This is a genomic window from Methylobacterium sp. AC832 (assembly GCF_979256025.1).
Genome location: NZ_CEEDMV010000010.1, coordinates 1 through 54546, shown reverse-complemented (window position 1 = coordinate 54546; position 54546 = coordinate 1). Strand labels below are relative to the sequence as shown.

At 63.9% G+C, this 54546-nt stretch carries 60 protein-coding genes, 1 tRNA gene and 3 pseudogenes (1 of these 64 only partly in view); 37 read left to right on the top strand and 27 right to left on the bottom strand.

All coding sequences use genetic code 11. The annotated features are described in order from the left end of the window. A protein-coding gene (locus AC0IXR_RS22965) for an SWIM zinc finger family protein (protein ID WP_471762292.1) crosses the window boundary here: on the top strand, positions 1–1287 show its 3' portion. 378 nt of this gene lie to the left of the window's left edge; 1287 of the gene's 1665 nt are visible here — the last part of the coding sequence; its start codon lies off the left edge, out of view; the stop codon is at positions 1285–1287. A 316-nt stretch (positions 1288–1603) separates the two neighbouring features. Then, the gene (locus tag AC0IXR_RS22960) at positions 1604–3415 is read left to right on the top strand and encodes a reverse transcriptase family protein (protein ID WP_471762291.1); all 1812 of its coding nucleotides are present in this window, start codon (positions 1604–1606) and stop codon (positions 3413–3415) included. 249 nt (positions 3416–3664) lie between these two features. Here AC0IXR_RS22960 and AC0IXR_RS22955 read toward each other — a convergent pair whose 3' ends face one another. Beyond that, a complete protein-coding gene (locus AC0IXR_RS22955; protein WP_056454766.1) occupies positions 3665–4048 on the bottom strand; it encodes a winged helix-turn-helix transcriptional regulator in 384 nt (127 codons plus the stop codon). Between the two features lie 104 nt (positions 4049–4152). Between AC0IXR_RS22955 and AC0IXR_RS22950 the strand changes: the two genes are divergently transcribed. Continuing rightward, positions 4153–4887: an NADPH-dependent F420 reductase gene (locus AC0IXR_RS22950; RefSeq protein ID WP_056454769.1), complete on the top strand. Its 735-nt coding sequence runs from the start codon at positions 4153–4155 to the stop codon at positions 4885–4887. Positions 4888–5306: 419 nt separating this feature from the next. Then, positions 5307–6128 carry an oxidoreductase gene (locus AC0IXR_RS22945; RefSeq protein WP_461234547.1) on the top strand — a complete coding sequence of 274 codons (822 nt, stop codon included), beginning with the start codon at positions 5307–5309 and terminating at the stop codon, positions 6126–6128. Positions 6129–6173: 45 nt separating this feature from the next. Here the strand turns inward: AC0IXR_RS22945 and AC0IXR_RS22940 are convergent, their stop codons facing one another. After that, positions 6174–7082, bottom strand: a complete 909-nt coding sequence (locus AC0IXR_RS22940) for a LysR family transcriptional regulator (protein ID WP_471762290.1) — start codon at positions 7080–7082, stop codon at positions 6174–6176. Positions 7083–7221: 139 nt separating this feature from the next. On the opposite strand from AC0IXR_RS22940, the gene AC0IXR_RS22935 reads away from it, so the two are divergent. Both AC0IXR_RS22935 and AC0IXR_RS22930 read left to right on the top strand, forming a co-directional pair. Beyond that, the gene (locus tag AC0IXR_RS22935; RefSeq protein ID WP_471762289.1) at positions 7222–7836 is read left to right on the top strand and encodes a glutathione S-transferase family protein; all 615 of its coding nucleotides are present in this window, start codon (positions 7222–7224) and stop codon (positions 7834–7836) included. Positions 7837–7877: 41 nt separating this feature from the next. After that, on the top strand, positions 7878–8807 hold the full coding sequence (locus tag AC0IXR_RS22930; protein WP_471762287.1) for a pyridoxamine 5'-phosphate oxidase family protein: 930 nt from the start codon (positions 7878–7880) through the stop codon (positions 8805–8807). 37 nt (positions 8808–8844) lie between these two features. Here AC0IXR_RS22930 and AC0IXR_RS22925 read toward each other — a convergent pair whose 3' ends face one another. After that, positions 8845–9015 carry a hypothetical protein gene (locus AC0IXR_RS22925; protein ID WP_200919005.1) on the bottom strand — a complete coding sequence of 57 codons (171 nt, stop codon included), beginning with the start codon at positions 9013–9015 and terminating at the stop codon, positions 8845–8847. A 267-nt stretch (positions 9016–9282) separates the two neighbouring features. Between AC0IXR_RS22925 and AC0IXR_RS22920 the strand changes: the two genes are divergently transcribed. The 3 genes from AC0IXR_RS22920 (at position 9283) to mscL (ending at position 11407) form a co-directional block, all read left to right on the top strand. Continuing rightward, entirely contained in the window at positions 9283–9993 is a 711-nt protein-coding gene (locus AC0IXR_RS22920) for a phosphatidylserine decarboxylase (protein ID WP_018045459.1), read from the top strand. Between the two features lie 89 nt (positions 9994–10082). Next, complete coding sequence (locus tag AC0IXR_RS22915; RefSeq protein ID WP_056421958.1) at positions 10083–10928, top strand: CDP-alcohol phosphatidyltransferase family protein; 846 nt, start codon at positions 10083–10085, stop codon at positions 10926–10928. A gap of 56 nt (positions 10929–10984) precedes the next feature. After that, positions 10985–11407: a large conductance mechanosensitive channel protein MscL gene (gene mscL, locus AC0IXR_RS22910; protein WP_056423204.1), complete on the top strand. Its 423-nt coding sequence runs from the start codon at positions 10985–10987 to the stop codon at positions 11405–11407. A 2-nt stretch (positions 11408–11409) separates the two neighbouring features. Here the strand turns inward: mscL and AC0IXR_RS22905 are convergent, their stop codons facing one another. The 3 genes from AC0IXR_RS22905 to AC0IXR_RS22895 form a co-directional block, all read right to left on the bottom strand. Beyond that, entirely contained in the window at positions 11410–11715 is a 306-nt protein-coding gene (locus tag AC0IXR_RS22905; RefSeq protein ID WP_244478209.1) for a hypothetical protein, read from the bottom strand. A gap of 208 nt (positions 11716–11923) precedes the next feature. Further along, positions 11924–12334 carry a DUF1236 domain-containing protein gene (locus AC0IXR_RS22900; RefSeq protein ID WP_056421956.1) on the bottom strand — a complete coding sequence of 137 codons (411 nt, stop codon included), beginning with the start codon at positions 12332–12334 and terminating at the stop codon, positions 11924–11926. A 224-nt stretch (positions 12335–12558) separates the two neighbouring features. After that, positions 12559–13302 (bottom strand): sigma-70 family RNA polymerase sigma factor, encoded by a 744-nt coding sequence (locus tag AC0IXR_RS22895; RefSeq protein WP_056421955.1) that lies wholly within the window; start codon positions 13300–13302, stop codon positions 12559–12561. Positions 13303–13604: 302 nt separating this feature from the next. Between AC0IXR_RS22895 and AC0IXR_RS22890 the strand changes: the two genes are divergently transcribed. After that, entirely contained in the window at positions 13605–14372 is a 768-nt protein-coding gene (locus tag AC0IXR_RS22890; protein WP_419951318.1) for a DJ-1/PfpI family protein, read from the top strand. Positions 14373–14544: 172 nt separating this feature from the next. Then, positions 14545–16014 carry an amino acid permease gene (locus tag AC0IXR_RS22885; RefSeq protein WP_471762286.1) on the top strand — a complete coding sequence of 490 codons (1470 nt, stop codon included), beginning with the start codon at positions 14545–14547 and terminating at the stop codon, positions 16012–16014. Positions 16015–16077: 63 nt separating this feature from the next. Here AC0IXR_RS22885 and AC0IXR_RS22880 read toward each other — a convergent pair whose 3' ends face one another. Further along, positions 16078–16989, bottom strand: a complete 912-nt coding sequence (locus AC0IXR_RS22880; RefSeq protein ID WP_056421952.1) for an MBL fold metallo-hydrolase — start codon at positions 16987–16989, stop codon at positions 16078–16080. 822 nt (positions 16990–17811) lie between these two features. Between AC0IXR_RS22880 and AC0IXR_RS22875 the strand changes: the two genes are divergently transcribed. The 5 genes from AC0IXR_RS22875 (at position 17812) to AC0IXR_RS22855 (ending at position 19690) form a co-directional block, all read left to right on the top strand. Then, positions 17812–17985, top strand: a complete 174-nt coding sequence (locus tag AC0IXR_RS22875) for a hypothetical protein (RefSeq protein WP_471762284.1) — start codon at positions 17812–17814, stop codon at positions 17983–17985. Beyond that, a complete protein-coding gene (locus AC0IXR_RS22870) occupies positions 17982–18305 on the top strand; it encodes a hypothetical protein (protein WP_056421950.1) in 324 nt (107 codons plus the stop codon). Before AC0IXR_RS22875 ends, AC0IXR_RS22870 begins: the two co-directional genes overlap by 4 nt. Positions 18306–18437: 132 nt before the next feature. Then, entirely contained in the window at positions 18438–18596 is a 159-nt protein-coding gene (locus AC0IXR_RS22865; RefSeq protein WP_200919001.1) for a hypothetical protein, read from the top strand. Positions 18597–18838: 242 nt separating this feature from the next. Beyond that, positions 18839–19090 carry a hypothetical protein gene (locus AC0IXR_RS22860; protein WP_207412308.1) on the top strand — a complete coding sequence of 84 codons (252 nt, stop codon included), beginning with the start codon at positions 18839–18841 and terminating at the stop codon, positions 19088–19090. A gap of 180 nt (positions 19091–19270) precedes the next feature. Continuing rightward, entirely contained in the window at positions 19271–19690 is a 420-nt protein-coding gene (locus AC0IXR_RS22855; RefSeq protein ID WP_461234540.1) for a hypothetical protein, read from the top strand. Between the two features lie 13 nt (positions 19691–19703). On the opposite strand, the gene AC0IXR_RS22850 is transcribed toward AC0IXR_RS22855, so the two are convergent. The 3 genes from AC0IXR_RS22850 to ftsE form a co-directional block, all read right to left on the bottom strand. Beyond that, entirely contained in the window at positions 19704–20396 is a 693-nt protein-coding gene (locus AC0IXR_RS22850) for a YdcF family protein (protein WP_207412351.1), read from the bottom strand. Between the two features lie 264 nt (positions 20397–20660). Further along, positions 20661–21629 (bottom strand): cell division protein FtsX, encoded by a 969-nt coding sequence (locus tag AC0IXR_RS22845; RefSeq protein ID WP_471762283.1) that lies wholly within the window; start codon positions 21627–21629, stop codon positions 20661–20663. Then, the gene (ftsE, locus tag AC0IXR_RS22840; protein WP_056421937.1) at positions 21629–22327 is read right to left on the bottom strand and encodes a cell division ATP-binding protein FtsE; all 699 of its coding nucleotides are present in this window, start codon (positions 22325–22327) and stop codon (positions 21629–21631) included. Before ftsE ends, AC0IXR_RS22845 begins: the two co-directional genes overlap by 1 nt. 159 nt (positions 22328–22486) lie before the next feature. Here ftsE and AC0IXR_RS22835 point away from each other — a divergent pair, with 159 nt between their 5' ends. From AC0IXR_RS22835 to AC0IXR_RS22810, 6 genes are all read left to right on the top strand, one after another. Beyond that, a complete protein-coding gene (locus AC0IXR_RS22835; RefSeq protein ID WP_471762281.1) occupies positions 22487–23266 on the top strand; it encodes a zinc-ribbon domain-containing protein in 780 nt (259 codons plus the stop codon). Between the two features lie 70 nt (positions 23267–23336). Next, positions 23337–23906, top strand: a complete 570-nt coding sequence (gene hpt, locus AC0IXR_RS22830) for a hypoxanthine phosphoribosyltransferase (protein ID WP_056421935.1) — start codon at positions 23337–23339, stop codon at positions 23904–23906. Between the two features lie 189 nt (positions 23907–24095). After that, entirely contained in the window at positions 24096–24461 is a 366-nt protein-coding gene (locus AC0IXR_RS22825) for a response regulator (protein WP_056421932.1), read from the top strand. Positions 24462–24558: 97 nt separating this feature from the next. Further along, positions 24559–25764, top strand: coding sequence for an SMP-30/gluconolactonase/LRE family protein (locus AC0IXR_RS22820; RefSeq protein ID WP_471762280.1), 1206 nt, complete (start codon positions 24559–24561; stop codon positions 25762–25764). A gap of 69 nt (positions 25765–25833) precedes the next feature. Next, on the top strand, positions 25834–26805 hold the full coding sequence (locus AC0IXR_RS22815) for an SMP-30/gluconolactonase/LRE family protein (RefSeq protein ID WP_471762278.1): 972 nt from the start codon (positions 25834–25836) through the stop codon (positions 26803–26805). Positions 26806–26837: 32 nt separating this feature from the next. Next, a complete protein-coding gene (locus AC0IXR_RS22810) occupies positions 26838–28028 on the top strand; it encodes an SMP-30/gluconolactonase/LRE family protein (RefSeq protein ID WP_419951324.1) in 1191 nt (396 codons plus the stop codon). Here AC0IXR_RS22810 and AC0IXR_RS22805 read toward each other — a convergent pair whose 3' ends face one another. From AC0IXR_RS22805 to AC0IXR_RS22795, 3 genes are all read right to left on the bottom strand, one after another. After that, positions 28029–29360, bottom strand: a complete 1332-nt coding sequence (locus tag AC0IXR_RS22805; RefSeq protein ID WP_471762277.1) for an ATP-binding response regulator — start codon at positions 29358–29360, stop codon at positions 28029–28031. It abuts the gene before it with no gap. Further along, entirely contained in the window at positions 29357–30508 is a 1152-nt protein-coding gene (locus AC0IXR_RS22800) for an FIST N-terminal domain-containing protein (protein WP_471762276.1), read from the bottom strand. Before AC0IXR_RS22800 ends, AC0IXR_RS22805 begins: the two co-directional genes overlap by 4 nt. A gap of 138 nt (positions 30509–30646) precedes the next feature. After that, positions 30647–30949: a hypothetical protein gene (locus tag AC0IXR_RS22795; RefSeq protein ID WP_027171815.1), complete on the bottom strand. Its 303-nt coding sequence runs from the start codon at positions 30947–30949 to the stop codon at positions 30647–30649. A gap of 239 nt (positions 30950–31188) precedes the next feature. On the opposite strand from AC0IXR_RS22795, the gene htpG reads away from it, so the two are divergent. The 5 genes and pseudogenes from htpG to AC0IXR_RS22770 all read left to right on the top strand — a co-directional run. Then, on the top strand, positions 31189–33021 hold the full coding sequence (gene htpG, locus AC0IXR_RS22790; protein ID WP_471762274.1) for a molecular chaperone HtpG: 1833 nt from the start codon (positions 31189–31191) through the stop codon (positions 33019–33021). 144 nt (positions 33022–33165) lie between these two features. Further along, positions 33166–33255: transfer RNA gene (locus AC0IXR_RS22785), tRNA-Ser, on the top strand. 89 nt (positions 33256–33344) lie between these two features. Continuing rightward, on the top strand, positions 33345–34802 hold the full coding sequence (locus AC0IXR_RS22780) for a DUF6538 domain-containing protein (RefSeq protein ID WP_471762273.1): 1458 nt from the start codon (positions 33345–33347) through the stop codon (positions 34800–34802). A 408-nt stretch (positions 34803–35210) separates the two neighbouring features. Further along, positions 35211–36360: pseudogene (locus AC0IXR_RS22775) on the top strand (IS3 family transposase). Positions 36361–36792: 432 nt separating this feature from the next. Continuing rightward, positions 36793–37204: pseudogene (locus AC0IXR_RS22770) on the top strand (SOS response-associated peptidase family protein); the annotation flags it as partial. A gap of 55 nt (positions 37205–37259) precedes the next feature. On the opposite strand, the gene AC0IXR_RS22765 reads toward AC0IXR_RS22770, so the two are convergent. Further along, positions 37260–37484 (bottom strand): hypothetical protein, encoded by a 225-nt coding sequence (locus AC0IXR_RS22765; protein ID WP_471762272.1) that lies wholly within the window; start codon positions 37482–37484, stop codon positions 37260–37262. A gap of 105 nt (positions 37485–37589) precedes the next feature. Here AC0IXR_RS22765 and AC0IXR_RS22760 point away from each other — a divergent pair, with 105 nt between their 5' ends. The 4 genes from AC0IXR_RS22760 (at position 37590) to AC0IXR_RS22745 (ending at position 40915) form a co-directional block, all read left to right on the top strand. Then, a complete protein-coding gene (locus AC0IXR_RS22760) occupies positions 37590–37754 on the top strand; it encodes a thermonuclease family protein (protein WP_471762270.1) in 165 nt (54 codons plus the stop codon). Positions 37755–37810: 56 nt separating this feature from the next. Beyond that, positions 37811–38311 carry a thermonuclease family protein gene (locus AC0IXR_RS22755; RefSeq protein ID WP_471762346.1) on the top strand — a complete coding sequence of 167 codons (501 nt, stop codon included), beginning with the start codon at positions 37811–37813 and terminating at the stop codon, positions 38309–38311. A gap of 551 nt (positions 38312–38862) precedes the next feature. Further along, a complete protein-coding gene (locus AC0IXR_RS22750; RefSeq protein WP_461225264.1) occupies positions 38863–39384 on the top strand; it encodes a phospholipase A2 family protein in 522 nt (173 codons plus the stop codon). Between the two features lie 1030 nt (positions 39385–40414). Next, a complete protein-coding gene (locus AC0IXR_RS22745) occupies positions 40415–40915 on the top strand; it encodes a hypothetical protein (RefSeq protein ID WP_471762269.1) in 501 nt (166 codons plus the stop codon). A 184-nt stretch (positions 40916–41099) separates the two neighbouring features. Here the strand turns inward: AC0IXR_RS22745 and AC0IXR_RS22740 are convergent, their stop codons facing one another. Continuing rightward, complete coding sequence (locus AC0IXR_RS22740) at positions 41100–41273, bottom strand: hypothetical protein (protein ID WP_471762268.1); 174 nt, start codon at positions 41271–41273, stop codon at positions 41100–41102. Between the two features lie 554 nt (positions 41274–41827). Here AC0IXR_RS22740 and AC0IXR_RS22735 point away from each other — a divergent pair. Continuing rightward, positions 41828–42361: a Ros/MucR family transcriptional regulator gene (locus AC0IXR_RS22735; protein ID WP_461234510.1), complete on the top strand. Its 534-nt coding sequence runs from the start codon at positions 41828–41830 to the stop codon at positions 42359–42361. Positions 42362–42620: 259 nt separating this feature from the next. On the opposite strand, the gene AC0IXR_RS22730 is transcribed toward AC0IXR_RS22735, so the two are convergent. The 4 genes from AC0IXR_RS22730 to AC0IXR_RS22715 all read right to left on the bottom strand — a co-directional run bounded on the left by AC0IXR_RS22730 (position 42621) and on the right by AC0IXR_RS22715 (position 44245). Beyond that, a complete protein-coding gene (locus AC0IXR_RS22730; protein ID WP_461222218.1) occupies positions 42621–42824 on the bottom strand; it encodes a hypothetical protein in 204 nt (67 codons plus the stop codon). Positions 42825–43003: 179 nt separating this feature from the next. Further along, on the bottom strand, positions 43004–43324 hold the full coding sequence (locus tag AC0IXR_RS22725; RefSeq protein WP_461234508.1) for a hypothetical protein: 321 nt from the start codon (positions 43322–43324) through the stop codon (positions 43004–43006). Positions 43325–43398: 74 nt separating this feature from the next. Beyond that, on the bottom strand, positions 43399–43632 hold the full coding sequence (locus tag AC0IXR_RS22720) for a hypothetical protein (protein ID WP_461222220.1): 234 nt from the start codon (positions 43630–43632) through the stop codon (positions 43399–43401). A gap of 370 nt (positions 43633–44002) precedes the next feature. Further along, positions 44003–44245, bottom strand: a complete 243-nt coding sequence (locus tag AC0IXR_RS22715) for a DUF6894 family protein (protein ID WP_056434697.1) — start codon at positions 44243–44245, stop codon at positions 44003–44005. Between the two features lie 239 nt (positions 44246–44484). On the opposite strand from AC0IXR_RS22715, the gene AC0IXR_RS22710 reads away from it, so the two are divergent. Further along, positions 44485–44709: a hypothetical protein gene (locus AC0IXR_RS22710; RefSeq protein ID WP_461222221.1), complete on the top strand. Its 225-nt coding sequence runs from the start codon at positions 44485–44487 to the stop codon at positions 44707–44709. 8 nt (positions 44710–44717) lie between these two features. Here AC0IXR_RS22710 and AC0IXR_RS22705 read toward each other — a convergent pair whose 3' ends face one another. Continuing rightward, on the bottom strand, positions 44718–44984 hold the full coding sequence (locus AC0IXR_RS22705) for a hypothetical protein (protein WP_461222222.1): 267 nt from the start codon (positions 44982–44984) through the stop codon (positions 44718–44720). A 134-nt stretch (positions 44985–45118) separates the two neighbouring features. Continuing rightward, the gene (locus AC0IXR_RS22700; RefSeq protein WP_461234507.1) at positions 45119–45466 is read right to left on the bottom strand and encodes a DUF6894 family protein; all 348 of its coding nucleotides are present in this window, start codon (positions 45464–45466) and stop codon (positions 45119–45121) included. On the opposite strand from AC0IXR_RS22700, the gene AC0IXR_RS22695 reads away from it, so the two are divergent. Together AC0IXR_RS22695 and AC0IXR_RS22690 are read left to right on the top strand one after the other, a co-directional pair. Beyond that, on the top strand, positions 45465–45920 hold the full coding sequence (locus AC0IXR_RS22695; RefSeq protein ID WP_461234506.1) for a LexA family protein: 456 nt from the start codon (positions 45465–45467) through the stop codon (positions 45918–45920). The two genes, AC0IXR_RS22700 and AC0IXR_RS22695, sit on opposite strands and share 2 nt — an antisense overlap. Next, positions 45917–47209 (top strand): Y-family DNA polymerase, encoded by a 1293-nt coding sequence (locus AC0IXR_RS22690; protein ID WP_471762266.1) that lies wholly within the window; start codon positions 45917–45919, stop codon positions 47207–47209. Before AC0IXR_RS22695 ends, AC0IXR_RS22690 begins: the two co-directional genes overlap by 4 nt. A 157-nt stretch (positions 47210–47366) precedes the next feature. On the opposite strand, the gene AC0IXR_RS22685 is transcribed toward AC0IXR_RS22690, so the two are convergent. Further along, positions 47367–48140, bottom strand: a complete 774-nt coding sequence (locus AC0IXR_RS22685) for a GGDEF domain-containing protein (RefSeq protein ID WP_471762264.1) — start codon at positions 48138–48140, stop codon at positions 47367–47369. A gap of 325 nt (positions 48141–48465) precedes the next feature. Then, a complete protein-coding gene (locus AC0IXR_RS22680) occupies positions 48466–48675 on the bottom strand; it encodes a hypothetical protein (protein ID WP_461228473.1) in 210 nt (69 codons plus the stop codon). 657 nt (positions 48676–49332) lie between these two features. Here AC0IXR_RS22680 and AC0IXR_RS22675 point away from each other — a divergent pair. Together AC0IXR_RS22675 and AC0IXR_RS22670 are read left to right on the top strand one after the other, a co-directional pair. Further along, a pseudogene (locus AC0IXR_RS22675) lies at positions 49333–49551 on the top strand (transposase); the annotation flags it as partial. Then, positions 49473–50114, top strand: a complete 642-nt coding sequence (locus tag AC0IXR_RS22670) for an IS5 family transposase (protein ID WP_461227896.1) — start codon at positions 49473–49475, stop codon at positions 50112–50114. The pseudogene AC0IXR_RS22675 and the gene AC0IXR_RS22670, both read left to right, overlap by 79 nt. Positions 50115–51004: 890 nt before the next feature. Here AC0IXR_RS22670 and AC0IXR_RS22665 read toward each other — a convergent pair. The 4 genes from AC0IXR_RS22665 to AC0IXR_RS22650 all read right to left on the bottom strand — a co-directional run. Next, the gene (locus tag AC0IXR_RS22665) at positions 51005–51559 is read right to left on the bottom strand and encodes a DUF2059 domain-containing protein (RefSeq protein WP_244478073.1); all 555 of its coding nucleotides are present in this window, start codon (positions 51557–51559) and stop codon (positions 51005–51007) included. A 434-nt stretch (positions 51560–51993) separates the two neighbouring features. Continuing rightward, a complete protein-coding gene (locus AC0IXR_RS22660; RefSeq protein ID WP_056434677.1) occupies positions 51994–52179 on the bottom strand; it encodes a hypothetical protein in 186 nt (61 codons plus the stop codon). A gap of 102 nt (positions 52180–52281) precedes the next feature. Continuing rightward, positions 52282–53237, bottom strand: a protein-coding gene (locus tag AC0IXR_RS22655; protein WP_471762262.1) for an IS630 family transposase whose coding sequence is annotated in 2 segments (ribosomal slippage) — positions 52282–52898 and positions 52898–53237 — 957 coding nt in all. Because the reading frame shifts where the segments join, the coding sequence is not laid out codon by codon here. Between the two features lie 487 nt (positions 53238–53724). Continuing rightward, on the bottom strand, positions 53725–54546 hold an 822-nt coding region (locus AC0IXR_RS22650), incomplete at its 5' end, for an MFS transporter (RefSeq protein WP_471762260.1).

The following is a 54546-nucleotide window of genomic DNA, read 5'->3' as shown; positions in this document are numbered from 1 at the left end:
CGGCTCTACAAGGAGGATCTCGACGCCTGGATCGTCCTCGACCCGGTCATCACCGTGCATCCGGACGAAATCTTCTTCGAGTGTTTCAGCCTCGACGAATCCACCTACGGGCGCCTCTCCTGCGACCATGACGTGTTCGAGCGCATGGGCGAGATGGCCTTCGGCACCACCAACATCGATTACAGCCACGCTCTGTACGACGAGTTCCAGAAGATCCGCAGCGATCGCGCCACCGAACTCGCCATCGACCCCACCGGCTTCTCCGTCCAGACCACCGGCACGGAGGAGTATCGCGAGGACAAGATCGATCTGCCCGATTCCTGGATGCGGGGCTTCCTCCAGGTCTCGAGCGCCATGACGCAGCCCGCCTGCGTGGTCGATCTCCACCCCGTCGACATGCACGCGATCCTCACGCGGCTCGCCGCCCGCCTGGAGCGGCACGGCCCGCGCTCCCTGCGCTTCCTGCTCGAACCGGACCGGCCGGTGAGCGTGCTGATCGAACCCTGGAACGAGCGGCTGACCTTCCGGCGCTCGATTTACCGGGGGCCGGCGAGCGCCGAGATCCGGCTCTGGGGCCGGCGCCGGCTGGCGATTCTCGCCCGCGCCCTGCCGCTCGCCCGATCGGTGCGCCTCCATCTCCTCGGCACCGGTCTGCCCTCCTTCGCGGTGGTCGATTACGGCGGCCTGCGCTTCACCCTCGGCCTGTCCGGCTGGACCGCCAACGACTGGTCCCGCGCCGGCCAGTTCGACCTCCTCGCCCCGCGTACGGATGTCGATGCGGGCACCGCCGCGCGGGTCTTCGCGGCGCTCGGCCGCCATCTCTTCGCCGATGCCGGGACCCTCGCAGCCGAGACCGGCCTCGACCGGGCGACGGTGGAGGCCGCGCTCGGCGGCTACGTCCAGGCCGGCCGCGTCATGTTCGACCTCGACAAGCGGGTGTTTCGCCTGCGCGAACTCACCCGCGAACCCCTCGATGCGGGCGCCCTGCGCTTCGCCTCGGAGCAGGAGGCCAAGGCCGACCGTTTCGTCGCCGCCGGGCTAGTGACCCTCGGCCCCATCACCCGCGCCGAGGGCCGGCGCAGCCTCACCGGCTCCGTGTTGGACGACGGCCGGGCCATGGCGACCGCCGTCGAGATCGACGCGGATGACCGCATGGTCGGAGGCCACTGCACCTGCGGCTTCTACATCCGCAACAAACTGATGCGCGGCCCCTGCGAGCACATGCTGGCCCTGCGCCGCATCGTCCACGCGCAGGTCGAGGGCAAGCCGATGAGGAGTCAGGCGTGAGGAACCGCGTCGGCAAGCGATTGATGCCCTCCCCGGCATGCTTTAAGCTTCTCCCCCTGAGGGACGTCGGGCGGAGCGGACCTTGCATTCTGGGCGGCGTTTCGCCGTCCCTGCACCCTGCCCGGCAAAGCGTCACTGGCCCGCTCTTCACTGGGCCGGCACAGACCCCTACCGCGCGCTTTCTGTTTGGGTTCCTTGAACCCAAACGCGCGGTAGGGGTCGTGCCGGCATCGAGTGGACCGGACCAGTCCCGAGACTTGACGAAGGCTTTCCGCCCGGCGTCCCTCATTCGTCCTCCCGTGCGGGCGAGCCGCCCATGAGCGTCCAGCCCGGCTCGCTCACCCGGCAGCAACTCTACGACCGCATCCGCGAGAGCTCGAAGGACGAGGTCGTCCTCGAAGAGATGATCCGGCTCGGCTACTGGCCGGCCGGGACGGATCAGCCGAACCTCCCCAAGGACGTCATCCGCCGCCGGGGCGAGCTCACCCGCGAACTGACGGAGCTGCATCGGAGCGCGGCGCTCTGGAAGAATCCGGATGCCGCCCTCAAGACGATGCACAAGCGCCGGAAGAAGGCGGCCCTGGAACGGCGGCGCGAAACCAAGCTCAACGGCGCGCGCGGACGGCACGAACGCGCGCTCGCCTGGCACGGGCGCCGGAACCGGGAGATCCTGTATCTCGGTGAGGGCGTCTCGGCGGGGCTCTCCGCGCGGGGAGACGCTGCAGGGTCGCGAGCCGACGGCCTGCCGGACCTGGCGAGCCCCGTCGCGGTGGCCGAGGCCATGGGGATCGGCCTCGGAGAGTTGCGCTTCCTCGCCTATGACCGGGCGCTCGCCACGGTGAGCCATTACCAGCGTTTCACCATCCCGAAGAAGACCGGCGGGCTGCGCGCCATCTCGGCGCCGATGCCCCGGCTCAAGCGGGCGCAATACTGGATTCTCGATGCCGTGCTCGCCCATGCGGGCATCCACGAGGCCGCCCACGGCTTCGTTCCGGGCCGCTCGATCCTGACGAACGCGGCCCTCCATGTGGGGCGGGACGTGGTGGTCAATCTCGACCTCAAGGACTTCTTCCCGACGCTGGATTACCGCCGGATCAAGGGCAAGTTCCGGGGCCTCGGCTATGCCGAGCCGGTGGCCACTCTGCTCGCCCTGCTCTGCACCGAGCCGGACGTGAACGAGGTCGAGATCGACGGGCAGTGCTTCTACGCCGCACGCGGCCCCCGCCGCCTGCCCCAGGGGGCGCCCACGAGCCCGGCGCTCACCAACCTCGTCTGCACCCGCCTCGACGCGCGCCTCACCGGCCTCGCCGCGTCGCTCGGCTTCACCTACACCCGCTACGCCGACGACATGACCTTCTCGGCCTCGGGCGAGGCGGCAGGCAAGACCGGCGCGCTCCTGAAATACGTGCACGAGATCGTCGCCGGGGAAGGCTTCACAATCCATCCCGACAAGACGCGGGTGATGCGGCGGGGGCGGCACCAGGAGGTCACCGGGCTCACGGTGAACGAGCGGGTCGCGGTGCCGCGCGAGACCCTGCGCCGGTTCCGCGCCCTGCTGCACGGCATCGAGGGGCACGGACCCGCCGGCCGCCGCTGGGGCCGGAGCGAGGGCCAGGCGGTGCTCGCGGCGGCTTTGGGCTTTGCCCGCTTCGTCCGGATGGTCACGCCCGAAGCCGGTGCTCCCCTGGTCGCGCAGGCGCGGCGGCTCGCCGAGAAACACGGGGCGCCGCAGCAATCGGCCCAGCCCCGGATCACCCCCTTCCGCGCGCAATCCGCCCGGGGTGTGCCGCCGCGCGAGGGCTGGTGGAGCCCGGCCGAACGCCCGCCGCCGCAGCCCGATCCCATCCTGCTCGAGGCCGAGCGGCCCGCCAGAAGCGTTCCCGGACGAAGCGGCCTGCCCACCATAGGCCGTCGCCCCGAACCGGCCTCCGACCAGCCGCGTCCCGGATCGCCGCCCGGCGGCGATGTCGGAGAGGACACTCCGCTGAAGCCCTGGATGGTGGCGCTCGGCGTGTTCGTCCTGTTCCAGGCCGGCGCCATCGTGCACCCGGTTCTCGGATTGCTGGTGCTCGCCGCTTCACTGGTGATCGCAATCCGGCGCTGGCTCCGCCGCCGACGCCGGAGATAGGGATCTCGGAAGCGGTCCGGCTTCCGGCCGCCTTCCAACCGCATTCCGGCGGCTTCTCACACCGGGTCTCGATGGCCCTGATCCATAGGGCGGGGTCATCGAGGTCCGGTTGCCCCCTCCGCCCCCGGTGACGTGCCGGCGGCCTGCCAGCGGCTTGCTCCTACGGATGGACATCCGACGCTCGATGCCGACCCCTAAACCTCCGAGATGGGTGGAAAGCAGACTCTGGCGTAGAGCCAGGAGACGCTCCTATTCAGCTAAGTCGGGCTCGGTGAGCTCGGATTTCACTGGTCCCTGCTCCAACGCCCAATTGACCAAGGCTTTAATCGAGGGGCCGAGCGCGTATCCTTTGTCAGTCAGCGTATACTCCACCTTCGGTGGAACCTGGGGATAGACAGTCCGCGTCAAGATGCCTTCCTTCTCCAATTCCTTAAGCTGTTGGATCAGCATCTTTTGATTCACGCCCTCGATGCGCCGCTCTAGCTCTGAGAAACGCACTGGTGCTCTCGCCGCGAAGAGTTGGACGATGATTGCGATCTTCCACTTCCCTTCAAGCACCCGGAGCGTCTCTCTCGTTGCCGCTGCCCAGACGAGCTGCTGCTTAGGGTCCTGATTCTGGCAGTCACGGTCCATGAGCTTACCTTTCGGTGGGTACCAAACTTTTTGGTGGGTTCTTGTGATCCATCCAGCAATCGATATTTCTGACGGCGAGGCAACCCTCATGATCGGAGTATCTAATGAAAATCGGCATCATCGGTGCAGGAAATATCGGCGCAACGCTGGCTCAGATCTTGGACAAGGCCGGCCATGACGTGAAGCTCGCCAACTCGAAGGGACCTGAAACACTAAAGGAGATCGTTGACGGTACGACGATCGCTGCGGTCACCCGAGACAATGCCGTCAAAGATGTCGATGTAATCATTCTGTCCGTGCCGTTTGCTCGAAATCCAGAACTCGCGCCGGTGCTCGCTGATGTTCCGGCGAGCGTTGTCATCGTCGACACGTCCAACTACTACCCGATGCGCGACGGAATGATTAAAGAGGTGGACGAAGGAAAGCTGGAAACCGTCTGGAGCAGCGAGCAAGTCGGGCGGCCTCTTGTAAAAGCCTGGAACGCACTTCTGTCCTTTACTCTCGCCGAAGCTGGATCGGAAAGTGGCTCAGTTTCCAGACTAGCCATACCGATCGCTGGAGATCATGCGGCTGCCAAATCCGTCGTATCGCGCCTTGTCGATGAAACGGGCTTCGATGTGGTGGACGCAGGCCCTATATCCGAATCCTGGCGTTTCCAGCCAGGAACACCCGCCTATTGCACGGAACTCGATGCTGCTGGCGTGAAGAGCGCACTTTCTACTGCCGATAAGGCTCGTTCGTCCCATAACCTTGAGCTCATAACGCAGGCGTTCATTGATGGGAGCTTGAAGCTCGAACGTGAAGCGATGGTCGCCTTCAATCGCAAAATATCAGTCTGAATATAAACCACGGATATTCGGCCCGAGTATCAGCAGCGCGTAAGAGCATTCGACAGAGTTTTCGCTTGCTCTTACGCATGGTTTGATCGGCCTTCGAAATCTAGAGAGTCCCACGAAGCATCTCGGCTTCGAATTGGACGACCTGTTGGAGGTTTCAGAGAGGATCCACCGCTGATCCGACTTGTCGGAAATCCGCCGGAGCGGACTGGCCCAATGTCTTCTAAGGGTCGCGAGCGAGCGGTACCAACCGTGAAATTTCAGCCCCTTGCCTGCCGGCGACTTGGGCGGAGGCCACTCGAAGTCGACGCACGCCATCGCGGATGGGCCGGCTCCCCCGACACGTCTTGCAATTATAGATTATGATAATAATCTATAAGCCGAAGCGGTCCCCCGAGGGGGGCGCATCGTGGGAGAGTGTCGTGGGCAAGACGGACATCAAGACGGCCATCGTCACCGGAGCGGCATCCGGCATCGGACTGGCAACGGCCAAGGCCCTGAAAGCGGCGGGCTACCGCGTCTACGGCACGAGCCGCAGACCCGCGCAGGGGCGGGACGGGGACATCACCATGCTGGCCTGCGACGTGACCGACGACGCCTCCGTCGAGGCCCTGGTGCGGACGGTCCACGGCGAGACCGGGCGGATCGATCTGCTGGTCAACAATGCCGGTTTCGGCATCAGCGGCGCGGCCGAGGAATCCACGGTCGCGCAGGCGCAGGCACTCTTCGACGTCAACCTGTTCGGCGTCATCCGCACGACCCGGGCGGTGCTGCCGCTGATGCGGGCGCAGGCGGGCGGCCGCATCGTCAACATCAGCTCCATCCTGGGGCTCGTCCCGGCGCCCTACATGGCTGTCTATTCGGCCAGCAAGCACGCGCTGGAAGGCTATTCGGAATCTCTCGACCACGAGGTCCGCGGCCAGGGCATCCGCGTCGTGCTGGTCGAGCCCGCCTATACGCGCACGGCCTTCGACGCGAACCTGGTCTCCCCCGATGCCCCGTTGAGCCTCTACGATTCCGATCGCGCGGGCCGGGAGCGTTTCACGCGGGAGGTCATGGCCACGGCCGACGCGCCCGAGATCGTCGCCAAGGTCGTGGTGAAGGCCGCCACCGCGGCGGCGCCCCATCTGCGCTACACCGCCGGATCGATGGCGCGGCAGGCCAGCCTCCTGCGCCGTTTCGTGCCGGCAAAGCAGTTCGACAAGAGCTACCGCAAGCAGATGCGCCTTCCCCCGGTCTCCTGAGCCTCCGCCCTTCGGGGGACGTGGGAAACATGGTCCGCCCGTCTCTCAGCCACGATCGGGATTGACCATCGGGTCGGCCTGGAGCCTCGCCGCGGCCAGACCGATGAAGGCGCGCACCTTGGCCGGCGCGCGCCTTCCCTCCAGGGTCACGATATGGACCGGGAGCGGCACCGCGTCCGGATCGTCGAGGATCAGCCTGAGCCGGCCTTCGGCGACCGACGGCGCCACCTGATAGGACAGCAGAGATGCGATCCCCTGGCCGGCGAGGGCGGCCGTCAGGACCGCGTCGATCGTGTTGCAGATCAACCGGCATCGCGTGGCGCCACGCGTCGGCCCTTCGGCCGGGGAATGGCGCTCGAAGGGCAGTCCCATGGCGGTCGAACCGATGGTCGCGTGGCGGTGCAAATCCCCCATCGATTGCGGTGTTCCGTGCCGGTCGAGATAGTCCGGCGCGGCGCAGAGAACCCGTCGGACGGTGCCGACCCGAACCGCGACGAGCCCGGAATCGGCCAGATGACCGATGCGGATTCCCACATCGGCGCCCTCCTCGATCAGGTTGACCACCCTGTCGAGGAACAGCGCGCGCACGCCGACGGCCGGGTAACGCGCAAGAAAACCCGTGATGGCGGGTAAGACATAAAGCCGGCCGAACTGCACCGGAGCGGTGATCGTCAAGGTTCCGGAAGGTGTCGCATAGGCGCCGGCCGCGAGTGCTTCCGCTTCTTCCATGTCCGCGAGGATGCGGCGGCAATCCTCCAGATAGCGTCCGCCCGCCTCGGTGAGCATCAGCGAGCGCGTGGTCCGCGTCAGCAGCCGGGTGCCAATCCGGTTCTCTAGGGCGGCCACCGCACGGGTCACTGCGGGTGGGCTCATGTTGAGTTGGCGCGCCGCAGCGGCGAACCCCCCGCTCTCCGCCACCCGCACGAAGACCCGCATCGCCTGCCATCGGTCCATGCCGGCTTCCTCCTCACCCGCGGATTATTCCATAAACTGGAATAGTCGATTGCTGAGAATGCCGGTTCACGCATTTCACGCAAGGGTCTCTGATGTGTCCGTGGCCGGTGCCCTCGTCCGGCCGTCGCGGAGATCCATCATGAAGCTGTTCCACATGGCCCTGTCCGGGCATGCGCACCGGGCGCGTCTGTTCCTGTCCCTGGTGGGCGCGGATTGCGAGATCGTCGAGGTCGACCTCGCCGCCGGCGCGCACAAGACGCTGGAATTCCTCGCCCTGAACCCGTTCGGACAGGTGCCGGTGCTCTTCGACGGCGACGTGGTGGTTCCGGATTCCAACGCCATCCTGGTCTACGTGGCCAAGACACTCGGGCGCACGGATTGGCTGCCGGAGGATGCCCTCGCGGCGGCGCGGGTGCAGCGCTGGCTCTCGGTCGCGGCCGGGCCCATCGCCTTCGGCCCCGCCGCCGCCCGGCTGATCACCGTCTTCGGCGCTCGCTTCGACACGGCCGAAGTGATTGCCCGTGCACATCAAATTCTAGGCCGCCTCGAGGCGGAACTCACCGGTCGCGCCTGGATCGCCGCCGACCATCCGACCATCGCGGATGTGGCCCTCTACAGCTACGTCGCCGCAGCCCCCGAGGGGAATGTCGATCTCGGCCCCTATGCCGAGATCCGTGCCTGGCTCGGCCGCATCGAGGCGCTGCCCGGCTTCGTGCCCTTTCCGACGACGGCGGCCGGCCTGCGCGTGGGCTGACACCACACCCTGCCACGAAACCCTTTCAATGGGAGATTCCCATGTCATCGGTCCATCACCCCACCTCACCCTGGCATCCGGGCGAGATCGCGATCCAGAATCATGCGGGCGTCACCGAGCGCATGGCCAAGATCGGTCCCCGCGTCATCCGCGACCGGATGATCGACCAGCATCGCGACTTCTTCCGGCACTTACCTTTCGTGGTGCTGGGGGCTGCGGACCCGGAGGGGGAGGTCTGGGCGACGATCCGGGCCGGCGAGCCGGGATTTCTCGACGCGCCGGACCCCTTCCGTCTCCGCGTTCGGAGCCCCGCCGATCCCCACGATCCCGCCGAGGCTGGCCTGGCAGACGGATCGGCGGTCGGTCTTCTCGGAATCGATCTGGCGACGCGACGCCGCAATCGCCTGAACGGGATCGTCCGGCGCGAGGGGGGCGACGAATTCGAGGTCCGGGTGCAGCAAAGCTTCGGCAATTGCCCGCAATACATCCGGGTCCGGCAGCAGCCTGAGCGTTTACTTGTTCCCGTTGCGGCTGCCTCGGAGATCGCCCACGGCCTCGACGACCGCGCCCGGGCGCTCATCGCAGGCGCCGATACGTTCTTCGTCGCGACCTATACGGACGGGGAGGAGGGGAACCGCCAAGTCGATGTCTCGCATCGCGGCGGTGCGCAAGGCTTCGTGCGGATCGGCGAAGACGACGTGCTCACGGTTCCGGATTATTCCGGAAACCGATTCTTCAATACCCTTGGAAACATTCGCGCCAATCCTCGCGCCGGGCTCGCCTTCATCGACTTTACCAGCGGTGACCTGCTGCAGATGTCAGGTCGGGCGGAGGTGCTCCTCGATACTCCCGAGATCGCGAGTTTCCCGGGAGCCGAGCGGCTCTGGCGCTTCGCGCCCCGCACCCTCGTCCGGCGCGTGGGGGCCGTGCCGCTCCGGTTCGAGGCCGCTTCACCCCCCGGGCGTGCCTGATCCCCTGGGCGGGACGGACTTCGCCCCGGGGTTCGCCTCAGCGACGGCGGACCTGGCTTTGTTTCGTGTGGAGCACCTTGCGTGCCCGCGCCTCGTGAATCGCGGCCACCTTCATCAGGAGGCGGCGTTCGACGTCCGAGGGAGCGCTCGCGGCACAGTCCCGCAGGGCGATCGCCGCTCGCACATGCATCAGCGCCCGATCCAGCATCCGGTCCTCGCTCTTCGCCTCATTCCCTTCCTGCCTAGCGCCGCTGTGCTTAAGGCATCATCAAGCTGGATGCCGGGGCGGAGCGGTCGCGCGCGCCCAAGGACGCGTCCATTCTTCGCCGCCTTCACGAAGGTCCGGCCCGGCGCCGAGCAGGCCGTCCGGGCGCCGCCGATCCGCTCCGAGAGTTGACGCCGGCCGTCGGGACTGCCAACCCGGCCGCATTGCGGGCGCGGCCGCTCCCTCGGTCCGCAGGAGTACCGAATCTTCATGTCCGATCTGCTTGAGACGATCCGCAGAACCCTCGTGCCGATCCACAAGGAGGGCTACCCCTTCATCCTGATCGGCATCGTGCTGACCGTGCTGTTCGGCTATTTCGCCCAGTTCGCCGGCTGGATCTTCCTGATCCTCACCCTGTGGGTCTGCTATTTCTTCCGCGATCCCGAGCGGGTGACCCCGGTGGCGGACGGCCTGGTGGTTTCCCCGGCCGACGGCCGGGTGAACTTGATCTCCACCGTCCTGCCGCCGCCCGAACTCGACCTGCCGCAGGAGCCGATGACCCGGATCTCGGTCTTCATGAACGTGTTCGATTGCCACGTGAACCGCGTTCCCGTCACCGGCAAGATCGGCCAGATCGTCTACACGCCCGGCCTGTTCCTCAATGCGGAACTCGACAAGGCCAGCGACGACAACGAGCGTAACGGCCTTGTCATCGAGACCACGCATCGCGGCAGCCCCCTGCGCGTCGGCGTCGTGCAGATCGCCGGATTGGTGGCTCGCCGCATCGTCGGCTGGGTGCAGGCGAACGATACTTTGAACGTGGGCGAGCGCTTCGGCCTCATCCGCTTCGGCTCCCGCGTCGACGTCTACCTGCCGGTGGGGACTCGGGTGCTGGTCGGCCTCGGCCAGAAGGCGGTGGCGGGCGAGACCGTTCTCGCCGATCTCGGCGGCGGCCCCGAGCGCAGCTTCCGCCGCATCTGATCCCGCCCGGCCCCGCCCTGGCGGGGTCGCGATCCTTCGCGGACAGTGCCCTTGAGGCCCGTTCGCCCGTCTTTCTGAAAAGGCGCGTCATGGACGATCTCTTTCCGCCCTTCGAGCCGGATGCCAACGAGCCGAAGCCGCGCCGCTTCAAGGCGGTGCCTTTCCGGATGATCGCGCCCAACATGATCACCCTGATGGCGGTGTGCCTCGGGCTGACCGCGATCAGACTGGCATTCGAGGGCAAGTTCGAGCCGGCCGTGATCGCCATCGTCGCGGCCGCCTTCCTCGACGGGATCGACGGGCGCGTCGCCCGCATGCTCAAGGGAACGTCACGTTTCGGGGCCGAGCTCGATTCCCTTGCCGATTTCGTCAATTTCGGCTGCGCGCCGGCGCTCATCCTCTACGGCTTTGCCCTGAAGGAGCTGCGCTCGCTAGGCTGGATCGTCGCCCTGATCTTCGCCATCGCCATGGCCCTGCGTCTCGCCCGCTTCAACGCGATGCTCGACGATCCCAACCGGCCCGCCTGGAAGAAGGACTTCTTCGTCGGCATGCCGGCGCCGGCCGGGGCCCTGACGGCGCTGCTGCCGCTCTATCTCCACTTCCTCGGCCTGCCGATCGAGCGTTGGGCCGCGCCGGTGGTGCTCGGCTACACGCTCTGCATCGCGCTCCTGGTGGTCTCCACCGTGCCGACCTTCTCCGGCAAGACCATGGGCAAGCGCGTTCCCCGCGAATGGGTGCTGCCGATCTTCCTCGTGGTGGTCGCGGCCTTCGGCCTCTTCATCAGCTACCCGTTCGAGGCCATGGTGGTGATGGCGGCCGGCTACCTCATCACCCTGCCGATCGGGGCGGCGCAGTATCGGCGCCGGGCGAAACACGAGGAGCGCCTCGACGCAACCGACCGTGGACAGATCGGTACGGCGCCTGTCGAAACCTGATCGCCTCGCCTAACGTCCCGGCGGGAATGCGGGCGGCGCAAGTTTTGGAGGCGACGGTGCTGGAAGAATTCAAGAAATTCGCGTTGCGCGGCAACGTCGTCGATCTGGCGGTGGGCGTGATCATCGGCGCCGCTTTCGGCTCCATTGTCACCTCCGCCGTCCAGGACGTGTTCATGCCGATCATCGGCGCGATCACGGGCGGGCTCGACTTCTCGAACTACTACATCGCGCTCTCGTCGAGCGTGCAGAAGGGGGCGGCCTACGCGGACGCCAAGAAACAGGGCGCAGTGATCGGCTACGGCCAGTTCATCACGGTGGCGCTCAACTTCATGATCGTCGCCTTCGTGCTATTTCTCGTCATCCGGGCGATGAACAAGCTCCAGTCCCAGGAGGAGGCGAAGCCTGTTCCCGAAACCCCGGCGGACGTGAAGCTGCTGGGCGAGATCCGCGATATCCTCGCGGCCAGACCCAAGGTCTGAGATCAGATCGTCGTCGCGGGCGGTACCTTCAGGTCGTCGAGGAGGCCATCCAGGGCCTGCTCCACCGCCCCGGTGCCTTCCTCATGGGTCTTCAGACGGATCTCGAGACGGCGCAATTGCGGCTCGAACTCTTCCGGCACAGCCGGATCGCCGAGGAATTTCGGCGCATCGTCCTGCGTGGTGAAGACGGAGCGCAGCTGCTGGCCGAGATGATCCCGCACCGGCTCGGGCAAGGCCGGATCGACATCCGCGCCGCCGGCCTGACCGGGGGGCGATTTATCAATGCGGAAGATCGGATCGTTCGCCATATCGGGTCTCTCCTCAATCAAGAGCAATAACCAGCCGGGGCGGAGAGTGTTGCGTGCCTCGACTCACAAATGTTGATGGTATCCGATCCAGCGCCGGTATTTCTGGTATTTCTCGCGCGAACCCCGACGATCTTCCGATCCACGAAAAAGCCCCCGGTGCCGTGGCACCGGGGGCTCTTGCCGAATGGTCAGCTGCGATCGACGATGATTAGTCGATGACTTCGACGATGCGGCGGCTGCGATCCACCAGGACCGGACGGTCGTTGACGATGGTGTAGCGCGCGCCGCGGGCATTGTACTCGGACGGCACGTCGTAATAGGTCACGCCGGTGCCGGGCAGGGTCGCGCCGACGCGGACGTCGCCGTCGTAATTGTAGGAGCTGTGACGCTCGCGGGTGACGTACTGGCGGAAGCGGGGACGGTCGTCGACACCGAGGATGCCACCGACGGTTCCGGTCGCAGCGCCGACGGCACCACCGACGATGGCACCTACGGGACCAGCTGCATCGGCACCTTCCTGGGCGCCACGCTCAGCGCCGCGCACGAGGCCCTGGGCCTGGGCGGCGAGGGGGAGGGACAGAGCGATCGCCGAAGCGGCGAGAAGGGTCTTGATGTTCATGATCGAGATCTCCGTATCCGATGACCCGCGAACGGTGACGCTCAGCGGGGTTCGGGGCAGTAACGCCCCATCTCGGGAAAGGGATGCCTCGAAAATCGATTTTGCCGGAATGTCCCGATCATGCCCCCGATGGGAGAACGATATTCCCCGTCCGCAAGGCGTCGCGGAACGGGTAGCCCGGCGAGCATGGTGGGGAGCCGATCCCGACCGCCCACCGGGCGGAGTCAGGCGTCCTTCGGCATGGCCGACTGGATCAGCCGGTCCGAGCTGAGGTCTTCTTCGTCGTAGCCGAGCAATTCGGCGAGCCGCCCGCGGGCACGGCTGACGCGGCTTTTCACCGTGCCGACCTTGCAGCCCATGATCGTGGCGGCCTCTTCGTAGGACACACCCTCGGCGCCCACGAGGACGAGGGCCTCGCGCTGATCGGGCGGAAGCTTGGCGAGCGCCGTCTGCAGATCCTCGACATCGAGGCGGTCGCCCTGGTGCGGTGCCGTCGCGAGACGCGCCGCGTAGGAGCCGTCCTGGTCTTCCACCTCGCGCACGCGCTTGCGGTGGTCCGAGTAGAAGATGTTGCGCAGGATCGTGAAGAGCCAGGCATTCAGGTTCGTGCCCGGCTGGAACCGTGCGCGATGCTGCCAGCCCTTGAGCAGGGTGTCCTGCACCAGATCGTCCGAGCGGGCCGGATTGCTGGTGAGCGACAGCGCGAAGGCCCGCAGCGACGGCACCGCCGCGAGCAGACCGTTGCGGAACTCGGGCTCCACCTGCTCGCCGCGAGCTTTCAGGGCGGCTTCCAGCTTCTCGATGAGTTCGGCGAAGCGCGTTGCCGGCTCGTCCGCGCCAAGGCGGTCGTAGACGGTGCGGAGCTGGTCGCCGAGATGTGAGCGGATGGTCGCGGTCAGGCCCGGCCGCCCATCGTCGTTCGTGTCGCTCAGGAGGTCGTCGCTGGTTTCAAGGACGTCGCGTGTCATGGCTCGTCGTATTCTGGTCGTTGGGCAGGAAATCGTCCGGTTCGGGCCGGCCGTATCGGATCGGTCCGCCTGACATCGACGGCGAGGCCGTAGCGTGTCTCGGGTTGTAGCGCATCATACCCGGTCACGCACCCCGCCAAGCCACGCAAATGGCGACCTGCACCGTTCGCGTCCACATGCGGCGGATGGCATCGGCGGCGGTGACATCTTCCCGATATCGAGGAAGGAGGGCCGCCTCTGCTTGCGCCCAATATCCGGCCATTGTCTCACCTGTCTCTCTGCCATCGCGAAAGGGATCGTCCATGCATCGTCGCGCCTTCACGGCGAGTCTCACGGCGGCCGTCCTGGCCGGGCCGGGCGATGCGGTTCGCGCGTCGGCTCGTAGCAGGCCACCCGTCAGCATTGCCATGCTGATGTTTCCCGGCATGACGGCTCTCGACCTCGTCGGGCCGCAGGCGATCCTGGCGGGTCTGGCCGGCGGCCGGCTCCACCTCGTGGCTCGCCAGACAGGCCCGATCCCCAGCGATACGGGCCTGACAATGGTGGCCGATACGTCCTTCGAGACCTGTCCGGGCGAGATCGACGTACTCTTCGTGCCCGGCGGCGACGCGACCCCCGGCCAGATGCGCGAGGAGGCGACCCTCGCCTTCCTGCGCGACCGGGCGGCACGAGCGTCCTGGGTCACCAGCGTCTGCACCGGTTCGCTCATCCTCGGCGCGGCGGGACTGCTCGACGGCTACCGCGCCACCTCGCACTGGTGCGTGCGCGAGACCGTGCTGCCGCGCCTCGGCGCCATTCCGGTGAACCGGCGCGTGGTGGTCGATCGCAACCGGATCACGGCGGCGGGTATTTCCGCCGGCCTCGACTTCGCTCTCGTCCTGGCCGCCCTTCTGCACGGCGACGATGCTGCGAGGACGAGCCAGCTTGTCGCCGAATATGCGCCGGAACCGCCCTTCTCCGCCGGCACGCCCGAGACTGCCGGGCCGGATATCGCCGCTGGCGCCGGAGCGATTCTCAAGGATCTGGTGGATGGGTCTCTCGCGGCGGCAGCGAGCTACGCGCCGCGATGAGGTCCGGGGCTCAGGGCCTCCGGCCGCACATGGTCTCCGTCCCCCGCGAGGGCGCGTCATTTTGCCGGAACTCCGTTGAATGGCCAAGGTTTAGCCCCTGGCGAGAAAGCTGCATGGTCGCGATGCGCTGGCCGCCGGACTTCCTCGCTCCAACCATGAAGGGCATCGATCCATGGCATCAGGCCTCGCTGGCGATCTCACCCGGACGAAATCCCTCGAGCGACTGAATGCCGATGCCGAAGGCGGTGAGAACAAGCTCGAGCGCACCCTCGGCCCCTGGAGCCTCGTCGCCCTCGGCATCGGCGCGGTGATTGGGGCCGGCCTGTTCTCCCTCACCGGGATCGCGGCAGCCGAACATGCGGGACCGGCCGTGGTGATCTCCTTCGCCATCGCGTCGATCGCCTGCGCTTTCGCCGGCATGTGCTACAGCGAGCTCGCGGGCATGATCCCCGTGGCGGGTTCGGCCTATACCTACGCCTACGCCACGATGGGCGAGTTCGTGGCCTGGATCATCGGCTGGGACCTCGTGCTCGAATACGCTGTCGGCGCGGCCACCGTCTCGGTGAGCTGGTCGAGCTACGTCACCCGGTTCCTGCGGGACACCCTCGGCATCAACCTGCCGCCCAGCCTCGTCAATTCCCCCTTCGAAACCTACACGGTCGACGGGGTGACGGCGCATGGCATCGTCAACCTGCCGGCGATCCTCATCATCGTCGCCGTCTCGGCCCTGTTGATGATCGGCATCCGCGAATCCGCCCGGGTCAACGCCGTCGTCGTGGCGATCAAGCTCGCGGTGGTGGCGGTCGTGGTGGGCGTCGGCCTGTTCTACATCAAGGCGCAGAACTACGTGCCGTTCATCCCCGAGAATACCGGCACGTTCGGCGAGTACGGCTGGAGCGGGATCATGCGCGGCGCTGGCGTCGTGTTCTTCGCCTATATCGGGTTCGACGCGGTCTCGACGGCGGCGCAGGAGGCCAAGAACCCCCAACGCAACATGATGATCGGCATCCTCGGCTCGCTGGCCATCTGCACGGTGATCTACATCGCCTTCGCCGGCGTGCTCACCGGCCTCGTGCATTACGACGCCATGAAGGGCGATGCTGCGCCTGTGAACACGGCGATCGCCCAGACCCCGTTCCCGTGGCTGAAGAGCCTCGTGACCCTCGGCGTCATCGCCGGCTTCTCCACCGTGATCCTGGTCCTGCTGCTGGGCCAGAGCCGGGTGTTCTATTCCATGAGCCAGGACCGGCTGCTGCCGGGCTTCTTCTCGAAGATCCACCCGACCTGGAAGACGCCCTACCGCTCGAACCTGTTCTTCATGGTGTTCACCAGCGCGCTCGGCGGCTTCCTGCCGATCAGCCAGCTTGGCCACATGACCAGCATCGGCACCCTGCTCGCCTTCATCCTGGTCTGTGCGGGAGTCATCATCCTGCGCCGGACTCAGCCCGATGCGCGACGGGACTACCGGACGCCGCTGGTGCCGCTGGTGCCAATCCTCGGCATCGTCAGCTGCCTCGCCATGATGGTGTCCCTCGACGGCCAGACCTGGCTGCGACTGATTGCCTGGCTCGCGGTAGGACTTGTGATCTACTTCGCCTGGAGCCGACGCAACAGCCGTCTCGGCCGGGCGGAGGCGGCCTGACCGTAGCAGTCTCGGCTGTCCCCAGGGAACGGGATCCGGTGCTCGGGACGGCGGCCTGATCCGTCAGGCTGTCTTGATCAGCGACAAGAGAGGGCTTTTGGAATCCTTCTCCACCATCACCTCGCCCACATGGACGATCTGCCGCTCGCGCGCGACGAACGCCGTCGGCATTTCGGACTGCATCTCGGCTTCCACGGCACGCAGCATGGCGTCGCTATGGGCGGGATGGAGATGGATGATCGCGAGCGCCTTGGCACCGGCGGCCTTCGCCAGTTCGACGCCCTTCTGCCATGTGGAATGACCCCAGCCGCAGCAGCGCGGATATTCCGACTCGGTGAACATGCCGTCGTAGACGAGGAGGTCCGAGCCTTCCACGAACCGGCGCAGGGACTCGTCCGGCCACGGGTCGGAATGCTCGATGTCGCTGATGATGCAGAGGCGTTTTCCGCCATGGTCGAAGCGGTACCCCACCGATCCTTGCGGGTGGTTGAGGAGGATCGTGTCCACACGCGACCCATCGGGGAAATCGAGCGCCTCGCCGGCCTTGAAGCCGTGATGGGCAAGGGTGCAGGGAAGGATGTCCAAGGTCACCGGGAAGAGTGGCGGCGAGAACAGGCGGTCCAGGGTCTCCTTCGCGCTCGCTCCGTCGAGATTGCCGCAATAGGTGTTGATCGTCCGTTCCGGGTTGAAGATGACCGGCTTGAAGAACGGCAGACCCGCCGTGTGGTCGAGATGCAGATGGCTCAACAGGAGGTCGATCTCTTTCGGCATCTCCTCGCGGTGATGCAGCCCGCAGGCATTCAGGCCCGAGCCGGCATCGACGATGAACAGGCGCGAGCCGCAGCGGATCTCCAGGCACGGGGTGTTGCCGCCGAACTCGACATAATCCGGCCCGCTAACGGGCGTGGAACCGCGGACGCCCCAGAAGCGTAGGGAGAGGCCGTCTTCGGTCGAGGGCGTGTGCGTCATACTCATGGTTCGACTACCGATTGCCCGATCCGCCTGAGACCCGGTGCCTTTCGGCGCACCGATGCGATCCATTCTTCGCGAGAACGGTCACAAACAGGTTGCCAGGATCGAAGTGGGGTTGACCATGAGGTAGTCAGCCCCCTCCGACATCGATGTGCGGCCACGCACACAGCCTGGAGACGCTCGTCCTCGGCAAAACCGCGCTCACCGGCCAGCTTTCAATTGGAGCGAGCCCAATATTCGCCTGCGTGAAATGGCCGAGGCTCCGGGCGGCCGTCGCCTCGGGCAGAGCCAATGTGGCGTTGCCGAGACGGCGAATCCGGCCCTCGTGACGAGTTCGTGCCCGATCCTGACGACAGCATCTCCGTCGCGATTCCAGAGAAAATCGGGAAATGTCTTTGCCGGAGCCTTCTCGGCTCGGCCCATCGACCTTTGCACTCTTCGGTCTCCGACACTCGGACTTCCCGATCCTGATCGGCACGTGCTTTACCGAGGTCTATCGTCCGGGAAACGATGAGGGCCGAGGCTGCGCATGGATTCCGGCCTATGGGGGAAGGACCGGCTGACGGCATGGGCCGTCACGGCCATCGCTGGCGCTGGATGCGGATACAAGGAACCGGAAGTGGAGCAGCTTGGCGCTCTCCCGTGCTACCGCTGATGGGCAGCTATGGCTCGCGAATTCGAATATTTCCAAATCAAGACTGCGGAATATTTCCGCTGCTCGCGTTTTATAGTCTTTCAAATATTCAGGCTTACACTTGATTGATTGGGGTGATTGCCTCTTTATGTCGGTTATCGGGGCAATGCGCGATGAGAAGGCCGTCCAAAATGGAACGGATGCTGGAACTGGTCCGCGGCTATGCACGGCTGGCGTGGTGGGATGGCTGTGCCGTCGACATGCGCCTTCACCGCCTTGCCGACTTCATCGATTTCCTGGCTGCCGCGAGGGAGCCGGTGCTTAGGCACAAGCCGATTCCGATTGTAAAAGGAGAGATTGCGTGAGCGCCTTCCGATCGACCCGGCCATGTATCGAGCCGCCCAAAGAGGGAAGCGAGCTGGACGAGGCCTTGCGCCGCGCCTTCTGGACCAGCCTGAACCGCCATCCCCTTCCGGCGCTCCAGGCGCTGGCCACGGCGGCACGGACCATCGGGACCCTGTATCGACAGATTGCCCAGGCACATGAAGGCCCCGGCGGCTGTGGTTGCGGTTGGGAGCCCGATCCGGACAGCGATCTCATCGTGCTCGAAGCCAATCTGGCCGCTTCCCTGCTGAAGCCGCCCGAACCAGACCTCGCCCACATGGTGACGCTCGGACGAGCGTGACGTCTCATCGGGGTCACTGGCGCGCCGGGGCGTCGATCCACCATCCCACCTATCGAGACGCAACATCGCGGAAGGGATTGGTTAACCCACCAGCCCGCATGATCGGCTCGATCCTGCAGGGTGGAGGTGGGAATGGACGTGATCTACCGCGGTCTCGAAACGTCGCTCCTCGGCCTCACCCTGGTCCTTGGCATCGCGGCCTTGGCCCTTCCTTCGCTGGCGCCCCGGATACTCGGCGCCCCGGAACTCGCCGTGACCCTGCCCTTGCTCAGTGTCACCGCCGCACATTGAGGGTTTCGCGCCGGATTTGCGACCCGGCAGACGATGCCTGAAGTGATCGCCTCAGGCGACGAGCTTGGCGCTGGCTGTGCGGTTCGACACAATCGACCCATGCTGACGACTTTCACAGTGCGTTGCGTCATCGCACTGCAACTGTTTCGCCCTCACGCGACTTTATAGACCAAGCGCTGCGGTGAGCGCACTGGCTTGGGTCTTTAAGGCGCTCCGGACAACGGCGCGCGGGCAAGGTTGCGATGGCGAAACGATTCGGTCTTTCCGCTGCGTTGGGCGTTGCGCTCATCGTCGGCGCCACCTCTATCCCGGCCTCCGCGATGCCGGGAACCGAGGGAGCCTCGTCCACGAGTGTTCAGCGGGACGCGGAAGTCGGCAAAGTCGCATTGACGGTAGAGGCCGAGGACGATGCCCTGGCCTGCACGAAATCGCGCAAGCGGTTGTTCGTCGATGGCGAGGGCTGGATCGTTCGCCGGGTCACCACCTGCCGCTGAGGTGATCGCCGCTGCGGTCGTGCGGGACCGGTTCATCCATAGGGTCTCGTCCATTTCGTTCATTCCGGCTATCCGACCACCGTATGGCTCGGTCGTCAGCCGAGCCATCGTTCCCGGCTCAGGCCTGCGCGCTACGAGGTTCGCATGTTGGCGATGAGGAGATGGTCAGCGCATTCAGCAATGCTGGTGCTCACCCTCCTCGTTGTGCCCGTTGCCCATGCTCAGACCGCGGTGACTTCCGGCTACGGTCATTCGGATCTCCGGTTCGATGATCGCTACGCCGGACCGTATCCGGCTGCGGCGTATGGTGTTGCTCCGCTGGTACGGTTCCCGCGTCCGACCGAACTCGTTCCGAGCGCTTGGGGCTATGGAACTTACGGCATTCCCACCGCGACCGGCATCCGTCCCGCCTCCGTGGGGACACCCGTTGTATACGTGATCGACACGCCCGCCCGACGGTTCATGCGCCAGACCCGAAATCCCGGGCCGCGCATTGTGTCTCGCAAGGCGCGAAAGCCGGATCCGGCATCTCTTGCCACACACTATCAGGCCGGCGCGGAGGTCGTGACCCTGCGCATGGAGCGCACCAGCTCGCGCTGAAGACAGAGCCTTGTCAGTATTGCGCGCGCAGGACCGCTTCGGAGACGAGCTTGATCGGCTTTCCCCTGCCCATCATGATCGCCGCCCGCGACTGTTCCGGGTCGGCCTCGAACCGCGTCCGCAACCAGGCGACGAGGAACTTCAGGTATTCTGAACCGATGAGCTTCGCCGTTCCCGGATGACGCCACCAGCGATCGGCGTCGAAACCTTCCGCGATCACCGGATGGGGGAGGACGCGGTCCTTGCCCATCAATGCGTGGTCGAGCTCCACCAGGGTTCGGGGCATATGATAATTCGACGTCACCACGGCCACGGTGTTGAACCGGTGCTGGCGCATCCAGCGACGGGTCTCGATGGCGTTGCCGATCGTGTTGCGGGCCCGGTAATCGAGATCGACGCAGCACTCGATCCAGTGGCGCTGGCTCGGATTGAGCCGGGCGATCTCGTCGCGGCTGGTCCGCTCGTTCACGCCGGTAATGAGAAGACGTCGGCCATAGCCACCGGCCAGAAGGTCGATCGCGTCGCCGATGCGCTGGGCACCCCCGGTCAAGGCCACGATCCCGTCCGCACGGCCGTCGAGAGTGCGCTCGTCACGGGCGATCGATTCCGCGAACACCAGGAAGCCGGCGACCAGGGCCAGGGTAGCGACGGCACCGAGGCCGAAGGCGATTTGACCGAGACGGCGGAGGGTTGAAGACATCACCATGGCGATCCGCGCGGGAGGCACCGACGATTCCGCCCGACCCCGTGGCCAGACCCAACCGAACGCCTCTGGAGGGCGAGTGGTGCCGTGTCCTGACATCCGCGTGGCCATTCTCCAAAGGTAGCGCGGAATGCGTCATCCGCGAGGCGACATTTCCGCCCCGATGGGTTTACGAATGGTTAACGCGGATCCGGCGCGGATGTCTGTAGTCCTATGATGTCATACGGAACCGCTGATCTGGCGGGTCCGGCGACCGGAAAACCGGCTTCAGCGCAGGAAACGCCGGACGGTCAGCCGCGAGACGATGCCGGTGACCACCGATGCGATGACGCCGATGAGGAGGACAGCGGCATAGCCGCGCCAACCGATATGGAACGCACCGAATAAGGCCTCGATCTCGTCCCCGGCGGGTCCCGAACGCCAGACCTGGGCGAGCAGTCCGGCGAGCGCGAACACGGCCAGAGCCAAGCACGAGCCAATGATCCCGCCACGCAGGCCGAGGCGGAAGAACCGACGCTGGAACGCGCGGGCGATGAAGTCGTCGTTCGCGCCGACGAAATGCAGCACCTCCACGACCTCGCGATTGCCGGCCATGGCTCCTCGTGTGGCGAACACGACGGCGAGGCCGGTGGCGATCAGGACGAGGGTCACGATACCGACTCCGACGCCGACGAAGGTATTGGCCATGGTCGAGAGCCGCTGAAGCCACAAGGCATGGTCGTCGAGGCTCGCGACCCCCGGCATCGCCTCGCTGAGCGACCCCCGCAATCCCTTCAAATCCGGGGGAGGGGATTCCGCGAGCTTCAGGGTGACGAGACGCGGTACCGGAAGGTCCGAGAGGTCGAGGCCGCTCCCGAGCCAGGGTTCGAGCAGGCGCTCCGCCTCCGCCTTCGAGAAGATCCGCGTGCTGGCGATGCCGGGCGTGGCCTTGGCCAGCGACTCGGCCCTCGCCACGTCGGCATCGATGTCACGGCCGACGCTGGGCCTCACCTGGATCGTCACTTCCTGCGCGACGCTGCCCTGCCACTGGTTGGCACTGGACGCGACGATCTCGGCCGCCCCGGCGCACAGGGCGGCCAGGAAGGTCAGGATCGCGATCACCGCGGCGAGCGCCCGGCTCGCCGCCGAATCGGTGGGGACAAGGGGCGCGTTGCGTCGCAGGGTCGCCGGCAGGCCGGCCTCCTGGTCGGGTGTGACGGGCATCGCGGGACGCGGGTCTAGGCTAGCCTCACCCATCAGCGTTCGATCTGAAGCCGGCCCTGGCCCAGAACGAGCCGGGGGGCGTCGACGAGGTCCATCAAGGCGAAATCGTGGGTCGCGATCAGGACCGAGGTGCCGAGGCGGTTGAGTTCGATGAACAGCCGCAACAGACGGCGACCGAGGCCGGGATCGACATTGCCGGTGGGTTCGTCGGCAAGGAGCAGGTCGGGCCGGGCGATCAGCGCGCGGGCGATCGCCGCGCGCTGTTTCTCGCCGCCCGACAGAAGCGGCGGCAGAACATGCATGCGCTCGCCGAGGCCGACCCAGCGCAGGAGTTCCACCACCTCGGCGCGGTAACTCGTTTCCGCCCGACCCTGGACGCGCAGGGGGAGGGCGACGTTCTCGTAGGTGGTCAGGTGGTCGAGCAGGCGGAAATCCTGAAACACGATGCCCATCCGCCGGCGCAGGCCGGTGAGCGCCTCGTTGGAAATATCGCTGACCTCTTCCCCGAACACCGAGACCAATCCGCGCGTCGGCCGCACCGAAAGCAGGATCAGGCGCAGCAGGGTGGTCTTTCCCGCGCCCGAAGGGCCGGTGAGAAACTGGAACGAGCGCGGGGCGATCTGGAAGCTCACGTCGCTCAGCACTTCCGGCCCGAGGCCGTAGCGCATGCCGACATTCTCGAACTGAACCACGGGCTCCTCGACGCCCGACAGGAGGCTGTCACGGCTCACGCTAGGGTCCCGGATCCGTCGATGCGCGATTCTGCTGACAAGCCTGCCCTCCCATATCCGCCGCTTCACGGAGGATTAACCGCTTCCGGCGATGACGGTGTGAGTCTTTTTCACCGAGCCGGCAACTGCCGATCGAGATATTCGAGGCGGCGATTCGCCATGCTGATCGTATGCCCCTCCTGCGCAAGCGAATACGACATCGCCACCGACAGGGTCGGCGTCGAGGGTCGCTCCGTGCGCTGCGCCGCCTGTCGCGAGACCTGGTTCATCTCACCCGACGAGGTCGCCGCCGCCCTTGCCGAGGAGATGGCCGAGATTCAGGCGGCGATGGGCTCTGTGGAGGGGCGCGGCGAAGCGCAGGCCGATCTCGACGCATGGGAAGCGGCTTTGGCCGAGGAGGCCCAGTCCGCGACGGTGGACCCGGTGCTCGAAGATAAGCCGGTTCGCAAGGCCACGGGGAGGACGCCGCCAAAGAAGCGCTGGAGCGCTCCGTCGCCAGCCGCCGCCTTCGGGCTCGCCCTGCTGGCCGGCATTCCCCTGGCGCTCCTCGCGCGCAGCACCGTGGTTCGGGCCATGCCCCAGAGCGCCTCGCTCTATGCCCGGATCGGTATGCCGGTGAACCTTCGCGGCATCGAGATCCGCGATCTCGCGGCCTACCAGACCCAGGGCGAGGGGGCGGCGTCCCAACTCGTCATAGAAGGCGACGTGGTCGGTGTGGCGGGCACCACCGTCCCGGTACCGCCGATCGAAATCCAGGTGCGCGACGCGCAGGACCAGACCATCTACCGCTGGACCGTGACGCCGCCGCGTTCCAGCCTCGAGGACCGCGAGACGGCCCGGTTCAGGGCGAGCCTGTCGTCGCCGCCGGCACAGGGGCGTACGATCAAGGTCGGGTTCGCGCCGGAACGTGGAGCGCCGGAAGCGGATGTCGCTCACTGACCCCTGACATTGCCACTGGTTGAGGGCGAAAATCGATGCCAGCCGGCTCTGCTCGTGGTAGGGAGAATGTATGACCAGCCCGACCCGACGCGTCCGCGTCCTCTTCGACGAAGCCGCCATCGCGAACCGCAACGAGGAGCTAGCCGCAGCCATCGTCGCGGCCAAGCCCGAGAACCTCCTTGTCGTGGCGGTTCTCAAAGGCAGCTTCATGTTCGCCGCCGACCTGCTGCGGGCCTTGCACCGCTCGGGCCTGTCGCCACAGGTCGAGTTCGTGCACCTGTCGAGCTACCGCAGCGGGACGGTATCCTCGGGGCAGGTCGCGATCCTGCGGGACGTGGAGAGCGAGGTTCGCGGACGCGACGTGCTGCTCGTGGACGATATCCTGGAATCGGGACGCACCGTCGTCTTCGCCAAGGATCTGCTCATGGCGCGTGGGGCCAAGCGGGTGCTGACCGCCGTTCTGCTCGAGAAGCCGGGCAAGCGGGCCGTGACCATCGATGCCGATTTCGTCGGCTTCACCTGCCCCGATGTGTTCGTGGTGGGCTACGGCATGGATGTCGCGCACGAATATCGGCAACTTCCCTTCGTCGGTCTCGTGGACCATGTGAGCAGCGAGCCGGATCTCTTCGGCGGAACCTGAGCCCCCCTCTTCAGGGAGGCGAGGCACGCGATGAATCGGGTTCGCGAGGGTTCACCCGTGGGTTTATGGCGACAATTGCGCGCGGCCACATATTGCGCAACATTTACGTATTATTTGATGCAAAGCAGCCCTTGACATAGGGGCTGAGTAGAAGCGCAGTCTGGGCGGTCCAGCAGAGACAAAGAGTTGATGGCGCGAATTCTCCTTGTTGATGACGAAGAGCCGGTACGTGGTTTCCTGAAGCGGGGCCTGGAAATTGACGGTCATTCCGTCGTGACGGCGTCGGATGGCAGTGACGGGCTGGATCGGCTGACGGAGGCGGACGGGGCGTTCGATTTGATGCTCACCGATATCCGCATGCCGCTCATGGACGGCATCGCCCTCGCCCTCGCGGCAAAGCGCGATTTTCCCAACTTGACCATCCTCCTGATGACGGGGTTCGCCGACCAGCGCGAGCGTGCCCGCGGTCTCGACGCCATCGTCACCGACGTGCTGACGAAGCCGTTCTCGCTGGCGGACCTGCGTTCCACCGTGAGGCGCGCGCTCGCCGCCTGAAGACGCGTCACCCCTTGAAAATTTGATTGAAGCTTGGCCGCCGGTCGTTGCGTTGCCGGAGGGAGCAGTACCTCTCTCTCCCCGCCACGAGTGCCCCATGATGTCATCGACGACCACCCGCGCCGCCCTGGCCGCGGTGCTTCTCTCCGGCACGATCGTCGCGGGCTCCGCATGGGCTGAAGCCCAGACCGGTTCGGCACCCGCCGGCGCCCTCGCCAAGGTCGCCAGCTTCGAGCACCAAGTGACCGGCGTTACCGTGACGAAGGACGGACGCGTCTTCGTCAATTTCCCCCGTTGGACGGAGGACAGCGTCGTTTCCGTTGCCGAGGTAAAGGACGGTCGGATCACGCCCTTTCCCGATGCCGAGTGGAACGCCTGGCGCAACGCGCGCAAGGACGAGGTTTCGGCGGGCGACCATTGGATCTGTGTCCAGAGTGTCGTGGCGAGCCACGACGGCAATCTCTGGGTTCTCGATCCGGCCGCTCCCGCCATGGCCGCATTGGTGAAGAACGGGCCGAAGCTCGTGGAGATCGACCTCAAGACGAACAAGCCCGCTCGCATCATCGCCTTCGACGAGGCGGTGGCCCCGCAGGGCTCCTACCTCAACGACGTCCGCTTCTCGCCGGATGGGAAGACCGCCTACATCACCGACTCGGGTGCGAGCGGTGCCCTCGTCGTGGTCGATCTCGCCAGCGGCAAGGCCCGTCGCCTCCTCGACGGCGATCCGACGACCCAACCCGACAAGAGCGTGACGGTGACCTATGAGGGCAAGCCGCTGCGGCGACCCGATGGGCGCGGCGTGGAATTCGCCGCCGATGGTATCGCCCTCTCGCCCGATGGCGGCACCCTCTACTGGCAGGCGATCAAGGGGCGAACCCTCTACAGCCTGCCGACATCCGCGCTCACCGGATGGCTGACTTCGTCGCTCGTGCCGGAGGCGCTCAGCGACCGGAGCCTGTCGGCCATGGTCGAGACGGTGGGCGACAACGGTCCCGCTGACGGCCTCATTATCTCGCGCAAGGATGGGCGGATGTACGTCACCTCGCCCCAGGACGATTCGATCAAGGTTCGGGACCTATCCGCCAAGGGCTCCGCCCTCACGACTCTGATTCAGGACAAGCGCCTGCGCTGGCCCGATACTTTCGCCGAGGGACCGGACGGGACCCTCTACGTGACGACCTCTCGTATCCAGGATTCGGCCTTCTACAAGGCCGGCGCCCCGGCGGCTCTGCCGACCGACCTGTGGAGCATCAAACCGACGAGCGACGCCGCCGGCTCGACGACGAGCCCATCGGCCCGCTGAGACCGAAGGCCCGACCTGTCGACGAGACCCGCCTGGGCCTCGCCGCTGCCCTCCGTTGCGAGCTTTTCCATGCGCCGACGCGATATCCTCTGCGGCCTCGCCGCATCTTCTCTCTGGAGCCCGCCGGCCTCGGCGGCCCCGATCCTTCGTTCGGACGATCCCCGGTTCGCCGAACTGGTCGATCCCTCCGCCCGGCCGGTGACCCTCTACCGCGAGGGTCGGTGGTGCGAAGGCGTGTGCTGGGCGCCGCACCTTGGGGGGCTCATTGTCAGTGACGTGCGATCGAACCGCATGCTGGTGATCGGCGAGGATGGCGGAGTGATGCCGTTCCGCGATCCGTCCAACAATGCCAATGGAAACGTCCTCGATGGCCAGGGACGTCTCGTCACCTGCGAGCACCGCACCCGTCGCGTCGTTCGTCGCGAATCCGATGGATCGATGATTGTGTTGGCCGACATGTATGGTGGCCAGCCATTGAATTCCCCCAACGACGCGGCGCTCGCGCCGGACGGTGCGATCTGGTTCACCGACCCTGTCTTCGGCATCACCGTGCCGGATGAGGGCATTCAGACGACGCCTTCCCAGTCCGCGAGGCGGGTCTACCGGATCGATCCGGCCGGTGAGATCCGGGGCATGACCGACGCGGTCGGCCAACCGAACGGCATCGCCTTTTCGCCGGATGGCCGAACGCTCTACGTCACCGAGACCAGTGCCGCCCTCGACAATGCGGAAGGGGCCCGCGCTATCCTCGCCTTTCCGGTGGAAGAGAGCCGTCTCGGTGATCCACGCGTCGTCGCCTCGCTCGAGACGGGCGCTCCGGACGGGCTCGCCATCGACGAAGCCGGGCGGATCTACGCGGCCTGTGACGACGGCGTACGTGTTTACCTGCCCGACGGGACGTTGCTCGGCCGGATCGCCACCGCGACGCCGGCCTCCAATGTCGAGTTCGGCGGGCAGGACGGGAATCGCCTCTTCATTTCGGCGGGCTCCGTGGTGGCGGCCATCGATCTCAAGGTCCGGGGCGCGGTGAAAGCCCGCTGACCGCATTCATATCCTTCAGGATTGCAGCATCCATGACCTTCGCTCGACGTGACATGCTGGCTGCCGGCCTCGCCGGATTTGCCGCACTGACCAGCCAGGCCTCCGCTGAGCAAAAGGACGCGTCCCAAGCAGAATCCGGCACGGGGGTCGCCAGCGATCAGGGCGTTCCCGGGCTCGAACTCGCCATGCTGGCGAATGCGCCCTCGAACCCCACCGGCATCACCCTGTCGCTAAGCGGCCGCGTCTTCGTGATGATGCCGCGCTTCAACGCCAAGGTCCCTTTCACCCTCGGCGAGGTCATGCCGAACGGGAGCGTGACGCCCTATCCCGACGAGGCCACCAACCAGCCCGACCCGAAGGCCTCTCAGCACCGGCTCCTTCACGTGCCCAATGGTGTGATGGACCGCGACGACAGGCTCTGGGTGCTCGATGCCGGATTGCCGGATGGGTCGGGCCCGCCCATGCCGGGAGGTGCCAAGCTCGTCCGGTTCGATCTGACCACCAACCGGATCGCCCAGGTGGTCCCGTTGGAGGCCGGCGTCACGGCGACCTCCTCGCTCAACGACCTCAGGGTCGATATCCGGGACGGACGGGCGGTGGCCTTCATCACGGACCAGGGCCAGGACGGCCATGGTGCCATCCTCGCGGTCGATCTCGCGAGCGGTCGTGTCACCCGACGGCTCGCCCGGCATGCCAGCACCGAGTCCCAGAAGGGCATCGTCAAAGTAGTCGAGAATCGCCAGATCCTGCAGCGTAAGGCCGAGGGGCCGCCGCGTCCGGTCCAGGGCGGCGCGAACGGTATTGCCCTCAGCCCCGACGGCCGACGCCTCTACTACGCCCCGCTGATGGGGCGGCGACTCTATGCAGTGGAGACCGCTCTTCTCCTCGACCCGGCGGTGTCCGATGCCGAGGTCGCCGCCGCTGTGGAGGATCTCGGCGAGAAGGGCATGACCGGAGGGCTCATCGCCGATTCCAAGGACCGCGTGTATCTCGCCCTGCAGGAGCACAACGCGGTCGGCCGGCGCGAGACGGACGGCACTGTCACGATCCTCGCCACGGATCCCCGGCTCATCTGGGCCGACACGTTCTGGATCACCCCCGACCGCTGGCTCTACATCACGGCCGCGCAGGTCAATCGCAGCCCCGACTACAATAACGGGCGCGACCTCAGGCAGCCGCCCTATGCGATTCTAAGGATGCGCATCGACGCCGACCCGGCCTGATCAGCCGAGCAGATGTGTGAGCAGGGCGCGCAGTTGCGCCGGCTTGATCGGCTTGTGCATCAGCTCCGCCCCGAGCCTCGCCACGTCGGCTTCGATCGCGGCGGAATGGTCGGCGGTGGTGACGATCGCTGGCAGGTCTGCGCGGGTCACGCCCCGTAGGTAGGTGGCCACGTCGAGGCCGCAGGCGCCGTTGTCGAGGTGGTAATCCAGGATCAGCACGTCCGGTGGTGGACGTCCGGCGGAGACGTACTCTCCGACGCTGGCGAGATCGCGATGAGCACTCACATCGGCATCCCAGTTCCGCAGCAGGCGCGTCAGTGCATCTGCGGTGGCCGGATCGTTCTCCACGATGAGCACGCGCGCGCCCGTCAGCCGCGTCGCGATCGGCGTGGGGCCGGCCGCCGGCTCGACCGGAGAGGTACCGATGGGGACGGTCAGGCTCATCCGCGTTCCGTGGCCGGGCCGGGAATGCAGGGTGAGCGCGTGATCGAGGGCCGTTGCCATGCGCTGGACGATGGAGAGCCCGAGACCGAGACCGGGCTCACCCTCGTCACCCTCCCTGCCGCCCCGGTAAAATTCCTCGAAGACGAGATGCCGCTCGCTCTCCTCGATGCCGCAGCCGGTATCGATGATCTCGATGCGGCACGCCTGGTCCCGCCGCCGCGCGGCGATCAGCACACCTCCGCGGCTGGTGTAGCGGACGGCATTGGAGACGAGGTTCTGCAGGATGCGACGAAGCAGGATCGGGTCGCTGTCGACCCGGAGCTCCGGGCAGCGGACCGCGAGGCGCAGGCCCTTGCGCTCGGCCATCGGCATGAAGCTCGCAGCGATGCCCCCGAGCAGATCGGCGAGGGCCACCGGGTGGATGATCGGCCGGACGATGCCGGCATCGAGCTTGGAGATGTCGAGCAGCGTCTTGATCAGATCTTCGATGGTCTGCAGGCCTCGCTCCACCTGCCCCGACATCGCCAGTGCTTCCGGGCTGAGCGGCATGTCGGAGAGGGCCGAGGCCGAGAGGCGCGCGGCATTCAGCGGCTGAAGCAGATCATGGCCGGCGGCGGCGAGGAAGCGGGTCTTCGAGCGGTTGGCGGTCTCGGCTTCCTCTTTCGCCGCGACGAGGGCGGCGTTGGAGCGCTCCAGGCTGTACATCAGCCCGGTCAGCTCCTCGGTGCGCGAGCGGACCCGACCTTCGAGGATGATCGCGGTCTGAAACAGCGAATAGGCCCCGCCCTGCTGGTCCATGTTGCGTTCCACATGCGCCATGAGGGCGGCGTTGATGCGCTCGAGCTTGGCGATGCGGCGGGCGGCATCGTCAGGATGATCGGCCTTCATCGGGCGCGCGGCCGGCCGATGGCGATGCCGGTGAAGGTCTGATTGAGATGCATCGCCCGGTATTGCTCGCCGTAGGTCTCGAACCCGACCACGTCGTAGCGGCGGTAGAGATCGCAGATGCCCTGGCGGACCTGTCGGCTTTCCGCGTCGAGGCGGCGCAAGACGCAATCGAAGCCGATGATCAGGTCGATCCCACCCAACGCCGCATCGAGGCGGGCGAGGTCGTTGCGGGTGGTCTCCACGATGTCGCGTGGCTGGGCCAGGGTCAGCACGACGCCTTCGTCGATGGCGCAGAAGAAGGTCAGCGAGCCATCGGCGTTCATGCGTCGGATCGAGCGGCAGAAATACTCGCCGCCGACCTTCACGGCGAGCGGATAGGCGGCAAAGCTCATCGGTGTCAGCGCTTCCGGATCGAGCCCCACCGCCATGGCGTATTCGCGGGCGGCGGGCTCGGCGTTCAACTCATGGACGATGCGCTGCTCGTCGTCGGAGGCCGTCACCACGAACTTCGTCGATGTCGGCTCGAAATGATCGCTCTTGAAGGTCTGGAACGGGTGATCCGTCTCCACCAGCACCACCACGGCCGCCCTGCGATGGATCGTGCCGCCGTGGAGCAAGACCGTTTCGCGGAAATGCAGATCGTCGCCGGCCGATCCCCCGACCAGCGGAATGCCGTCGAGGGCCCAGGCGATGGTCGACACCACCGTCTCCTCCGCATTGGCGAGCCCGTCGATGAAGGACAAGGCGAAGAGCCGGTTCGTCGCGTGGTCGGTGGGGTCCGTCGCCAGCGCCCGGCGCAGCGTGCGGACCGACGAGGCCGTGCGGGCCACATCAAGATGGTCGATGGCATCGAGGATCGCCGAGACGACGCGAAATCCCTTGGCCGGAAACGCCACCACGACGAGGCCGCCCTCCAGGCCTCCCGCAGGGCAGATCCCGCCCGACATCGTACACCCGGTGATGGGCGTGCCGGGGAAGGCCTCCCCCAGGGCGGCGTTCAGGGCGCCGACATCGTAATCGGGGGAGAAGAAGGCCAGCATGTGCGAGAGGCCGGCCGGGCCGATATGGGCGGCGATGTCCGCCACGGCGTCGGCCTCCGCCGTCGCCATCGTCCAGGAGGTCTTGATCCCGCACAGATGCCCACGCATCCGCGTGTCCTCCTCCACCGTCGCGCTCCCTCCGGCGTCGTGGACTGGCTTTGCGCCTTCGTCGTCACGCCACCGACGAGTATGTCGGCGCGCCGAGCGGGGTGCAATGGCGGCGCTCTCCCGCGCCGCCCTTACCTGTCAGTCCACCGTCTTGAGGTCCTTGACCGAGACGTCGCCCTGCCGCGACGAGAAGGTCGGCGCGGAACCGTTGCTCTGGGAGACGCCGCTGATCTGGTGATCGCCGGTATCGTAGGTGGTGCGCTTGCCGTCGGTATCGATCACGAGGCGGCGGGCATCGGGGAAGAACGCATAGCGCATTCCGTTCTGGCCGCCGCTGGTGGAGGGCTGGCCCAGCTCCTGCGGCCACCAGGCCTCGCCGCCGGACATCGGTTTCATCGGCTCCATAGGCTTCATCGGTTCCATGGGCTTCATCGGTTCCATCGTCATCCTCCAAACAGGGTCGTGCGTCTGGCACGGCTACGCCTGAAAGCCGACATGGTTGCATCCTGGGGGAGCCGCCGACCCATCGATTGCACGACCTGCCGGTTTTTCGCGCCGTTCCGAGTCGGCACACCGGTTCGCTTCTCGCGGCATCTGTTTGCCCGCACTCGGTTGCACGCATTGAATTTCCCCGTTGTAGGGATCATATCGCGCACCGTTCGATCCCCGGAGGCAAACCCTTGAGCGATACCCTGGAACGGCACGAATTCGGTGCCGAGGTCGGCCGGCTGTTGGACCTCGTGGTCCATGCCCTTTACTCCGACCGTGAAATCTTCCTACGGGAACTGGTGGCCAACGCCGCCGATGCCCTGGACCGGCGCCGTTTCGAGGCGCTGACGCAATCGGTCTCGGCGCCGCCGGCCGACGCAAAGGTCACGATCACCCCCGAGAAGACCGCGCGCACGCTGACGATCTCCGATCCCGGCATCGGCATGACCAAGGCGGAGCTGGCGCAGAATCTCGGCACCATCGCCCGTTCCGGCACCCGCGCCTTCAGCCAGTCGCTCGGAGATGCGAAGGCCGAGGACAAACCCAGCCTGATCGGCCAGTTCGGCGTCGGCTTCTACTCCGCCTTCATGGTGGCCGACCGCGTGACCGTGACCTCTCGGCGCGCCGGCTCCGACGAAGCCTGGACCTGGGCCTCGGAGGGCCAGGGCAGTTATACCCTGGAACAGGCGACACGCGACGAGCCCGGCACCGACATCGTCCTTCATCTCAAGGAGGATGCCGACGAGTATCTGGAGAGCTACCGGCTCGACCACGTCGTGCGCAAATGGGCCGACCACATCACCGTGCCGGTCGCCATCGTCGCCGAGGGCAAGACCGAGACCGCGAACCAGGGCACGGCCCTGTGGCGCAAGTCGAAATCCGAGGTCACCCCGGAGCAGTACACCGAGTTCTACCGCCATGTCGGCATGAACTTCGACGAGCCCTGGGCGACCCTGCACTGGCGGGCGGAAGGGGCCCTCGAATTCTCGGCGCTGCTGTTCATCCCCGGCATGAAGCCGTTCCAGGCGGTGGAGGGCGAGCGCGCGAGCAAGGTCCGGCTTCACGTCCGGCGCATGTTCATCACCGACGAGGCCGAGTTGCTGCCGACCTGGCTGCGCTTCGTACAGGGCGTGGTCGACACCGAGGACCTGCCCCTCAACGTCTCCCGCGAGATGCTGCAGGCGACGCCGGTCCTCACCAAGATCCGTCGCGCCGTCACCGGTCGCGTCCTGTCCGAACTCGGCACCCGAGCCAAGGATGCGGAGGGCTACCGGCCGTTCTGGGAGAATTTCGGGCCCGTCCTGAAGGAGGGCATCTACGAGGATTACGAGCGCCGGGGCGAAATCGCTCCGCTCCTGCGCTTCCGCTCCTCGGCCGTGGAAGGCTGGACCTCGCTGCCCGATTACGTCTCGCGCATGAAGGACGGTCAGGAGGCGATCTATTACCTCGTGGCCGACGATGCCGACGCCCTGGCCTCCTCGCCGCAGCTCGAGGGGTTCCGCGCACGCGGCGTCGAGGTTCTGCTGCTCTCCGACCATGTGGACGCGTTCTGGCCGGAGCAGCTCGGCCGGTTCGAGGAGAAGCCCCTGCGTTCGGTGACCCAGGGCGGCCTCGACCTCTCGAAGATCGCCGCCACCGAGGAAGCCGGCGAGGCGCCCGCCTCCGTCGATGTCCTCGTCGCCGCCCTCAAGACGGCGCTCGCGAAGGACGTCGCCGACGTGCGAACCACCGACCGGCTGGTGGAGAGCGCCGTGGTGCTCTCGGCCTCCGGTAGCGGACCCGACTTGCAGATGCAGCGCCTTCTGCGCCGGGCCGGGCGTGGAGCCGGCGGATTACCGATCCTCGAGATCAACCCGCGCCACCCGCTGATCGCCTCCCTCGGCGCCAAGGCGGAAGCCGGGGAGGATGTGGCGGAGGCCGCCGGCACCCTCGTCGATCTCGCCCGCATTCAGGACGGCGACACCCCGCGCGACCCCGTGGCCTTCGCCCGCAAGGTCGCCGCTGCCCTGGCCCCCGGCGCCTGAACGCACGACCGGAGGCGCCTGCCGGGAGCAGGCGCCTCCGTTGGCCAGCCATGAGTACCGATGCGGTTCTCGACTCGCGCTTCTCGTCTTGCGATCTCCGCCGCACTCGTGCTAACGAGCCTTCGTCTCATCGAGGCGCCCCGCGGAGAGGTGGCAGAGCGGTTGATTGTACCGCACTCGAAATGCGGCATGGGTGCAAGCCCATCGGGGGTTCGAATCCCCCCCTCTCCGCCACTAAGCCCCTAAGCTACTGCAGTAACGGTATCATTCTGATGCCGTAGGCTTCTAACCGCGCTCCTGCTACGAAGGAGTGCTACGAAGTCATGAGGCAGATGGTGGGTCTGATCCAGCGTCGGGGCATCTTTTATTTCCGTCGCACCATACCGGAAGCGCTGCGCGCGGACATGCCGGCTGTGCTTGGTACCGCGGGCCCTGGAATCTTCGACGAAGACGCTCCTGTCTCGTTGAAGGGAAGCAAGGCGGGGCGAGAGTTTTGGGTCAGCCTTGGGACCCGAGATGAGGATGAAGCTCGTCGCCGAGCGCGCCATCTGGATGGTGAGGCGGACACTCTCATCAGCCTTGCCAAGCGCCGCCTCCTTCTAAGCTCACAGCCGTTGATCTCACAACTCGACGACGAGACCATCCAGAAGTTGGTCGCCATCTTCCGCCACCGCCAGCTCGCCAATGACGAAGCCCTGCGTCGTGGAGCCGTGCCGCTGAGCCCCGAAGCCTTCAATGCCCTCAGCCAGGAGATCGCTGCCAGGGAGGCTGAGCTGCGCGATGCAAACGCGCGGGGTGACTGCGCTGCAACTCACTTCAACCACGATGCGATGATGACCGCCATCGATGCCGGATTGAACATCAAATTCGGATCCCCGGCGGATCGGCGCCTCTATATGGCGTTCGTCGAAGCGGAGCTTGAGGTGATAACGATCCTCAGGGATCGACAAGGCGGAGCCACCCGGCCCACGCCTGCCCTGACGTCGATCACTCGTCTCGATGATCGGACCGAGCGCTTGATTCGGTCTCCCCGTGAGAAGGTGGGTGCACCAACCACGGAGGATATTTTGCAGGGTTGGAAACGTGATCATAAGCCGGCCGAGAAGACCTTCTATACGTTCTCCAGCAAGCTGCGCAGATGGACTTCCTTCCTTACGGAGCGACGTTTGATGTTCCACACTGCCAGCTTGTCGGACGCTTCAGATTGGAAGATTGCCTCCCTTGCCGAACGGTCAGCAAAAAGCGTTTCGAATGACATTTACGCTGTCAAAGCGATCTACAGCTGGGCCGTAGCGAATGGAAAATGTCCGAATAATCCCTTTATGGGTCTTAAGCAGCCTCGCGCAGCCGTCAAAGGCAAAAGGCGATCGACGAAGCGCGATTTCACCGATGAAGAAACCGTCCGCGTCCTGATAGCCGCTCGTGACCGCAATGGCTATCGAAAGTGGGTTCCCTGGATCGCCTGTTTCACTGGCGCACGCATTTCAGAGATCTGTCAGTTGGAGCGATCCGACATCTCTTCAGAGATGGGGATTCATTATTTTCGGATGACGCTCGATTATGATGACGACGAAGAAAGCACGAGACCTAAAAAACTGGGAGATGGACTGAAGAGTCTGAAAAGCTTTAGCTCAAAACGTCACATTCCAATTCATCCTCGGCTTATTGAGGAAGGATTTCTGCAATTTGTGGCATCATGTAAAATGGACAATTTATTTTTCGATGCCACGCCCGATCGGTTTGGCAATCGCGGAGGAAACGCAACCAAGGTGATTAGTTGATGGGTGAGAAATAAAATAGGGATTACGGATCCTCGCATTAGTCCTAGCCATTCTTTTAGGCACCGCTTCTCCACTCAATGCAAAAATTCTGGGATACCAGGAGAGATAAGAAATAGACTGATGGGGCATAGTGAGGGTGAGTCAAGCGAACTCTATGGCGATGATTATTCTATTTCGATGCTGTTCTCTCAGATTGAGAAAATTCCAGTGCCGCGTGAGCTAGATTTAGAATTCGGGCTTGAATCATGATAATATAAAAATGGAATGTTATACGAAAATATCAGTCTAGAACGTGGTAAGTGGCATCTGTTTTAGTCGAATTGTGGCTTTGCAGATCCACTTGTGGCCTGCCTCCTGAAAAGTGGTCCTCCCTGAGGTATGACTTCGAGCCATGTGGAGGATGTTGTCATGGGACAGAAGAAGCATACGGCTGAAGAGATTGTCGCCAAGCTGCGCCAAGTTGATGTTCTAGTCTCGCAAGGTCGTAAGGTTGCCGAAGCAATCCGCTCCACTGAGGTGACTGAGGTCACGTATTACCGCTGGCGCTCCGAATACGGCGGCCTGAAGGGTGACCAGGTCAAGCGGTTGAAGTCTCTGGAGGCCGAGAACCAGCGCCTTCGTCGGGCGATCTCCGACCTGACTTTGGAGAAGCTCATCTTGAAGGAGGCAGCTTCGGGACCCAAAGGGCAGCGCCAGCAAAACTTCTGAGCCCGGCTCGCCGCCGGGCTTATGTCGCTTGCGTCGTTGCCGAGCACGGTGTGTCCGAACGTTTCGCCTGCCGTGTCCTGGTTCAGCATCGTTCGACGCAACGCAGGGTCGCCGTCCTGGTCGAGGCGAGGCCGCTCTGACGGCCGCCATCGTCGCTTTGGCTCTCCAGTACGGGCGCTACGGCTACCGTCGGATCACGGCTTTGCTCCGGCGTGACGGCTGGACGGTGAACGTGAAGCGGGTCAAACGGATCTGGCGCCGCGAGGGGCTCAAGGTTCCGGCTCGCCAGCCAAAGCGGGCACGCCTTTGGCTCAACGACGGCTCGTGCGTGCGCCCGCAGCGGCCCGACCACGTCTGGTCCTACGACTTCGTCGAGCACCGCACGCACAACGGTCGCAAGTACCGGATGTTGAATGTGATCGACGAGTTCACCCGCGAGTGCCTGGCCATCCGGGTCGCCCGTAAGCTCAAGGCGCAGGACGTGATCGACGTGCTCTCGGACCTATTCAGTCTTCGCGGTGTGCCCGGTCATATCCGCTCGGACAACGGGCCGGAGTTCATTGCCAAGGCCGTACAGGACTGGATCGCGGCGGTTGGATCGACGACTGCCTACATCGAGCCGGGCAGTCCCTGGGAGAACGGCTATTGCGAGAGCTTCAACGCGAAGCTGCGGGACGAACTCCTCAACGGCGAGGTGTTCTACACCCTCAAGGAGGCCAGCGTCGTGATCGAGCAATGGCGGTGGCACTACAACAGCATCCGACCGCACTCGTCGCTCGGCTACCACTCGCCTGCGCCGGAGGTCGTCATTTGGCCAACGGAACCGAACAGCTCAGCGCCGGTCGTTTAACCCGCCATCGTCACGCGACCAACGATGCATTAACTTCGAACCTGGGCCACCGAATGGGGGCAGGCTACTTCTGCCAGCCGCGGGCCGGCAGAGGCTCTGAAGGCTAAAAGCTCAGCGTTACCCGCTCTATCGAGTGCGCCTCATGGGCCGGCTACCAAGGCATGCAATTATCCAAGTCAAGAGATAAACGACGGTCGCCCACAACCTATTAACGGGCATTTACGGTGCATCAAAGTTTGCCTCCGAAAGGGCACCCGTCGTCCTTCAGATGAGCAACGAAGGCCGCTTTCTCACAGAACCGCTTCACCTACGAACAACCCGCCGGGCACGGAGCCGGCCGGGCCTGTCGTCGTGCGTCCGGGGACGGCTAAGCATGCGCGTCGCGACCGTGCGTCCGGTTCTTGATGCCCGTCTTGCTCGATCCCTGGGAGTAGATGGCGGCCTTTGCTCAAGCCGGAATCCCGCTGTCTCGTCCTGGCGTCCTCCAGTGAGTATGCGGACATCAAGCCCATGAAGACGCCGACGTGGTTCGCCCGCGATGACGACCGTCCGCCGCTCGCCTTCGCCGGCATCTGGCGCCCCTGGACGGACGTGCGCGGCATCAAGGCCGAGAACCCCAACCGCCACGAGGCCGAGCACCGGCTGTTCTCGTTCCTTATATGCGATGCGAATGGCATCGTTGGCCCAGGCCACCCGAAGGAGATGCCGGTTCTGCTAACGACGCCAGAGGAGCTGCGGACGTGGCCTGAGGCGCCAACCGAGATCGCCCTCGAGCTACAGCGCCCACCCCCGGGACGCCAAGATGAGGATAGTCGCGACCGGGGCGCGGAAGGACCCTGCAGAATCAGGATCGCATCGCGGCCGGCCTGGTGCTGGGACAGGCCGCCCGGGAAGCCGTCCTAATGGGCCGTGGCTTCAGCGTCGGCAACGAGGCGCCGGGTCGTGGGGGCACGCGGGGTCAGGGACGGCGTGGTCGTCAGCTCGGAAGCCGGACGAACCGATGCTGTGACGCGAGCCTGTTCACGGTAGAGGGTCGGCGTGAGGTTAACGCGATCCTCAGCCATTGCCGTACCGGTCAGGGTGATGGCGGCGAAAGCGGCAAGAACGATTTTATGGACGGTCATGGTTCTAATCCCTCTGGTGTTTCGGGGCCTGCGCCCCGTCTGATGAGAGGGATATGCGCTGCAGTGCACCATCATTCAAACAGATTGAATCGATAGTCGATATTGATGAAATCGATGTACCTTCATGCCCTCTTCCTTGCCTTGTCACTGGCTCCTGCATTCGCAGCCGAGCCCATCACCGGCCGGGCCTCGGTGATCGACGGCGACACCCTCGATATCGGCAGTACCCGCATCGGCCTTCACGCCATCGACGCGCCCGAAAGCGCCTAGCTCTGCGAAGATAAGGTGGGGAAGGCTTCCGATGCGGGCAGGCCGCTGCCCTCGCGCTGGCCAACCGGATCAACTCTGAACCTGTCTCCTGCGATCCTCGGGATACCGATAAGTACGGACGCACCGTCGCGGTCTTCCAAAAGGGGGCCGAGGATCTGAACCGCTGGCTGGTCGCGAAGGGCCATGCAATCGCCTATCGCCGGTACTCGAAGGACTACGTTGGATCTGAGGACACCGCGAAGGCGGGAAAGCTCGGGACATGGGGAGGAGCCTTCACGGCACCAGGAGATTGGCGCAAGGGCAAGCGGGCCATGACAATGGGGTTCGCGGCAGCGGGCGGTCCAGTTTGTCCGATACCCTCGCCGACGCCTCCGCAAGCGGCCCCCAAGGCCCGCGGCTGCGCGATCAAGGGGAACATTAGCCGAAAGGGCGAGAAGGTCTTCCACGTTCCCGGATCGCGCGACTATGACCGGACCCGGATCAGCGAGAAGGACGGCGAGCGCATGTTCTGCTCTGAAGACGAAGCGAAAGCGGCTGGGTGGCGGGCGCCGCGGTAATACCAAAAGCACTGATTGAGGCCGGCATAGATCCGGAGAAGATTTCAGCCATAATGGATGAGATACGCCAGAAAATGTTTGCGGCGACTAATCGCCGTTTCTGAGAAGTTTTATGACTGAGTAGGTTACCGCCTCCCTTGGCCTCATCTCCGAAGGCCCGCTGTTTCCGATCCCCTGCTCCTGCTCGTCCTGGCGTCCGAGAGCGCCGAGGTCGTGCTGGGTATTCGTGTGCGCCTCCTGCAAAATACCTTCGCCCTACGAAGTTACGGGGAACGGTTTTACGGTCTCCACCGTACCTAGGCGGCTGAAGGTCAGGCCCAGACAACGAGACCTTCGCGTACTTCGAATGCCCCCACACTGAGGTGTGAGTGCGTCGTGGGTAACCCATGGCCGACGCGCGAGCGGCTTCGCCGATCATACGTGGGAAAGCGGTTGCAAGGGCTCGGTGAACGGGGGGCGTCTCACCCTCCCGCGTCACCTCCTAGGAGGCATATTTGAGAACCATAGGCGCGATCATCCTGTCCCTCACCTTGCTCCTGGCACAAGACGCCATGGCGCAAACCCTGTCGCAGGATCAGGCCGTGGAGAGTATCGATGACGTAAGGCCGGGGCCGCCTCCGCCGCTCCCGGACCTGTCGGATCCGAACTCTCGCACCGGAGAGGCACTCGCCGAGCCAGATGCGCGCTCCGGCATCCCGAAGGTCCTGCGAGGATCGGCCAGCAAAGCCGGTGGACCCGCCAACGAACTCAACCCGAGCGGGACTCACGAGGATGAGACTCCCGCGAAGGGCGATCTTGCTAACGTCATCGCGGGTAAGGATCTGTTCCATGGCAATTATTGCGGCTCGGGCCAGCGTGGCGCGGATCTTCCGCCGACTGACGCCCTAGATGCCGCCTGTCAGCGCCATGACGCATGCTACGATATGGCCGGACATCGCTCGTGCGCTTGTGACAAGAAGCTGAGGCGCGAGGCGACTGCGGTTTCGGAAAGACCAGACGTCACGCTAGAAATACGTCGCCGAGCCTTGAGCGTTGTCGGGGCTGCGGATGCCATGAGCTGCCAGGCTCCCTGAGGGTAAGCTCCGTTAGGGGAGGTCCAGCTGTCACATCCTGGTCTGGCATATCGACGTGATCGTCTGTTGCCGGAACACGGCACCCCGCATCACCAAGCTGAGGGTCGTGCGGAAGGCCTCGATCATCCCGCCGGTACGGGCGACCAGGTTAAGCCGGTTCGGCTGGGCTGCGCATCAGACCCCGGAGGGCTCTGAACGGAAGCATCAACATCGTCACACAGGCGCCCAGCGCCAGGACAACGAAGACCGACAGGATTGCCGTCAGGATTTTGATCATAGGCGTGCTCACTCCGGCGTACAGCGGCATAGGCTCCGCAGTGCGTTGTAGAGACGATCGACCCAAAGGTCGGCGAGAGTGTGTGCAGTTCTACGTTCCCGTTAGGATTGATCGCTGCTCGCCATACCGTTTTCTCGGATGTCGCTACTAAATGACTTCAGCCGCCTCTACGGTCCGCTCTGCATCTCAAAACCTGACATCACAGGGCACACAGGCCATATGTTCGAGATGGTTAATTCAACGCTAACCCGTGTCGGCGACGCCCACGGCCTGCTCAATCCCTGGGAGGCCCACCATTTCCGACGCTCTTCTTTTGCTCACCCTAGCGACCGAGAACGCCGAGCTACGCGCCCAGCTCGCGGAGGTTCAGGAGCAGTGCGTCGAGCTGGCAGTGGATGCGGGCGAGCTTCACGCCGAGGTGGAACGGCTACAGTGGCGGCTTGCCGTAGCCGAGTGCGACCGCGACAGGTGGCAGGCGCGGGCCGCGCCCTGCTGAGCCGTTTGGGAAAGGCCGGCTGTCCGACCTACGCTACTTGGGTTGAGCGGCACACGTGATCTGCGCAAGCAGCAGGATGGGGAAGTCGCGCATCTGATGCTGAGAGATATATGAGCAACACCGAGCAGTTGGTTTTTCCAAAGTATAATTAGACAATTTTATCGCGCTTGACGGTTATAAAAAATTAGGGAGTGCTCCCGGCTCGGCATGCGAGAGGCCGAAACGATGTGCTTAGGTTGATTGTAAGGAATCATACGGTGGATCAGATCGAAAAGATCATGCGTGATCTCACCAGGGATTTCGAAGTCGAGCGGCAGGCATCCGATACGAAGCAGATTTCTGCGCCTTCACTGGCCGGCATTCTGCGGGTCATTGGCTCGACGGACAAGCAAACCACTGACTCCCCCCCTAATCATCACGCCACCCCACAGGATTGGTCGGACCTGATTGATAGGGTCAGGGACGCTGCGCATCGGGTAAGGGAGGCTGAAGCCGAAACTCAGGAGCAGGAGATCCGCGTTCGTGAGCTTCTAGACCGGGTTCGTGAGGATATGACGGCCGCGCATGAGCGCATCAGAGCAGCCGAGAGCCATGCCAAGGATATTCAAACCCGGTCCGATGCGTTGCTGAAAGCCGCCGACGCGCGCGTTAGAGAAGCGGAAGAGCGGGCTCGCACAGCAGAAGCGTGGCTGTCGAAGATCTCAATGACGATCGCCGAGGAATTCTCTTCTAAAGACGAAAAGCGCCTCACGGCCTAAATTTTATTCGCGTGAGGAACGGATGGCTTTCCTCAGAAGCTGCCAATCAGCATATCCGGTGCATCGGTTCCAGCTTCAGGAACTGTCCGATTGGGACGCAGTAAGTCGGTGACCATGATCCGGAGGTTCGAAAGTTCGAGCCTCCCATGCTCATTGTCGCGGGTTCGTTCGTTGGTATCGGGACCTAGTTCCCATCTTCCTCCGCCATCACTGCCTCGACGGCAGCAATCGCATTCTCCAACTCGGCGACGCGCTTCAGCACACTATCGGCTGGCATAGTGTCGTGATCCGCAGCGGCGGCGATCAGAACGTGCTGATGGGCCTTCAGACGGTCAAGGAGAGCGACAAGCTTGGACATGACGCTGGCCGTATCCTGCCCCGGCAATCACGGCAACAATTTCCACCAGATCGTTGAATTATTGCTCCTCCTCAAGGGTGCGGTCGCGTCTCCGTCTGATTCACACGCTCGCGTCGGCCATCGGCCCGCTTGATCCAAACCTCAGTAGCGTCGAGGGCGAGCTCTGGCCCATGGGCGTAATCCCACCTCCAGCTCGGGTCTGCGGTTGGCCCCATCTCAGATCGACACCCTCTCGAAGGACCAGGCGCAGGCGGAATTCCCCCTCATGCTTGCGAACCAATAGGACCCTGAGGGTTTCCGAAGAAGCGATCCAAGCTTCCGAAGCCCCCAGATCCGTGAAAAGGCAGGGTGCATAGTCATCCGTCATGATCTCGCGCCAGGGCGGGAGTTCGTGCGTCATCGATGGCCTATTGCTTCTCATTCCAGGTCGGCGCGGCTGGCTTCGAAGGGCGTTTATATCACCTATCTATTTCTCTGTCCGATAATAATGCTATTGAGAACGCCTCGAAACATTGCTCTATGGGGGTTCCACGGCTCCTCTTGAGAACAACGATATGACAGATCAGACTCCCGAACTGCCGACCAGCCATATCGAGCTTACGGCTGACATCGTCGCCGCCTACGTCTCCAACAACTCGGTTCCGGTAGGATCATTGGCCGACTTGCTGAGCAGCGTGCACGCCGCCATCAGCGGCCTTACCAGCGGTGGATCTAGCGCGCCGGAGGTGGACAAGATCGAGAAGGCGACGCCGGCACAGATCAAGAAGTCGATCACGCCAGACCACCTCATCAGCTTCGAGGATGGCAAGCCCTACAAGACGCTGCGCCGGCATCTAACGCTCCGCGGGCTGAGCCCTGAGGCTTACCGTGCGAAGCATGGCCTACACGCCGACTATCCCATGACCTCCGCAAGCTACTCGGCGCAGCGCTCGGAGCTTGCTCGGTCCCTTGGCCTTGGGCAGCAGCGCAAGGGTGCAGCCAACGCGAAGATAGCCGCTCCAGAAAAGGCCGTCGTTGAAGAGGCCGCTCCGGCCCCTGAGAAGCCCAAGATGGCCGGGCGGCCACGCAAGGCTGCTGTCGCTGCCTGACGAGCCTTGAAGGGCGCCGGGCGCATGCTAGGCCCTACCCGCGGTTGGACAGAGGAAAGCGGGAGAAGGTCGAACTGCATCGAGAATAGCAGCTACCCGAAAAGCTAACGGCCACGGACACCGAGCCAAGGTGCGCGTACATCCGGCGTCACCCTGTCCCGGCATCGTGGCCGTCTCCGATCAAGCGACGTGGGTCGCGATCGGCCTAGCCCTCATGTGGGGATCATATGGTTAACGATCAATGAGCATGCCTAATCCGCTACTCCGTAGCTTCGGCCTTTGCGTCGCCCTCGGCAAGGATGCTTTGTAAATCGCCTTTGAGCGCGTCGAACTGCTCGGCGGTCGCCACGATCTTGAAGTTGGTCCCGTTCTCGGCTTCCACCGCGAGCTTGATGTGGTCGCCAACCTTCGCCGCGAAAGCGGGTTTCAGGGTGTAGCTAGTGGCATTGTCATTCGCTGCCACGAGGGTCGCCTTGTTCGGCAGCAGCAAACGCCGAGAACGGCGCGAGGGGGATGCGACAGAACCTCTCGCTAGCATCCATGAGAGGGCCTGCTGTTGGTGTGCACGAGGCTACGCCCCTATTTGGGTCGCCCAGTATCCGAATTGGCTGCGGCAATGGGCCGGACAACGAATGCGATGCTCTACGTCAACGATTTGAGGGGCATCTGAACGGTCGCTGCCATGGTGCCTTCGGCTCCCTCGACATCCCGCAACCCGGCCCAGACCTTCCAATCCTCCCAAGCCTCACGCATCTTGAATGCCGCCTCGTCGGCAGAGCCAGCGTTTCCGCCTCGCCGGAACGGTGCCACACCAATATCGAGGTGCATCGCCCATGCCCACTGCTGGTCCGCCACAGGTTCGGCTTGAATACAATCGATCCTTCCGACGATCAGGGCCGCGCTGGTGACAATGTATGTCTCACGCGGCTCCTCCAGCATCAAATTGAAAGCTAGCTTTGCCATGGACTGTCACTGTGCGAGAGTTCGATCTGATCCGTGAGGCAACTCGGCGGAGGCTCGCCGGATGGTCGGGCTCGTCAATCGCCGCCTTCGCCACCCGCTTGTGCTGGATCAATACGCCGGGGCTTCACTGCCCGAGCCTTGCGTGGCTCCTTCTTCGCAGCGCGCCCAGACGGATCGAACGGCACGACGCCACCGCCGCATCCGATACAAACGGACTTCGATAGACGGTCGGTGCGGGCGTCGCGGTCCTTGTCCTTCTTTGCCTGGCTGGCCGAATTCTCCACTTGCTGTTGGTGCATGGCCTCCATCCGCTTCTCCCGATCAGCGTCTGACACGCTTGATGACGGTTGGGACGAAGCGGTGCCAGTGGGCAGCCACAAGCATCCCACGGCAAAGGCCAGGATCGCAGAGCGCTTTAGCAGGGTCGTTCCGCACGGCATGGAGTCTTCCTTCCTCGCCTACCCCTACACCTCAATTAGAAATGCACCGAATGATGCGTTGGCAGCGAGCCGCCTTTCCCCAGGTCGGCCAAGATTGCTGAGGAAAAGGCATGTGACAACGTGTCGACCGGAATCTCAAACTTCGAAAATTTGTCATTTGATTAGTTTTTTTGATCGGTGGTTCGTACGTCCTGTTGTAAAATCAGTCTTATAGAGCAAATTCACCAAGGGGAGCGTGCTACCTCAGCAGCGAAAGCCCCGAATAGCTTAACGTAGCGGAGTAGACAGGACGACTATCCATATCTGTCACAAAGACGACAATTGACATGCGATCTCCATCTGCGGGGATTTCCTCGTATCCGATCGCGGGCAGGAGCTTCTGTGCTGCCCTACGCACCTCCGCCATCGTCTCCAAAATCACCCCCGTATCATCACGCTGGGCTTTGCCGTCGATGTGGAGATCAAAGAAGTAGCGGGGCATAGGCTCTCCCTGTTCGGTTTGCTAGGCCAACCGCGCATCTCCAGCTAGAGTTTCTGTCTGGGTTCATACAGAACTGCTTAGAACAGAAAGGGACAAATTCTGAGAAGTTCCTAATCTTGCAACAATTTGACATATGTGGCTGCGACCGTATTGGGTCGTCGATATCGTTTCTAATCAGCTAGCGAATCAGGCGGCGACTCCTGAGATTAGAATGCTCCCGCCATAGAAGGAGCAAAGCCGTGTCGGGCTCAGCTCAACTCCATCTTAGCGGTTTAGGTGATCGGCAATCGGCGGTTTACCGTGCCATCGTGGTAGCCAAGAGCGGGACGGTCGTGAACGCGATGCGGCTCGCAGCCGACAATGAGGAGCGCGCCGTTCAGCAAGATAAAGCGATGGTGGGCGATGAGACCGTCGAGCTTTGGGACGGCTTGCGCTTTATCGAGAGATTTTCGCCGGTTGATTGAGGCTGGCGCTAGTCGAAGTTCGGCCTTAGATCCGGCATTTTGCGGAGGATTTCCTTCGTTTCGCTCAGAAGGTCACGGCTTCGGGCGATCTCGGCTTTCATCTCCTGCACCAGTCGAACCGAATGGCGGACGCGCTCGGGATCTGACAGAGGGATATACCTACTGCTCAGGTTAATAATTTGCGCCATTAACTTGCCATAGCAGATTAAGAGCGAGGGCATATCGTGCCGATCGCTGGATTGCTGGGGGAAAAGCTCAAGGCTGAATTGCTGCATTGGCCTTTGATCCCCTGCATTTACTTGTGTTGGGTCTACAAAGATTATCCGTGGCCCAAACAGAAACAGCAGCACCTGAGATGCCGGCGAGCCTTCAGTTTTTAAACTGACCCACTACCCCATCTCGCCTATTCTCACGCCGCCATCGGGACGTTGACCACGTCCATAAATCCAAGGGTCATGACGTGCCGGCCGGCGCCGTCGTGGACATCGACGACCCAATCCGACCAGTCGAGATTTCGCCCGCTCAACTCCATCACCTGCCATGCGGCTCGCTCAGCATGGTGCCAGAGCAAGCCAGTGTTCGGTAGTTTCACACCCATCTCGTCGATGATCACGGCGTGTCCGTCGATGCAGTGAAATCGATATGTCTGGCGCGCCATCCACAGCTCTTCACAGGCTCGAATAGGCCGCATACGGTTAAGATTGACCCGGAACCACCAGCCTGTTTGTTCTCTTTTCGTTCTAACGGAGAGGGCCATGGGCGTCTATCGAATCGACGAGTTGACGCCGGGCGGTACCGACGTTGTCCACATCCCCATCATGGGGCCGACGCTCTGCGCTGGCTTCCCGTCGCCAGCTGACGACTTCCTCGAAGGCTCGCTCGAACTGCCGCGGTGGCTCGCACCGAACCCGCCGGCTACGTTCGCCTGGAACATCTCCGGAGATTCCATGCGCGGCGCCGGCATCTTCGACCGCGATCTTGCCGTCGTGGATCGGAGCCTCAAAGCTGTGCACGATAGCGTCGTGGTCGCTGCCATCGATGGCCACATGTCGATCAAGCGTTTCCTCGTGGACGGGAACGTGGCGCGGCTCTCGTTCGAGAACCCGGACCTGCCGGCCTTCGCGGTTGAGGAGAGCGGCGAGGCCGAGATCTGGGGCGTCGTACGGTTTTCGATCCGCTGGCACATCGCCCGGGCCGGCCTGGTTCGATGAGCCGTGCCATCGCGCTGATCGACGGCAACAGCTTCTATTGCTCCTGCGAGCGGGTGTTCGACCCGAAGCTCGCCCGCGTCCCGGTGATCGTGCTGTCCAACAACGATGGCTGCGCGGTGGCCCGCACCGCCGAGGCCAAGGCGCTCGGGATCAAGATAGGCGAGCCTTGGTTCAAGATCCGCGACCTGTGCAAGCGCGAGGGCGTGCGGGCGTTCTCGTCGAACTACACGCTCTATGGCGACATGAGCGCCAGGGCGAACGCGGTCTATCGCGACTTCTCGCCGGCTGTGGAGATCTATTCCATCGATGAGAGCTTCCTCGATCTGTCGGACGTGCGCGAGGATCGGCGCGTCGAGCTCGCGCGTGACCTGCGTGCGACGGTGCGCGCCTGGACCGGCATTCCGACATGCGTGGGGATTGGGCCAACGAAGACGCTGGCGAAGCTCGCCAACCACATCGCCAAGACGATTCCGGATCTCGGCGGGGTGTGTGACCTCTCGGACGAGGACGAGCGGGCGGCTTGGCTCTGTCGCATCCACGTCGGCGAGGTCTGGGGGATCGGCCGGGCCTCGCTGGCGAAGCTAGAAGCCATGGGCGTCGATTCCATCGCCGATCTGCGCGACCTCGACCCGCGTCCGGTCCGTAAGGCGATGACGGTGGTTGGCGAGCGCATCATCCATGAGCTGCGCGGCGTGTGCTGCTTACCGCTCGAACTGATGCCGGCCCAACGGAAGGGGTGTGCCGTGACGCGCTCGTTTTCCAGCCGGATCGAGGACCGAGCCACGATGGAGCAGGCGGTGTCCGCTCACGCGACCCGATTGGGTGAGAAACTGCGCCGGGGTGGGCTCGGCACGAACCACGTCTCGGTTTTCTACCACACCTCCGAGCACGACCGCGGCGACCCGATGCGCTCGGTCTCGACGACTGTCACGTTACCGGAGGCGACGAACGACACATTGGCGCTGATCAAAGCGGCGCTCGAGGGTGTGACCCGCACTTGGCGCGAGGCACCAGGCGACCGGCCGTGGCGCTACAGTAAGGCTGGCGTCATCACCACCGACCTCAAGCTGTTGGAGGAATCCCAGCGCGCCCTGATCGGCCAGCTCGACCGTGAGCGCAGCGCTCCGTTGATGGCCGCGATGGACGAGTGCAATCGGCGCTTTAGGCGCGGTGCCGTCGTGCCGGCCCGGGCGGGCCTGGAAACGAAGCGGACCTGGTCGACGAAGTTCGAGATGCGGAGCCCGCGCTACACGACACAGATATCAGAGCTGCCAACGGCGCATGCGTGAGAAGAGGCGACAATACCGTTGATGCACACGGCATTTGGCCCATGCCCTTCCGCCTGCAGAGCACCAAGCGCTGTTCATCGGTACCACGTAATCTTGGAGCGGAGGCGCGCAAAACGCGATCAGATTTGATCGGAAGATTTCCAATCTTCACTACCGGTCAGCGGATTGACGCCAACTGCTTTTGATGCCCGTCGTCACTTGTAAAGGTTCTAGTGGGCGCGACCACGATGCGGTTACGGCCCGCCGCCTTGGCACGATAGAGTGCCTGATCTGCTTCAATGAATAGCGCCTGAAAGGGCTGATCTGGCGTGCGGGTTGCAACACATGCTGAGATGGTAACTGATACGACGGCCGAGCCAGCATGGACGAGTGTTCGAGCTATGGTTTCCCGGAATTCGTCAAGTCGCTGAAGCAGGCTTCGTTCGTAGCAACCGTCGGTGATCAGCGCGAACTCTTCGCCTCCAAGTCGCCCAATTCGTCCAATGGCGCCGAGCTCGCGCTGCATAATTTCGGCTACGACACGAAGAACTTGATCGCCAACCAAATGGCCGTGATTATCGTTCACTGATTTAAAATGATCTATATCGACGATCATAAGTGCCATCAGCGTCGAGCGCTCCTCAACATCTTCGAGAAGGGCCCGCCGATTCAGCAGCCCAGTTAACGGGTCGGTCTGGCTTGCCCTGAAAAGTGCTAAGTGCGCTTTGCCGATAGCTCTAGTGACGGGAGCGGCAACGACGATTACAACTACAACGGTGATGACCCAAGACCGAACTGCGGATGTCCAGCTCTGAAAAAATACAAGCTGCTGAACCACATCGAAGAGAAGCGCGACGCCAATGCAGAAGGCTGTCGTTCGGATCATATAAAATTGAAGATCACGCTTCGACGCAATGCGTAGCTTTTTAAGAGGGTTGCGGATAAGCGGCATGACATACATACACTTTGAAGCGGTACGGCGCTTACGCCTAAGGCGACAGGCTGAATCAATACCTCAGATTTAGCGTCAACGTTCAATTAATGTCCTCCCCGCTTGTCTGGTTTCTGGCGCCTCTCTAAAGGCGGTTCAGAAGCTCGATGACTGGCCTCACGTGGGATGGGGGTAGACTTACCGTGTCCTTCGTTCCGGTTTGAGAACGCAAACGAGTGGCGTGCCGCAATCCGTCCGGGCCATACTTCTTTGCTTCAACTATCAAATCTTGGACTTGTCCGCTCGCTCAGCAGCAAGCGTTTTCACCATCAGTTCCCGGATAACCTTAGACCGGCTCAGCCAGAGCGGGCAGGCCCAGCCACTCCAACGCCGCGTCGAACGATCTGAAAAGACGCTGCCGGATCGTCCCGGCGTCCTCAAGCGGCGACACCCGCCAACTCCACTTGCCTTCCTCTCGCGCCAGATTGCCGACGACCTCGCCAGCCTGGATTAGGTGATGCTCGTCAGGTCCAATGCGGTAGAGGCTCAGGGACATGGCTTCCTGACCGGCACCTCGATCGTCACCAGCTTGCCCGAGATCGGATCGAAAACGGTGAGCGTCATGGTGGCCTCCGGGCGTAGTCCGAAAGATGCCGGGGGAATGGTTAACGAGGGCTTAAGCGCGTTCCTGAACGACCGGCGGCCGGACGTAATGCTGAGACGCTGAGATTGGGAAGTCGATTGGTAAAGGGGCGTTCGTAACGCTACCTCAGACCTCGGACGCGCTGCCAATCACTCAGGGCACGGCTTCGGGCATCGTAAAGCGCGCGAAGTCTGGTTCCCTCTTCCCCACGGCCCTCTGGTTGGGCCGAGATTGCATTGACCATCTCGTCACCAAACCGTGCCGCTAGCTCTGTGGCCCAGGCTTCGTCAGCGGCATAGAGGCGACTAGCTGTAACCGATAAGAAAGGGACGGGCCTCGGGCGTGCTTTCGCATTCATCATGCGCGCTGGTACGGCAGGCGGATCATCTAGGTTTCAAAAGTGAATACAATATTTCAATCTATTATGGCATCGCTTGTGCCAACCAATCAAATTTGCAGGCAGCCCCGCCCAGGCCGACCCTTAGGCGGTGTGGACGGATTAGTGACGGCGGGCTTTCCGAGCGGGCGGATCGATGATTCATAGAGTGTCGGTTTTGGGGAGGCTTGCCCATGCTGACACGGATGACGGACGCGGATTGGACGATCGCCCTGGTGGTGTTCCGCGCGGTTCGCTCGCGACGGGGCGACAAGGGCCGTGACGACCGTAGGTTTCTGGAAGCGCTGCATTATTTCACGGTGCAGAGCGTGACGTGGCGGACACTGCCGGCCGAGTTCGGGAACTGGAATTCGATCTGGAAACGGTTCTGGCGACTGCGCGAGAACGGGACGATCGATGCCTTCTTCGAGGCGCTGGCCGAACTGAGCCCCACCGCCGACTTCGTGCAGATGTTCGACTCGACGGTGGTCCGGGCCCACGTCTCGGCGGCCGGTGCAAAGGGGGGCAGCAGGATCAGGCGCTCGGCCGCTCGCGGGGCGGTTTCTCGACGAAGATCCACCTCAAGACCGACTTTTCCGGCCTGCCCCTCGCCTTCGTCCTGACTGGTGGAGAGGCCGGTGACAGCCCACAGTTCGAAACGCTGCTGGATCTCGGGCCCGACGTGAGGCCCCGCGCCGCCGTCACCGACAAAGGCTACGACAGCAAGCGCAATCGCGCCGCCGCCCGCGTCCGCGGCATCGCTCCGATCATTCCCTGCAAAGCCAACGCCAAGAAGAGACCCGTCTTCTTTCCAAAAGCCCTCTACCGGACCAGGGCGCGCATCGAGCAGACCTTCGGAAAGCTCAAACGCTTCAAACGCATCGCGTTACGCTGCGAGAAGACCAGAGCGAGCTTCGCAGCGTTCGTCTCCCTCGCCCTCGCATTCATCCTCATCAAATCCGTCCACACGACCTAGGGCAGGCGTTCCAGGCGGCGAGAACAAAAAGCCCGGCGCGCCATGACAGCGGCGGGGCTTGAGAAGAAAAATTAAGAGCCGGCTGCTACTGCACTGAACGGATGGTGACCGGATACGACGAAGAGTTGAAACACGCCGCTTATGTCGCGGCACTTCAAGGCTTTAAGGCATTAGCCGAGAGCCTCGGTGTTTCGAGGGAGAGTTTCGAGGTGATCTTGCGAGAGGTTGCCGCTGAAGGGACGACCTCGACTACCGGCACGTCTGAATGGCAACTCACCGCAATTCGCCGCCTTACCGTCAAGAAAGCGGCACGACAGTTTAAGGCGCCCTAGTCAAAACCAAAAACTACCCGCGGCGTGAGCCGGGCAGGTTAATAACCGTTCTTGCAGAAATTCATCTGTACGCCCCGATCGGGCCGTAAATAGCTAAGTCCCGTCCGAGTTACACTCGTTCTGAGCTTCCTCGTCCGCGCGCTTCGCTTTACGCAATGCTGCGCGAATTTTGGCTCGTCCTTCCTTAATTGCCTGAACTCGCGCGCTTCGCTTCGCTTCAGCATCAGGTGAACGGACCGGTGGGGTTTGCTCAGTCATCGGCCTAATGCTTCCCGAAAGCAGTCGCGGCGATTGTCAAATGCCAAGGCCCCGACCGAGGTGGATCTTGTGAATTCACGGTGCTTTTCTATCAAGGAGACCGACCGCCGGAAAGGCATGTACCGAGTCCAAAGAAAATATCCCGCTCCGGCTTTCGCCGGGCAGAGTCATATTGTGCTCTCGGGACGACCGGCACACGGGGTAGCGCGTCGGGTGGACCAGTGCCGCATGAAAAGCCCCCGCGCGGCCTCAGCCGACGGGTCATGATTACTCAGAGCACTATAGCCCTAACGAGAGCCATTATTTGGGCTTGTCGCCAGGCCCCCATCCCTTCGCTTTGATGATCTGCACGATCTTCGTCTGCATCTCGGGCATCAGGCCCTGCATCCACTGTGTCGTGCCGGCCATCTGAGCCTGAACTAGCTGGGGTTGTGCTGCGGCAAGGCGGCGGCCAGCCGGAGAGGCATAGAACGTCCCCACCGCCTGCAGATCCTCTTTGCTGAGGACACCTGCGAAGCTGCGTGCCTGGATATCGAGGAGCTCGTCGTAATGGGCCGTCAACATTGGAAGTACGGCCTCTTGAACGATGACCTGAGCCCGATCAGCTTCCTTGATTCCCATCTGCTGCATCATGCCGGCCATGGGGGCGGCCATTGAGGATAGCGTAGTCGCGCGATCCCCCTGCATCTGGGTCACGACCTCACGTGCCACCTTTAGCGTCGCCGGATCTTGTGCCGCCGTTGCAGCAGGCTTGGCCGCTGGCGCTGCTGCTTGGGCAAGCGCTTCCGATGCGAGCGGAATGCACAGGGAAAGGCCTGCGATTAGGGGGCCCAAACGGCCGATACGATTCTGCAAGAGGTTTCCTCCAGTTGTGGAACTGCAGAGGTAGGGCAATCCAAACGAAAAACCCGCCGCGGCGTCAGCCGGGCGGGCAAGGTCGGTCTCCAAGGCCAGAGGCTTGAGGCCATCTAGCATTCGATGCATTGTCACATTGCGGGAACGCGATGGCGTCGCGTTTCGGCAGCCCTTTTGGGCGTTTCCTCCCTAGACTCGGGTCGCTCTTCGGGGCGGCCCTTCTTTTTGGGAGCCCCTCCCTAGCAGCATACCCCCTATGCGAAAAGTGAAATCCATTACTTAGGTATTTGGGTCGCGGGCACCATACGAAAAAACCCGCCGCAGCGTGAGCCGGGCGGGTCAGTTGTTCAGAGAAGCATGAGGGAGGACAAGCTCCCTCAGCGCCATGCACGGGGTGTGCCGGGCGTTGGCGGAGGTCGCTGGCAGGCCGCTTCTTAGCAAAGCACCGGTCGAAGTCCTTCAGCCACCCAATGTAGGTCGGGCGACAAAGCGACCAATCCCGCGACGACGCCGACCGCATTTGCCCAGGCCAGCCCGATCCGGAACCGTGTCCATTTCGGCACGCCGACGCCAATGATGTTCGGTACCGCGACCAGCATGAAGATGCCGAGCGCGATCACCTTCCGATAGTCGCCCTGAAGCTGGACAAGCGAGGCATTGAGGCTGGTGAGCTGCGCCCGATAGGTTCCGCGGTCCGCGGTGGAGGCTAGAGCCGCATCCGATCAGGTTAGGTCAAAGGCATCGTAGCCTGCGGCCATGAAGTAGTTACGGCATTCGTCCGGTGTGAAGCGCGTAAAGGCCTGTTTGAGGGTGTCGCAGAGGTCTGCGAGCGTGCGAGCAGCCTGGGCTCGTAAACAGGCCTTGAGCTTGGCAAAGGCGAGTTCGATCGGATTGAAGTCTGGGGAGTAAGCCGGCAGGTAGAGCAGGCGGGCACCGGCCGCCTCGATGCGTTCGCGGATGCCGCTGACCTTGTGGGCGGGCAGGTTGTCGAGCACGACCGTGTCACCCTGGTTCAAAGTCGGCACCAAGGTCTCCTCGACATAGCGGCGGAAGCGGACCCCGGTCATGGGTCCATCGAAGAGCGCGGTCGCCGTCAGGCCGCTGGCACGCAGGCCCGCCGTGACCGTGACGGTCTTCCAGTGTCCGAACGGCACGGCCACCCGGCAGCGTTCGCCACGCGGAGCCCATCCGTAGCGACGCGCCATTTTCGTGTTGGTCGCGGTCTCGTCCAGGAACACGAGCCTGTCCGGATCGAGGTCGAGTTGACCCTCGAACCAGGCCAAGCGCGCCGCCTTCACATCCTCCCGATCCTGCTCGGCGGCGTGGCCGGTGTTTTTTTACGCGTGATGCCGTGGCGTTTGAAGAAGCGGGACAGGCTGCTCGCCCCGACCCGCAGGCCGTGTTCGGCCAGTCGAGCGCGCAGCTCGCGCAGAAACAGTTCGGGTTTGGCCTCATAGGTCCGCCGGATCAGGCCAGCCTGGGCCTCGATGGCGTGCGAGCGCTGATCGCCGCCCATCGGCTTGGCCCATGTGCGTCCTTCCCGCATGAAGGCCTCGTGCCAGCGCACGGCGCTAGCCGGACTAACCTCGAACCGTCTGGCAGCTTCCCGGCGCGAGGCTCCTGCCTCGATCGCCATCACGACCCGTTCACGCAGATCGACTGACAGGGCTGAGGGCATCCGGCTCTCCTCCTCGGAAAGCCGCGCATCGAATCACATCTGCGCCGCCCCCGAAACCCCGGTCGATTCAAGCCGATCGGACACCGCTCTAGTGGTCAATGTCTGACGGATTGTATCCGCCCTGAACGCCCGAGATGGGTGGGGAGCAGTCTGGCTGCTTTCGGTGGCGTGCTGTCCTTAAGCAGACAACGGTCTAGGCGTCGGGTGCCAGAAAACCGGCTCAGCTGCTCTTATCGGCAAATCCAAGAATACTACGAAGCCGCCAGCATCGGAGAGGCATAGAGAGGTACTCTAGCACTTACTACGAACCTAAATATTAGCATCGCCGATATCATCGCGCTCGTGCGCCACGGTTGAGCTGATAGGCCTACATTAATAGCGGAACCAATGATCCGCTTTTGGGCACCTAAGTCCCGCGATCATTCAGCCTAGAGTAAAGAGGGCATCCGGGGAAAGCCGGATGGCCTTTCCGTTTCAGGGTACCATCTTAGCTTCGCGGCCGGACACGCCAGAGGGATAGGGCAAGTGTGACGTTCGCTACGGCGAGTACGCTGAGTAGGGCGTAGGTGGCGTTCGCGCCTGCGTGGGTCAGGACCACGGCCCCGACGGATGGTGCAAGCGCCTGCGCCACCAGCCCCGGACGGGCGAGCCGGCCGACGAGCGCGGCGTAGCGCTCGGGACCGAACAGGGCCATGGGCACCGTTCCTCGTGCAATCGAGTAGATCCCGTTGCCAGTCCCGTAGAGGACCAGCGCCAGCCCAACCAAGGGTAGGCCGGTGGTCAGCATCGCGACCCCCAGGGCTACCAGGACCATGGCCGCGGTGAGGGTCCAGAGGGGATGGTGCCGACCCTTTCCGGCCATCTCGACGATGCGGGCCCCCACCTGTGCCGGTCCGATCATTGCCCCGTATGCAACGGCCGAGGTGAGAGCCACGCCACGGGCTTGAAGAAGGGTGATGAGGTGCACCGAGACCATGGCCATCACTGTGCCCCCGAGGGTCAGCACCCCCGCCATGAGGAGGAAGGCACGACGCTCTCGTCCCTTAAGCCGGATGGCAGGGATCGCGCCTTCCAATCGCGAAACGATACGTCCGGGCGGCTTGGGGATCGCGAGCAGGATGAGGGGCAACGTGACCAAGAGGTGCAGGCCTGCATAGGCGAGACAGGTCCCCCGCCAGCCCACCTGCCCAATCAGGAACGCCGAGAGCGGCCAGCATACCGTGCTGGCAAAGCCGCCCCACAGGGTTAGCGTGGTGATGGCTGGCCTAGCCTCGGCACCGTAGAGACGCCCGAGGGTGGCGAAGGCGGG

What these genes read in the sequence shown, in the direction of transcription:
- AC0IXR_RS22960 (WP_471762291.1), top strand. Translation starts at nt 1,604, where the DNA reads ATGAGCGTCCAGCCCGGCTCGCTCACCCGGCAGCAACTCTACGACCGC.
- AC0IXR_RS22955 (WP_056454766.1), bottom strand. Translation starts at nt 4,048, where the DNA reads ATGGACCGTGACTGCCAGAATCAGGACCCTAAGCAGCAGCTCGTCTGG.
- AC0IXR_RS22950 (WP_056454769.1), top strand. Translation starts at nt 4,153, where the DNA reads ATGAAAATCGGCATCATCGGTGCAGGAAATATCGGCGCAACGCTGGCT.
- AC0IXR_RS22940 (WP_471762290.1), bottom strand. Translation starts at nt 7,082, where the DNA reads ATGGACCGATGGCAGGCGATGCGGGTCTTCGTGCGGGTGGCGGAGAGC.
- AC0IXR_RS22935 (WP_471762289.1), top strand. Translation starts at nt 7,222, where the DNA reads ATGAAGCTGTTCCACATGGCCCTGTCCGGGCATGCGCACCGGGCGCGT.
- AC0IXR_RS22930 (WP_471762287.1), top strand. Translation starts at nt 7,878, where the DNA reads ATGTCATCGGTCCATCACCCCACCTCACCCTGGCATCCGGGCGAGATC.
- AC0IXR_RS22925 (WP_200919005.1), bottom strand. Translation starts at nt 9,015, where the DNA reads ATGCTGGATCGGGCGCTGATGCATGTGCGAGCGGCGATCGCCCTGCGG.
- AC0IXR_RS22920 (WP_018045459.1), top strand. Translation starts at nt 9,283, where the DNA reads ATGTCCGATCTGCTTGAGACGATCCGCAGAACCCTCGTGCCGATCCAC.
- AC0IXR_RS22915 (WP_056421958.1), top strand. Translation starts at nt 10,083, where the DNA reads ATGGACGATCTCTTTCCGCCCTTCGAGCCGGATGCCAACGAGCCGAAG.
- AC0IXR_RS22905 (WP_244478209.1), bottom strand. Translation starts at nt 11,715, where the DNA reads ATGGCGAACGATCCGATCTTCCGCATTGATAAATCGCCCCCCGGTCAG.
- AC0IXR_RS22900 (WP_056421956.1), bottom strand. Translation starts at nt 12,334, where the DNA reads ATGAACATCAAGACCCTTCTCGCCGCTTCGGCGATCGCTCTGTCCCTC.
- AC0IXR_RS22895 (WP_056421955.1), bottom strand. Translation starts at nt 13,302, where the DNA reads ATGACACGCGACGTCCTTGAAACCAGCGACGACCTCCTGAGCGACACG.
- AC0IXR_RS22890 (WP_419951318.1), top strand. Translation starts at nt 13,605, where the DNA reads ATGCATCGTCGCGCCTTCACGGCGAGTCTCACGGCGGCCGTCCTGGCC.
- AC0IXR_RS22885 (WP_471762286.1), top strand. Translation starts at nt 14,545, where the DNA reads ATGGCATCAGGCCTCGCTGGCGATCTCACCCGGACGAAATCCCTCGAG.
- AC0IXR_RS22880 (WP_056421952.1), bottom strand. Translation starts at nt 16,989, where the DNA reads ATGAGTATGACGCACACGCCCTCGACCGAAGACGGCCTCTCCCTACGC.
- AC0IXR_RS22875 (WP_471762284.1), top strand. Translation starts at nt 17,812, where the DNA reads ATGGAACGGATGCTGGAACTGGTCCGCGGCTATGCACGGCTGGCGTGG.
- AC0IXR_RS22865 (WP_200919001.1), top strand. Translation starts at nt 18,438, where the DNA reads ATGGACGTGATCTACCGCGGTCTCGAAACGTCGCTCCTCGGCCTCACC.
- AC0IXR_RS22860 (WP_207412308.1), top strand. Translation starts at nt 18,839, where the DNA reads ATGGCGAAACGATTCGGTCTTTCCGCTGCGTTGGGCGTTGCGCTCATC.
- AC0IXR_RS22855 (WP_461234540.1), top strand. Translation starts at nt 19,271, where the DNA reads ATGCTGGTGCTCACCCTCCTCGTTGTGCCCGTTGCCCATGCTCAGACC.
- AC0IXR_RS22850 (WP_207412351.1), bottom strand. Translation starts at nt 20,396, where the DNA reads ATGGTGATGTCTTCAACCCTCCGCCGTCTCGGTCAAATCGCCTTCGGC.
- AC0IXR_RS22845 (WP_471762283.1), bottom strand. Translation starts at nt 21,629, where the DNA reads ATGGGTGAGGCTAGCCTAGACCCGCGTCCCGCGATGCCCGTCACACCC.
- AC0IXR_RS22835 (WP_471762281.1), top strand. Translation starts at nt 22,487, where the DNA reads ATGCTGATCGTATGCCCCTCCTGCGCAAGCGAATACGACATCGCCACC.
- hpt (WP_056421935.1), top strand. Translation starts at nt 23,337, where the DNA reads ATGACCAGCCCGACCCGACGCGTCCGCGTCCTCTTCGACGAAGCCGCC.
- AC0IXR_RS22825 (WP_056421932.1), top strand. Translation starts at nt 24,096, where the DNA reads ATGGCGCGAATTCTCCTTGTTGATGACGAAGAGCCGGTACGTGGTTTC.
- AC0IXR_RS22820 (WP_471762280.1), top strand. Translation starts at nt 24,559, where the DNA reads ATGATGTCATCGACGACCACCCGCGCCGCCCTGGCCGCGGTGCTTCTC.
- AC0IXR_RS22815 (WP_471762278.1), top strand. Translation starts at nt 25,834, where the DNA reads ATGCGCCGACGCGATATCCTCTGCGGCCTCGCCGCATCTTCTCTCTGG.
- AC0IXR_RS22810 (WP_419951324.1), top strand. Translation starts at nt 26,838, where the DNA reads ATGACCTTCGCTCGACGTGACATGCTGGCTGCCGGCCTCGCCGGATTT.
- AC0IXR_RS22805 (WP_471762277.1), bottom strand. Translation starts at nt 29,360, where the DNA reads ATGAAGGCCGATCATCCTGACGATGCCGCCCGCCGCATCGCCAAGCTC.
- AC0IXR_RS22800 (WP_471762276.1), bottom strand. Translation starts at nt 30,508, where the DNA reads ATGCGTGGGCATCTGTGCGGGATCAAGACCTCCTGGACGATGGCGACG.
- AC0IXR_RS22795 (WP_027171815.1), bottom strand. Translation starts at nt 30,949, where the DNA reads ATGGAACCGATGAAGCCCATGGAACCGATGAAGCCTATGGAGCCGATG.
- AC0IXR_RS22780 (WP_471762273.1), top strand. Translation starts at nt 33,345, where the DNA reads ATGAGGCAGATGGTGGGTCTGATCCAGCGTCGGGGCATCTTTTATTTC.
- AC0IXR_RS22765 (WP_471762272.1), bottom strand. Translation starts at nt 37,484, where the DNA reads ATGACCGTCCATAAAATCGTTCTTGCCGCTTTCGCCGCCATCACCCTG.
- AC0IXR_RS22760 (WP_471762270.1), top strand. Translation starts at nt 37,590, where the DNA reads ATGAAATCGATGTACCTTCATGCCCTCTTCCTTGCCTTGTCACTGGCT.
- AC0IXR_RS22750 (WP_461225264.1), top strand. Translation starts at nt 38,863, where the DNA reads ATGGCGCAAACCCTGTCGCAGGATCAGGCCGTGGAGAGTATCGATGAC.
- AC0IXR_RS22740 (WP_471762268.1), bottom strand. Translation starts at nt 41,273, where the DNA reads ATGTCCAAGCTTGTCGCTCTCCTTGACCGTCTGAAGGCCCATCAGCAC.
- AC0IXR_RS22735 (WP_461234510.1), top strand. Translation starts at nt 41,828, where the DNA reads ATGACAGATCAGACTCCCGAACTGCCGACCAGCCATATCGAGCTTACG.
- AC0IXR_RS22725 (WP_461234508.1), bottom strand. Translation starts at nt 43,324, where the DNA reads ATGGCAAAGCTAGCTTTCAATTTGATGCTGGAGGAGCCGCGTGAGACA.
- AC0IXR_RS22720 (WP_461222220.1), bottom strand. Translation starts at nt 43,632, where the DNA reads ATGGAGGCCATGCACCAACAGCAAGTGGAGAATTCGGCCAGCCAGGCA.
- AC0IXR_RS22715 (WP_056434697.1), bottom strand. Translation starts at nt 44,245, where the DNA reads ATGCCCCGCTACTTCTTTGATCTCCACATCGACGGCAAAGCCCAGCGT.
- AC0IXR_RS22705 (WP_461222222.1), bottom strand. Translation starts at nt 44,984, where the DNA reads ATGCAGCAATTCAGCCTTGAGCTTTTCCCCCAGCAATCCAGCGATCGG.
- AC0IXR_RS22695 (WP_461234506.1), top strand. Translation starts at nt 45,465, where the DNA reads ATGGGCGTCTATCGAATCGACGAGTTGACGCCGGGCGGTACCGACGTT.
- AC0IXR_RS22700 (WP_461234507.1), bottom strand. Translation starts at nt 45,466, where the DNA reads ATGGCCCTCTCCGTTAGAACGAAAAGAGAACAAACAGGCTGGTGGTTC.
- AC0IXR_RS22690 (WP_471762266.1), top strand. Translation starts at nt 45,917, where the DNA reads ATGAGCCGTGCCATCGCGCTGATCGACGGCAACAGCTTCTATTGCTCC.
- AC0IXR_RS22685 (WP_471762264.1), bottom strand. Translation starts at nt 48,140, where the DNA reads ATGCCGCTTATCCGCAACCCTCTTAAAAAGCTACGCATTGCGTCGAAG.
- AC0IXR_RS22680 (WP_461228473.1), bottom strand. Translation starts at nt 48,675, where the DNA reads ATGTCCCTGAGCCTCTACCGCATTGGACCTGACGAGCATCACCTAATC.